Raw genomic sequence first — 42,686 nt, forward strand, 5'->3', positions numbered from 1 at the left:
GAATCGATCGGAGAAATTCTATTTGAGAGAATTTTCCTTTCTGCACATTAGTTTGGCTAATTCCTTTTGTAGTATATAGTACACTACCGGTCAGAATTAACCGAACTGCCAAATCCAACGTCAGACAAGAAATAGCTCCTGCCTCCACTTGTTATAAGGCGGTGATTGTAATTGTTTCCCGCATTTCGCGAGGACCCCTAAAAGACCACGATGCTATATATACCTTCCGACTGAATGGTCGAAAGACATGCCCGGACCTTTTTTGAAGTCTTTTTTTCCGCGTACAAATACGCGGAAACATATAAATGATGCAATTGTATATATAAGTTTCCATTACAGATAATAGAAAAATACTTGCACCCTGATCAAAGATCAATCGTTGAAATATTTAGTACTTCAACCATACATCTCTCCGAAATCATCTTCTGACGCACTCGTGCGCCATTTCCTGCAAAGAGAAGCAGCCCTAAAAGGATACTCTATTATATAAAGTTTTGTATGATTGGCCTATAACCCATATAAGCCATCAAAGTAAACCTTTAATTCATTAATAAATTTACCAGCGGTGATTTTTTATACAATCAATCTTAATCGTAACTGATCAATATGAATCCAACTGTCGAACTGAGGGATCGCTTTTTACAGCGATGAAACGCTAATAAACAAACGCAAGACTATTTTTGACACTACACTACGCGATGGTGAACAAACACCCGGCGTATCTCTTACGAACGAACAGAAACTCAAGATTGCCAGACAGCTGGATAAACTTGGCGTGGATGTTCTCGAAGCCGGATTCCCCATATCGTCCATGGGAGAAAGGCAGAATGTAAGAGCTATTGCCAGCGAAGGGCTCAGGCTTGATGTCTGTGGTCTTGCCCGCGTCCTCCCCAAAGATCTGGACGCCTGCATCGATTGTGGAGTAGATATGATACACACTTTTGTATCAACATCTGACATCCAGAGAATACACACCATCAAGAAGAGCAGAGAAGAAGTTGTTACAATGGCAGTAGACGCTGTCGAACGTATCAAGGAGCATGGAGTCAAATGCATGTTCTCTGCAATGGATGCGACAAGGACAGACCTTGATTACCTCCTGGAGATCTTCAAAGCTGTTGAAAACGCAGGTTGCGATATAATCAACGTACCTGATACCGTAGGAGTGATGTCACCCTCCGGGATGTATACACTGGTCAGGAACGTATACAATGGAGTGAACATCCCTATCGATGTACACTGTCACAATGATTTCGGGATTGCAGTGGCCAACAGCCTTATGGCCGTAGAGGCAGGTGCCAGCCAGGTACAGTGCACCATAAACGGAATCGGAGAACGTGCAGGCAACGCAAATCTCGCAGAAGTTGTCATGTCCCTCCATTCCATCTACGGTGCAAAGACCGACATAAATACAGAATATCTGCTTGAGACCTCAAAGATGGTTGAAAATTACACAGGTATACATATTCCACCCAATACCCCGATTGTGGGTGATAACGCATTTGCCCATGAATCAGGCATCCATACACACGGAGTCCTCGAGCAGTCAGATACGTTCGAACCTGGCATCATGACTCCCGAAATGGTGGGCCACAAACGCCGTATCGTCATTGGCAAACATGCAGGCAGGCATGCTGTCAAGAAGTCACTTGGAGACATGGATATCGAAACAACCGATGAACAACTCGACGAGATACTGTCCAGAGTTAAAGACATTGCGAACAAAGGCAAACGCATATGCGATGCGGATCTTCACGCTGTTGCATCGACAGTCCTTGGAAGGAACCTCGGCCAGGAAACCATCATACTCAAAGAGTTCTCCGTGATGACAGGCAACCTCACAACACCAACAGCCGTGGTCAGGGCAACGATCGGTAATGAAGAAGCAATTGCCTCGAACTTCGGAGTAGGACCAATAGATGCTGCCCTCAAAGCTGTGGAGCAGATGATCGGCGGATACACCAAAGTTAAAGTGCGTGACTTCAGCCTTGAAGCAATAACTGGTGGAAGTGATGCCCTTGCAGAGGTTACCATATCCGTAGAGGATGAGGATGGCCGCGTTGTCAGTGCACAGTCTGCAAGTGCGGATATTGCCACAGCATCGGTGGATGCGCTCATCACCGCCATCAATATACTCCTGGAAAAGAAAAAGCTCTGGAGCATGCAGTAAAAATTCAAGATCGCAAGGATCGTGATTTAACGGTTCTTGAATTCTTTTTGTACAGGACATACTTCGAAATCCTTTTCTCTTAATGATGAACAATAATGATTCATATCTTTAGAACAAGACCTTAATTGATCGCACATGAGATACGAAGTGATAGACTCCCATTGCCACCTGGACTTCCCCAAATTCAACAGGGACCGGGACAAGACCATCGAGAGAGCGAAAATCAACGGCGTGGTCGGGATGATAAACTCGGGCATAGATTATAGAACCAATGCAAATTCCCTTGATCTTGCCCGGAAATATGATTTCATCCACGCAACCCTGGGACTCAGCCCCCAGATGGTACCTGACGCAAACGACGGGAAGATAAAGCAGATACTCTCGCAAATGGAGCGCAATATCGGCAAAGCTGTGGGAATAGGGGAAGCAGGACTTGATTATTATTACTGCAGGACAGCTGCCGGTAGAAAGCGGCAGGAAGATGTGTTCAGCCAGGTCATCGAACTCGCAGACAGGTATAACAAGACCCTGGTCATACACGGCAGGGACGGCGAAGAGCTCGCACTTAAGATGAGCAGGGACCTGGACCGGGTGATCTTCCATTGTTATGGCGGCTCGCTCGAGACCATGCATAAAATAGTTGACGCAGGACACTACGTATCTGTGCCAACACTTGTATGTTTCTCAGAGAGCCACAAAGCAATAGCACAGAACCTGCCTCTTGAGAACATGCTCATAGAGACCGACAGCCCGTACCTGTCGCCAAGAAAAGGCCGGAACGAGCCGACATTCGTACGCGATTCCGTACCGGTGATAGCACAATTAAAAGAAGTCGATGAAACTGAAATAGCCATGGCGACAATACAAAATACCCGCAGGGCATTTGAGCTCTGAATCCATCTTTTCTACAAGGAGATTTAACATGCAGGTCAAACATTTTAACACCAGTCTCTACGATGCTAATTCATACCTTATCAACGGAAAGGTCCTCGTCGATACGGGAATGAATACCAGGGGACTGATCGCAGAGATAGGAAAGAGCATAGATATAAAGGACCTTGAACTGATCATACTTACTCACTGTCACTATGACCATACTGCATCAGCACAGGAGATAGCACGCCTGAGTGGTGCAGATATAGCGATCCACAAGGAGGATGCACTTCTCCTGAAAAACGACAATATAAGTGCTGCCGCATTGTTCGGACACAGGGCACCGTCCATCGAACCTGACATTCTGCTCAGCGAAGGAGACAGGATACCCATAGGCAATGATGAAGAGCTGGAAGTGATCCACACGTCCGGACACACTCCGGGAGGGATCTGCCTGTACGAGGAAAATTCAAAGAGCCTCTTTTCAGGGGACACAATATTTCCCAACGGAAGTATAGGACGCACTGATTTTGAAGGTGGGAACCGCTCGCAGCTCACTGATTCCATTGGCAAGCTTATAAAGCTTGATGTTAAGACACTTTATCCCGGACACGGTGAAGTGACCTCGAATGATGTTAATACACAGATCCAGTCATCCCTGCGCATGTCCAGAAGCATACTCTAAGGACGTATCATGAAACAGAGTAAAAGAAACAGAAATTCAGATTATTCGAAGTTCCTGCCTATGAGCCTTGAAGAAGCTAAGGACAAAGGCTGGGACGAACTTGACGTTATAATTATCACAGGGGATGCCCATGTTGACCACCCCGGTTTTGGAACAAGTATCATAGGCAGGGTGCTTGAGGATGCAGGATATCGGGTAGGGGTTATCGCACAGCCTAAATGGGATGATGCAGAGGATTTCAGGAAACTTGGCAAGCCACGTCTTTTCTTTGCCATCAGTGCAGGAAATACGGACTCCATGGTCAGCAACTACACCCCTTCAAAAAGATTGCGCCATGAGGACACATACTCCCCCGGAAACAAAGCCGGACTTCGGCCAAACAGGGCAACTATAGTCTATTCCAACCGCCTGAAGGAAGCGTTTCCGGAGGTTCCCCAGGTCATCGGCGGAATTGAAGCTTCCCTGCGTCGCTTTGCCCAGTATGATTACTGGTCTGATAAGGTTCGCCAGTCCATACTTGCAGACGCACCTGCGGATATTCTCGTGTATGGCATGGGAGAACTCCAGATACTGGAGATAGCAGACAGGCTCATGAAAGGAACTCATGTATCGGATATTACTGATATTGAGGGGACCGCCTGGAAGATGGAGATCAGGAAATGGAAAGATGATCGCGAGGAACTGCTCAGGGAACGCATGGAGATCCCGCCGTACACCGAGGTCTCAAAAGACAAGGAACTCTATGCAAAGGCTTTCAAAAAGGTTTACGAAGAACAGGACCATATACGCGGCCACGACATCATACAGGTCCATCCGAAGACCGTGATAGTCCAGAACAAGCCAATGCGCCCCCTGACAACCGAAGAACTGGACCATGTGTATGAGCTTCCTTTCACCCGTGAAACACATCCATCATATACAGAGCCGGTCCCTGCCGTTGACATGGTGAAATTCTCCATCAATACTCACAGAGGTTGCTTTGGAGCATGCTCGTTCTGCGCCATTGCCCTTCACCAGGGAAGGATGATACGCAGCCGCAGTATCGGGTCCATACTGAGAGAAGCGGAAGGGTTCAGGAACATCAGGAGTTTCAAAGGCACGATCAACGGACTTGGCGGCCCGTCTGCGAACATGTATGGTATGGACTGCAGGAACTGGGAAGAGAAGGGTGTCTGCAAGGACAGGATATGCATATACCCAAAAGCATGCCCTTCGCTTGAAACCAGCCACAAGAAACTCATAGAGCTTATGCGAAGGCTCAGGGAACTTCCCGGCATCTCAAAGGTCTTTGTTGGTTACGGAGTACGTTATGACCTCGCGCTGCTTGATGAGGAGTACATGGAGGAGCTATGTGCCCATCACGTCAGCGGGCAGCTAAAGGTTGCACCCGAGCATTACTGCGACAGCGTGACCGATGTAATGAAAAAGCCAGATAGAGGTCTGTTCGAGCGATTCGAGCAGAAATACAAAGAGATTAACAAAAAACTTGGCAAGGACCAGTACCTTGTAGCTTTTCTCATGTCAAGCCACCCGGGTTGCACCCTCGGGGATATGATCGAGACTGCAGAATACATAAGGGACACCGGCCGATATACCAAACAGGTCCAGGACTTCACACCTACCCCCATGACATCTGCAACATGTATGTTCCACACAGGATTGGACCCGTTCACCGGGAAGAAGATATACGTGGCAACTTCTCAGAAGGAGAAGAGCATCCAGAGAGCTATGCTGCATTATAGGGAACCTGCTAACTACAATCTGGTTTACGAAGGATTGAAGCGCGCCGAAAGACTTGACCTTGCAGGCAACACCTGGAACTGCCTCATCGGGCGTAAAAAGAGAGGAAAGAGTGGCTGGTAGATCTGTGAAGAATTATCCGGAAATTTGAATAATATTTTGAATAGAGCCCTGAAAAATAACTATCTGAACGGGATGAAAACGTTAACCTTTTAAATCCGTTCGACACAGTTATAGTGTACATTTATAATGTACAAGTGGGAGGTACACATATGATTGTAAAAGTGGGGTTACTTAGCTTGGTTTTTATCTTTTTCCACATTTGCACCGCAATGGGGAGTCCTGTGGCGAGTGTGGATGAGAGCATAGATGAAGATGATTTTTACTCGGTCTCATATACGAATCCTGATAGCCTGGAGGCACATGAAATGGCGACTTCCGGCGAAGACGGAAAACATTCACAGATACAGATCCATCACAAATTGACACCAAGGACAACTGTCAGCCCGGACAACAATTTTTCAGTATATATGAAAGCACTATCAACTGCTTCGGGGATGGGGATAGAGGAATACGTTATCAACAATAACCTGACAGGCAGGGAAATCAAAATAAAAGATGTAAGCACAATGGGTTATTATGCAGTCGCTTTTTCTCCTGATAGCAAAATGTATGCGGCACCAAAGGTTGTCTCCTGTGAAAATGGCAGGAACGGACAATATGTCATCGATATCTGCTCGGCGCAAACAAATGAACTGCTGCATAGGGAATTTACTCCTTTCTATAAAGAGAGCTCCAAGTACACTCCAATGGAATGGGACCGTTCGGCCATCTATGGCATCTACTGGTCAGAAGACGGATCATCCCTGGCCTACGAAGTCCTGGCGGCTGATGTAGACGGGGGAAACTATCCGACCACACTGGTCATCAACAGGCTCAATGTCAATTATACAGAGCTCAGGGAGATGAACGGATATGTTGAACCTGTGGCAGAGTTCTCTGAAACTACAAATGTGTCAGAGGAGCAGGCCATGAATTCCATGCCAGTTGAGCAGGAAGAAGAGAACCCTGCCACTGATGAAGCCGAGCCTGTAGCTGCACCCGGGTTCGGGATATTGATTGCTTTGAGCGCCCTGGCCATCCTGGCTATCGGAAGGAAATTAAACGGAGGTTCCCGCTGAGACGGACTGTATGTTCTGATTTTGACCGATTAATTAATAACAGGACAAACTTAAAGAACGTTAGCCGGCCGGACAAAACGGAAAAAAGATTTATCGCCGTACCAGACAGGCTGGCCATACTAGGCATGAAATGTATTTGTCCGATAAAATACAGATATAACCCGAGCTTGCTATCGGGCTATGGGAATAAAACTGATGAAAAAGCAGATTACTGAAGTACTACTTGCATCCGACAAAAGGAAAAACATACTTTTGCTATTGCAGGAAGGCCCCCTGAAAATGGAAACACTCTTTGAATCACTGGATACTACCAGGTCAGCGTTGCTTCCCCAGATAAAGATACTTAGAGAAAATCATCTTATATTTAAGTCCCAGGATACTTATGAATTAACAACGATCGGAAAGTTGATTGTCGAGGAAATGGTATCTTTTCTGTCCACTGCTGAGATGTTTGGAGGGAATTGTGAATATTTTGGGACCCATTTTATCGATTTCATTCCGCCATTGTTTTTAAAAAAATTATCCCAAATTGGGGTAGGCGAAGTAATGGAGGTCTCTGCAGAGGATTTCTATGACGTTGATAAGGAATTTCTTGGAAAGGCCCTGGAATCACACGAGTGGTTAGAGATCACATCAGCCCTGCATCCAACATTCCACGATTTCTATATGGAAATGATAGATCATGTTACGGAAGTATCAGTCATTATAACCCAAGAAGTTTATGAAAAGGCTAAACAGGAATATTATGACGACTTTAAAGAACTAATAGACCTGGACCTTATCTCTATTTACATGTATCCCGAAAGCCCTGGGTTCACTTCTTTTATTGTAGCGGGCCAATCCATTAAGTTCAGACTATTAACACTGAAAGGTGTGCATGATAACAAAAGTATATCTTTTTCAGGTCCGGGTGCTCTTGAGTGGGGCAGAGAGCTATTCGAATATTATAGGCGGCAATCTGTGCCTATTATTGAGGTTTAGCTCTATTGTTATCTTTCTGCCGGTCATGGGATTCTATCTCCCGCTCAGTGGTCGCAATTGAATACATTTCACCATCTTCGTTAACCAAAGAAGTTGCTATCACCCATACATCTAGGATGCGCCCATCTTTGGCGACCCTCTGTGTCTTGTATGGCTCAGGGATCTCGCCCTTACCAAGTTTCTTCATCGTGTCCAGGAATTCTTCTTTTTTATCCTCCGGAACCATTCTGCTGGCATTCATTTTTAACGCATCTGCTTCACTCCAGCCGTACATTTTCTCAGCCATAGGATTCCAGGCGAGGATATGCCCCTCCTTATCCAGTAATGTTACAGCATCAGTTGAATCACTTACCACCGCAGCCAGACGACGCAGGATCTCTGTCTGTTTCAGAAATGTGATAACTACGCCTTCAATGGTGTTTTTATTTGTTCTGTAAGGACGCATCTTTACAGTATACCATTCGCCACTGATTGTATGGACTTCTACCTCCTTAGGAGTCAGGCTATCAAGCACGGACTTTATGTCCGGTATCAGATTATCATAGTCTGTAAAATTAGAAACGGTATGCTCTATAGGCCTTCCCACATCTGAAGGGATCAGGTTCAGAACCTTTGTTACGGCAGGGGTAAAGCGCTGGATACGTAGCTGATTGTCTACAAAGACAATTCCCACACCCGTAGATGCCAGCAAGTTGTTCATATCTTCATTGGCCTCTGAAAGCTCTGCCACCTTGGCCTGAAGTTCATTATTGACAGTGGATAGTTCCTCGTTGACTGATTGTAATTCTTCCCTGGAGGTTTCAAGTTCTTCGTTCGTGGATTGCAGTTCCTCGTTCATTGACTGCATCTCTTCGTTGGAGGACCTCAGTTCTTCATTCGAAACTTCCAGTTCTTCATTAGAAGCCCTGAGATATTCTTCCATGGTTCTCAGTTCTTCTTTGAGAGCTGAAACGCTTTCATCCTCCTCCGAAATATTCTCAACAATGCTCTCTTCTGTCACCTGACCATGATTCTGCCCGGACTCTGGCGGTACATCAAAAGTGACCATGAACAATTTTTGATCAATGGATTCTCCCACAGGCCGAAGTGTCAGATTAACTGTTGTGAAGTTGCCGTTGGTCCTTACCCTGACTCCGGAACGTGTTACCTGTTCTTTACTGATCATTGCTTTGCTCAGGGCAGTGGTCAATGCCGGCCGCAGTCCCTCGCGGGCCATCTTCAGAATATTGTGAGCAGGCTCCCCGGGTGCCATTTCAAGATACAGGCCAGTACGTCCATGAAGATAGAGGATATCACCCCGTTCGTTGATCAGCGCACCTGCCGGAGCGTATTGTTGTAACAATTTCCTTTCAGCCAGTTCACGCATCTGGAGTCTTTTTCCACTAGTATGTTTATCAGAGACCCGAGGAGGGTTTTCAATTCCCACAGGAGAGGGGAAAAATTTACCCATCGAATGGCGATAGTCACCATTTACGTCCTTGCTTTGATATAATTTGGACTGTCGATCTAAGGTATCAAAAAGCATTGAGAATTCCCCAATGCTTTCGGAAGAACCAAGAAAAAGAAATCCGCCCGGATTCAGTGAATAATGGAACATAGGAATGAGCTTCTTCTGCATTTCTTTGTTCATATAGATCAACAGGTTGCGACAACTGATCAGGTCAAGTTTGGAGAACGGCGGATCCTTGATCACATCCTGTTCTGAAAAAATGATCATTTCACGGATATTATTCTGGATGGTGTAAGTATTGGCTTTGGGGTCATGAGTAAAAAAATGCTCCAGCCTTTCAGGCGAGATATCGGAAGAAATGCTGCCCGGATAGACACCTTTGCGGGCACGTTCGATGGTTCTGCTGTCAATATCAGTGGCGAATATCTGTACTTTGAAATTCTGCTTTGACTTTTCCATATGTTCATGGATCAGAATGCCGATGGAATACGCCTCTTCACCAGTGGAGCAACCTACAACCCAGATACGCACTTCCGTACCGGGAGATCTGTCTTCAAATAGTTTCGGAACCACTTTTTCCTGAAGTACCTCAAAGGCCCGGGGATTACGGAAGAAATTTGTGACATTGATCAGAATATCACGAAAAAGTGCCTGCACTTCCTCTGGTTTTTGCTGCAAGTAGTGTGCGTACCCCTCCATACGCTTGATGTTGTTGACGACCATGCGACGCCTTATGCGACGGTCCAATGTCTTCTGCTTATACTGTGAGAAGTCATGACCTGTCTTGACGAGCAGTTCATTGAAGATCATTTGCATCGCATCTTCAATTTTGTGAGTGGGACGTGGCTTTTCATCAGATTTTTGGGACACATACATCTGTGATATATAATCACGGAGTTGAGCTGGCATCTCTGCCGGCTCCAGTATATAGTCCACCAGGCCTGTGTCAATGACACTTAGAGGCATGCCATTGTAGTCGCTGGATTCCGGACTCTGTGCCATAATCATACCACCTTCAGCCTTGATAGTCCTCACCCCTGCAGTACCGTCACTGCCGGTACCTGAGAGTACTACACCAATGGCCCACCCATGCTTATCTGACGCCAGAGAATGGAAGAAAGAATCAATTGGCATACGATGTCCGCGCGCCTCAGCCGGCTCCGTCAAGTGCAATATGCCATCCATAATAATCATATCATGACTAGGAGGAATAATATATACGCAATCCGGTCTGACACCCATTCCATCCTTGACATCAAATATCTGCATCTTTGTAAAACGCCTGATAATTTCGGAAAGCATGCTTTTGTGGTCGGGTGACATGTGCTGCACTACGACAAAAGCAATCCCCATGCTGGTGTCCGCAGGTACTGCGGAAAAGAAATCCTCCAATGCAGCCAATCCGCCAGCCGACGCACCAATACCTACAACGGGAAATTCGTCGTGGCGGAAGGCATCTGAAGATGCATCTGCATAAGAAGAGATGTTCTTATCTTTTGAAGATAGTGTTTGTTCCTTGCCTCCACCATTCTCATTCATGACTATAATGCTCACCTTCGAACCTTCAATCACTGAAGTACTAACAAAATAAGATGTAAATTAGTAGCAATTCAGTATTCAATTGATTCCTTATATAGTATCTTGTTCTAATGCATTCAAAGATAAATATCCTGCTTTTTGTGATCACTTCATGATAATATCAATGTGCATCAAATAGCACCCGGAATGTCGATATAGAGTAAGAACAAAACACAGGAAATGAAGAAACTGTAGAAGGGTTCCTGCAGGCAGAAGCAACAGAAAAATGAAATAGCTATTGTTCCATAGCCATTTCCAGCAGGTCTATGATATCCAGCACTTCAACCTTCGGTTCACCGCGCTTGAGATTTGTCCTGCACAGCGGACATGCAGTTACAAGATAATCCACACCTTCGGGCATTTCCTCAAGCCTTCTCTTTGAGAGCTCCAGGGAGAGTTCGGGATAGCCTTTCAGGACACCGCCGCCTGCACCGCAGCACCTGGCTTTCTCGCGGCTGCTCCTCATTTCCTTCAGGTCGGACACTGTCCTGATAATCTCCCTCGGTGCATCGAAGACGCCGTTGCACCTTCCCAGATGGCAGGGGTCATGATAGGTAACTTTAAGGTCAAGTTTCTTCAGGTCCATCTCAGCCAGGCGGTCCGCCAGGAACTCGGTTACATGGATGACGTTCAGCCCTCCGGGGTAATCGTTCTTCAGTGCAGTATAACAACCTGCGCAGCCTGTGATCACAGTGTGCGCACCGGTCTTCTTTATCTGCTCAAGGTTCTTCGATGTAAGCTCCAGAGGGTCAGAACCTGTCCTCAGCAAAGGAGAACCACAGCATACCTCATCCTGCAATACGGTCACACCGAACTTCTTCAGTATGTCAAATGTCCTTTTTGTAAGCTCAGGATACCTGTATGAACCAAGACAGCCTGCAAAGAACACATAATCAGCCTTCTCTCTTACATCCTTCGCAGAATCACCAAGCCAGGACATCCTCTCCTTTTTTTCGCCGAGGGGATTCCCAAGTTCCTTTGCCCTGTCAGCCAGTTCCTTCTGGGAATCGGTCATCTTGCCATGCAGAACTAGCTGATGCCTTGTATCCTCGATAACTTTAGGAGGAGCTGCACCGGAAGGGCAGAGCTGCTCACAGAGCCCGCAGGTGGTACACATGTTCAGGCAGTCGAGCACATCCTTATCAGCCTCAAGCCCCATTGAAATGCCGTGTGCTACAAGCATGCGGCCCCGGGCGCTTGATGACTCCCAGCCCACCACATCAAATACGGGGCAGACCGAGCGGCATGTACCGCACCTGACACATTTCAGTATAGAGCGCATATCCGTACCATCCATGCTCATACCCCCATCTTGCCCGGATTCATTATACCCTTCGGATCAAGTGCGTTCTTTATTATGATCATTACATCAAGGGCCTTTCCAAGTTCCAGTTCAAGGTACTCCGCCCTTGCACCACCGATGCCATGCTCGGCAGTGACAGTACCGCCCATTGCGATGGCTGTGCGGTGTATCTTATCAGCCGCAAGGTTGAGTTTTTCCCAGTCCTTATCCTCCAGCATATCGATACACATGCCGGTGTGCAGATTCCCGTCACCTATATGCCCGTAAGTCATTATCGGCAGGCAGAATTCCTCCGATATCTCACGCACCTTATGCAGCATCCGGGGAATTTCCTTTATGGGCACACCTATGTCCTCACCAACATATACACGGGTACGCAGAGGATCCAGCCGGGAGACCGCTGCCCCCACGAGCCTTCTGGCAGCCCATATCTCTTCACGTTCTTCCTTATTTGCCGCAGTTCTGATGTCTATTGCCAGAGACCTGCAGGCATCTTCGATCATCCTGATACCTTCGTTCACAGAGTTCTCAGTGCCATCTACTTCGAACAGGAGGATAGCTCCCGCCTGAGGAAGACCTACACCCGGATCATAGGCGTTTATTGCCTGTATAATGTTGCTGTCAAGGATCTCGCAGGCAGAAGGGATTATTCCCGAGGAGAGGACTTTCACCACGGCCTTTCCGGCAAGTTCGGGATTCTCAAAAGAAGCAAGCATGACCGAACGCTCCCCGGGCAAAGCCCTTACTTTCAGTATGGCCTTGGTTATGATCCCAAGCGTTCCTTCGGAACCTACGAAAAGGTCCGTAAGAGAATAACCTGCCACTGATTTCATTGTTTTGGAACCGGTGTTTATCACGGTCCCGTCAGCCAGTACCACTTCAAGGGCAAGCACATAGTTACGGGTAGTGCCGTACTTCACAGATCGCATGCCGCTTCCGTTGTTAGCAATAAGTCCGCCCAGGGTGCACATTGCAGAACTTCCAGGATCCGGAGGAAAGAAGAAGCCATATGGTTCAAGTCGTGCATTAAGTTTTTCCTGGATCAGACCCGGCTCGACGACCACCTGAAGGTTATCAAGGTCAAGCTCAAGTATACGGTTCATGGACGACATATCCAGCACAATGCCACCCTCCACAGGCACTGCTCCTCCGGCAAGACCTGTGCCTGCACCCCTGGGAGTTACAGGAATATCATTCTCATAAGCAAGTTTAACTATCTTTGATACCTGCTCGGTGGTATCCGGCCGGATAACGATATCAGGCATTCCCCTTATCTGGGAAGCATCACATGAATAGCAATAAATATTTGCAGTTGAAGTGGAAACCCTTGTATTACCAGCGATCTCCTGCAGCTTTTCAAGTAGAACTGTATTTTGCATGGAATCAGTTTTTAACTAAAAGGGAAGGATTTATAGTTTTTGGTGAAGGCAAAACTTTACATCTACCTAGAACATTTAGCCAGCAATGACACGATACTTTGAGGTACTGCAACGGGATGGAGCAGCCCGGATCGGTAAGCTGCTTATTGGAGAGACCACGCAGACCCCCCATATAATAGACACCAGGACCTTGAATTCAAGAAACAGCCTTATAGTGGATGCCGGGTCCGTCTGGGAACTGGGGTCCTTCAGGGCAGCAGAAGAAGAATTTAACAGGATAAACGAGGAAAGAGGAGCTAACTCACTGATAATCCTGCCTCATCAGACATTCACCCCCGAAGTACCGGACAAGATAAGAGATACAGCGGCATGCAGACTTGAGACCGCTACTGAAGGTCCCAAAGGAATTGTGTACAGATCCGGCTGCAGATCAGATGGCAGGGATCTGTATGTCATGGAAGGTGCCGGTTGTTTTGAGAACAATGCAAGGCTCTTTTTAGACACCCTGCTTGACATGAAAAAGGATATAGCTCCGGATAGTGCGGTTTATGCACCTAATATCTGCCTTCCCGAGAACCTTGCCATGCTGGCCTATCTGGGAGTAGACATGGTCGACAATACGAAAGCCCTGATAGCAGCACATAATGACATTTACCTTACAACAGCAGGCAGGTTCTATCTTGACTCCCTTTCTGAACTTCCGTGCAGATGCGAAGCATGTACCGGCAAAACAGCCTCCAACCTCAGAAATACTGAAAAAAGAGAACGTGCAAAGGTCCTTGAAAGACATAACCTGAACGCTCTGGAATCAGAACTTTCTCTTGTAAGAGAGAAGATACGCGCAGGAATGTTGCGAGAGTACGTGGAAGGGCAGTGCCGTACAAGGCCATGGCTGACCGCACTTCTTAGGTTAGCTGACAATGAATACAATTACCTGGAAGAGAAGAGCCCGATCGCCAGGTCAAACCAGATGCTTGCGAACAGCAGTGAATCACTTACCAGGGTAGAGATAGTACGGTTTGCAGAAAGGGTTCTGGAACGCTATATTCCTCCTGAAGCAGACGTGCTGGTGCTGTTACCCTGTTCCGCAAAGAAACCGTATTCTATATCCAACTCCCACTGGAAATTCATCAACGCTATCGGAAGCAACCGCAGATATGTACATGAGATAATCATCACTTCACCGGTAGGCATCGTGCCAAGGGAACTGGAACTTACATACCCTGCAGCACATTATGACACTGCGGTCACAGGCCACTGGGATGCAGAAGAAAGGCAATGGGTTGCAGGTTGTCTGGAAAGATATCTGCAAAAGAATAATTACATGACCATCATTGCACACGTTGAGGGTGCTTACAGGCAGATATGTGAAACTGTTTCTGAAAGACTTGGAATCGAGATGATATTCACAAGTTCCGGCAGCGTTACATCCCCGGATTCACTGAAAACACTGAAAGAAGAAGTATCAAAGCATAGTGTTGGTAGAACACGCAACGTTGAAGAGCGGAAAAAAGACATGATGCGCTCTCTTGCTGACTATCAGTTCGGTAAAGGAGCCGGAGAGATCCTTGTACCTGAAAGTGCTACCATAAAAGGACCGTTTCCCAAGTATCAGATATTCCTTGGAAAAGAGCAGCTTGTTACCCTCATACCCCAGTATGGCACAATTGCTGTTACCATTGCAGGTGCTGAGCTCATGCTATCTTCCGGAAGATATGTAGTAAATATAGATGATTTCGTGCCCAGGGGTTCTTTACTTGCGCCCGGTGTCTTAAAAGCGGACCCTCTCATAAGACCTGGTGATGAAGTATTCGTGAGCGGGGAAAAAGCCATATGTGTCGGCAGGGCCGCTATGAGCGGTATCGAAATGCAGGAATCCGGCCGTGGAGTGGCAATAGACCTGCGTCATGTTAAAAAAGTAGTATGACAGAGTAATATAAGGTGATATTGAAGACATGATAGTCCGATACTTCGAGCCGCATGATTTTGAAGAGGTAATGCAGATCGAATCAGAGGCCTTTGAAGAACATAACCCCTTTATTTATATGAATTTTTATGAGATGAACAATGATTGTTTTCTTGTTGCCGACTATAATGGCAATATAACAGCATTTGTGGCCGGCTACCAGATGTCCGAGAATGAGGGGAGAATATTTTCGCTTGCTGTCAAAGAAGATTACAGGGGTATTGGTATCGGCACAAAACTTCTGGAAGCCATAACGGACATCTTTAAAAAGAAGGCACTTAGATATGCAAGCCTTGAAGTCAGACTCAGCAATAACAGAGCACAGGGATTGTACCGTAAGATGGATTTTATTCCCTGCTGGATCGAGCATGGATACTATTCAGACGGAGAGGATGGCATCATTATGAAGAAAATAATTTCCCCTTATACAAAAACAACAGTAGAGAAGGTCTTAAGCAAGCAATCCCGTCGGGTAAAGTGGCCTGCCCTGAAAGTGAACAGTATCTTTTAGCTGCTTTTTACAAGTCTCATACTGGCCCGGTGTGCAAGTTCCTGCATCCTTGAGGATGTGCCACCAATACCCGATAGGCTATCTTTTGAGAGAATCAGTGCCAGGTCGTTTCCCAGTACAAATATTGCATGTTTGTGCTCGGCCTTGCTTCTGTGAACATGTAAAGGACTTATAGCCAACGACTTATATTCACTGAACTCATCATCGATTCCCATATGCTCGAAATGCTTTTTTATCTGCGCCATCAGAGCATGCAATTGTATCAATTCATCTTTATGCATACCAACCAACCTATCTAACAATAAACCATTATAAACTTAAACTATCTCTTTTGAACACAGTCCCAATTTTGTGCCGGCTTCTACTTTATTATTTCGAAATAAAGGTATTTCCCCCGGAAGCATGGCCGGCTTTGTAGTAGATAAGCTTTTCGAAACATTTTCAATGATTAATCGTGTATAATGCGCAGTTGACACATCGACACTAGAAAAAATAACACTTTAATAAAATAAATTGTGTGGTGCTTGCGCACAAGCACCTCTAAGAAAAATCACAATGCATCGGCAGTAAACACTTTTACAGACGCAGGTCTTTTTGTAACACTTCCGACCTTTGCGCCTATAAGGTTCTCAATTCCTTTGTCTGCTGCGATATCAAGTATCCTCTGTGTGACGACACCGTCGAAAACAAGAGTCTTCACTTCACTGTCATAGTCCTTGAGAGTGCTTACGAGATCCCTTACAGCAGTCTCATTAACAACTTTATCCTTTGAGTCCAGGAAACGCGCACTGAAAGTACCCAGAAGATCACTTGCGTGAGACTTGAACTTGATGCTTGCAGGAGATGGTTTAGTCACCACCTCAGCTTCCTTTACAGGACTTTCTTGTCTTTGCGGCCTTTCCTGCTTTTGTTCCCGTTCCTTGGGGCTTACCCTGTCACGGGACGCTACTCTCTTAGACGTCTTTGCTCTCTCAACAACAGGCGGTATCTCTTTTACACCAGCCTTCTGGACCTTTGGCGGAGAGACCCTTTTGACCTCAGAGCTTCTTCGCTCTTTCCTTTTAGGAATACGTGTCACTCTTGGGGAGGGCTCTTCAGTTTCCTTGATGCCGTACTTATCAATCACCTGTTCCACAGGGACCTTCTGCCTCAAAGACCTGACAATCTCTTTTTGTACAAGATCCTCAACACTCTTCCCATCGGGAGCACGGGCAATGTAGTCCACATTGGCCACCTGGACAAGTTCCTTGACAATGAGTTCGCCTCCGCGGTCACCATCAGTAAACACAGTTACAGTGTCCTTCTTCTTGGTGAATTCTGCAACCTCAGGAGGAACATTGGTACCCCCGACACATATAGTGTTCTTGATTCCGTAACGAAGGAGATTAAGGACATCAGCCCGGCCTTCAACAACGATTATCGCATCTGAATCGAATATAGCAGGACCACACGGAATTTTGTTCTTACCAAAAAACTGCATTTCCTCAACCCTCACGGACTGACGTACCTGGTCTGCGATCTCCTGTGATTCAGGAAGGTTCTCGTCGAACATCCCGGTGAGGATGAACTTTGCCCTTTCTATGATCTGATGCCTCTTGGTTGCCCTGACATCTTCCATCTGGGTCACTTCGATCTTTGCACTGCATGGACCGACTCTGTCAATGGTTTCCAGGGAAGCCGCCAGAATTGAGGTTTCAACCCTGTCCAGACTCGAAGGAATAAGGATCGTACCTTTTGTCTTGCCGGCCTTTGCGCTCACAACAACTTCGATCCGTCCTATCCTGCCGGTCTTCTGAAGGTCACGCAAGTCAAGGTCTGACCCCAGCAGCCCTTCTGTCTGACCGAAAATAGCTCCCACGATATCGGGACGCTCAATTATCCCGTCAGCACTGATCTTAGAATGAATGATATATTTTGTAGTATCTGTATTTTGCATTTGGATTCTCCTTATGTTGATATTGAAGACTTCTCAGGTCTTCGCTCAAATGCAAAAATAGTAGAATCCTTTAACACTACATGTAGTGTACATGTGCAAGGAGCAGACAGTACGAAGAATATATTAATAATACCAGGAAAGGGACGTCTCGTCTTTTAAAATATAACTCATCGGTTATTAAATTAAAGTGTCAGACACCATTGCTAAATTCCATCTACTATGTGATACACCCTACACACCAGTAATTTAGCATCTGCTGTGGCCTTTAGGGCAACCACTCAAATATCCTATACAGATATACTTAGCAGTTTTCCAAATCCCTCATCAAATCCCGATAAATATAAATTTACTTTGCACTTTCTTGTTTTCCTGTTCTCCTTATCTATATGATATGCTTTTACATGTAATGAATAATGATTATGATTAAACTATATTTGCATTAGTTGAAATGTTCGTTGCATCAGAACATTTCTGTGATCTTGATATTGTATCAAGTGTTGAATGTAACCAGATAAATGAAGTTACATAAGATAATATAATGCAAAGTCTTATAAACTTATGGGTACGCACCAATTGAACATTTCAAACATAAAAGCGACCACCCATGACAGATCCGCATCTAAAATGCATCAATACTTTCAGAACAATCAATATAACTGAACTACCTTTATATATGGATCATATGAACATGTACGACACAGGAACGACAAACAGAAAGAAATTGATCATTGTAGGAGGAGGAGCTGTTGGCCTTGCGGTGGCAACCAGCGTAAAACGCCACGGGAACTACGAGATCACAGTATTCTCGTCCGATCCCCATGCAGCTTACAGCCAGTGTGGAATACCTTTTGTAATATCCGGTGAAATAGAGGGTTTTGACAAGCTGTTACTAAAGCAAAAAGATTTTTTTCCGGAAATGGGGATAGATCTGCGACTTGATACCACAGTAGAATCCCTTGACCTTAAAGATCGAACAGTGTTTGTAAAAGGTGAAAAACACCACTTTGACAAACTTGTTATCGCAACTGGCAGCAGACCGGCAGTATCCGACAACCTGAGACAGGGGGCAGAACTGGATAATGTATTCACATTAAGAAGCCTTGAGGACGGAAAGAGAATAGACCGGTCCTTAGAAAATGCAAAGAATGTTGTTATTATAGGAGGCGGGGGCATTGGAGTGGAAATTGCTGTGGCAGCTGCAAAAAGAGGACTCAGAACAATCCTTGTCAACCGCAGTATCTCGCTTCTCTCACATAATATAGACCAGGACATGGCGGATATAGTACAGGAGCACCTTGAATCCATAGGTGTGGATGTTCTGACAGGCCAGTCACCACATTCGATAAACGGGAAGGCCAGGGTCGAATCAGTCAGCATTGGCGGAGTGGATTTCCCTGCGGATGTTGTTATAATATCAGCAGGTGCCTTACCTGAGACAAAGCTTGCATCGGATGCAGGGATAGAGATCGGGACCACCGGCGGAATCATTGTCAATGAGCATTTGCAGGTTAGAACAAAGAGTGGTTACGACCCGGATGTGTACTGCGGAGGAGAATGCGCCCAGGTGCAGAATTTCATAACAGGCATGCCGATGCTCAGCCAGCTTGCAAGCACTGCAAGAAGAATGGCTGGAGTTATACGCAACAACCTCATATCCAGACCCACCTCTTTTGGTCCCATCGTGAATCCATGGGCAGGTGCTATCGGAGAACTGCAGGTCGGGACCGTTGGCATTACCACCCGAAAAGCAAAGCAACATAGAATCAAGACAGTTAGCGGAATTGCCATCGGCACTACCAGAGCAGGCTACTACCCGGGTTCAACCAGACTTTTCATTAAATTACTGTTCAGCAACAGGATACTTGTAGGTGCACAGGTGATCGGAGGAGAAGGTGTAAAGGAGAGGATCGACGGACTTTCTCTTGCCATAAGGAAAAGGACAACACTTGATGAACTGCTTAGTATGGAAACCTGTTACACTCCACCAATGTCGATGCTCATCGACCCCTTGACATTTGCAGCGCAGGGTGCTTTGAAAAAACTACCCGGGAGTAAAAAATGATTAAGATCGATGGGTCCTATGGAGAGGGCGGAGGCCAGATACTCAGGACTTCAGTATCCCTCTCTGCAGTAGCCGGAGAAGAGGTCACCATTAAGAACATACGTAAGAACCGCCCCCATCCGGGCCTCAAACCCCAGCATATGCGATCAATCGAGACCGCTGCCCTCATTTGTGAAGCGGAGGTAGAAGGGTTGTACCCGGGGTCCACGGAAATCCGTTTCTCTCCACTGGAAATAAGGGGGACAGACGCAACAATAGATATCGGTACCGCAGGGAGCATCCCACTCCTGATACAGTGTATCATGCCATTAGCATCTGTTTCCAGTGGCAGTATCAAACTTAGTATCATGGGAGGAACAGATGTTGCCTGGTCGCCATCTGTTGACTATCTGGAAAACGTAACTCTGGGTGCCTTATCACACATGGGATACCGGGCTAAGCTGGAGACAATCGCAAGAGGCTATTATCCAAAGGGCGGAGGAATCGTTGAACTGACAATAGAACCTGCCAGTCTCACAGGATATGATTTCCTTCGGAGAGATGAACACATATATGGCATATCCCATGCCTCGAACCTGCCTGAACATGTAGCCAAAAGACAGGCAGGGTCAGCAGAGGAGATCCTGAGGGAAAAAGGGTTTGACTGCAAGATCCTTGTGGATAGCAGTAAGTACCTTTCCACCGGGAGTGGGATCAACCTGTGGTCAGGCTTTATCGGCTCCGTAGCGCTTGGAGAAAGAGGATTGCCTGCAGAAAAGGTCGGAAGCAGGGCTGCAGAGGAGATCGCTGCCAGCCTCCTGTCAGGTGCAGCTGTCGATAGTCATCTTGCCGACCAGCTTATTCCCTTCATGGGAATTGCAGGTAGCGGCTCCTTCACAACCACAGAACTGACTGGTCACTTAAGGACGAATATATGGGTGACAGAGCAATTCCTGGATGTGAAATTCGATCTAAAAGAAGCAGACGGGCTGGCTAGTGTCTGCATCCGATGATCATTCCTCAGCTTCCTTGATACTGATATACTCCGCAGGTATGCTCTTCACCAGGACTATGTTATCATTTACAACAATAATATCAATGCCATCCTCCTGGGCTGATCCGGCATCTATTTCGAAGATCACCGGATTCTCAGTATGAATGGAAGCTGCCTGCATGGCTTTATCAAGTGATGTACTCAGATGAACGTAACATTGCCTCACAGCAGTTATACCGTCCTCAAGCAACATGTCAGCTTCTTCCTGACTTACGCCGTAATAAAGGTACGGAAGCTCATTTTCAGGATAATCGGGAACAAGGTCTATTTCAACGGAATGACCGTAACGCGCCCGAATGAAAGATCCGTCTATCTCATAGCGGCCTTTTCTATCTGATTCCACAAGAGAGATCAGGCGCTCGGTGGTGCCCCATTTGTAACGCTTCTTCATGATGTCACAAAGGAGATCCATATCAACCCAGCCCTGGGAATCCATTTCAAGGCCAACATCCTCTGGGAAGTGTCTCAGGGCGCCTGAAATGAATCTTCCAAGCCTTTCTTCCCGTTCATCATCCAGCACATAACGTCCTTCATCATCACATTCAGGGCACAGCTCACCCCTGAAGTACCCATGCTGTTTACATTTACGGATCATGATATCTTTCCAGATATATCTTATAATTAATATAAGTTGTTAAAAAGAAACAAACTGATAATAGAACTTAGATCACTTAGTACCTCTCCGCAAGAACAAAGGATTTAACATGGGTCGTACATCTAAGTCTTTCAGGTAGTAATATGGACGAAATCATCGAGATATACAATAAACTTGGCGGTATCATAAGCCAGGAGGACTTCCTGAAAAAGGTTGATGAAAAAGTAGACCAGATGAGTGGATTATGTGATATGAGAACCGCAGCAATGCTTGTGGCACATGACCTGGGCGTCAGTGAAACGGAAACCTCCACCCAGAAGATCGCGGACATTACCCCGGAGAGTGGGAATGTCAGGCTTATTGCAAAGGTCATATCAGTATTCCCTGCAAAGGAGTTCAACCGTAATGACGGGACCGTCGGAAGAGTTGCAAACCTCATCGTTGCAGACGAGACAGGGTCCGTACGCCTGACACTATGGGACGAGAAGGCGGACATTGTTAAGACCGGCGATATTGAGATCGGACAGAGTTTCCAGATAAGTGGTTATGTGAAGGAAGGGTATTCGGGAGTAGAGGTCAATATTGGCAATAATGGTGTCCTCTGTGAGAGCGATGAGGATGTAGAAGCTTCGGTTGCCTCCACGAATATAGAGGATGTAAAGAACGGCATGGGAGACCTGAACCTTAAAGGAAAGGTTCTGGACGTTTCCGATGTCAGGACTTTCAACCGCAAGGATGGTACCACCGGAAAGGTCTCAAATATTACCATAGGGGATGAAACCGGAAAGATAAGGGTCACACTCTGGGATGAGAAGACAGAACTTGCATCTGAATTGAACCAGGATGATTCTCTGGAGATAATCAATGCCTACGCAAGGGAGAATAATTTCAACCAGCAGGTGGAAGTCCAGGTAGGTAGCCGTACTCTTCTGAAGAAAATAGACGAGGATATCAGTTATTCCGAGAACTTTACCCCCATATCCGATATAATACCTGGTGAATCATACTCCATCAAGGGATCGGTTTCTGGCCTTGGGGACCTCCGGGAGTTCAGCCGGGATGACGGTACCGTCAACATGGTCTCCAATATATATGTCTCAGACGATACGGGCAGGATAAGAGTTGCACTCTGGGGAGATCATGCACTGCTTGTGGACGAGCTTGACATTGATACAAAGGTAGAGATCATGGATGCCTTCTCGAAATCAGGATTTAATGATGAAATAGAACTAAGTGCAGGGAACAGGACAAGAATCGTAGTTCTTTAAAACTGCAAAGTGTATTGGAGCATCTTTCGTGGAAAGATGTTCCAAAACATTGTTCCTTATACAATATTTCAGGATCATATTTTTTTAATTCATACAACCGTATACATTTAATTCATCTGCAAAAGACGGCAGATCAACTTTTTTTGTTTTCTGCTCAACCATTATGGAATCAAATCATGTACACAAACATCTATAAATACCATTAAGGCAACATTTTAATTGTGGACTATTAGTGACCTGCTCCTTACTTTGGACCTTAGAGGATGTGGATGGTCTTGAATGCTCAAAGGGATTTGGAAACCGACGTTTCGATAAGAGAGATACAAAACGGGATGGCGGTAAAAGAGGCAATGACAAAGGAGATCTTTGTTATGAACGCCGATGCAAGTGTTCTTGAGGTTGCCAGAGAGATGGCCGACAACAATGCTGACAATGTCATAGTTGTCGAGGATGGCGATAGTGTTGGAATTATCACTGAAAATGATATTGTCTCCAAGACAGTCGTCAGGAACATACTCCCGGCCGAGATACTTGCCAGAGACATAATGTCATCTCCGATCATATCCATAAAGCCCTCTACGGGTATCATAGAAGCAGCCGAACTTATGATCAAGTCCGATATTCGCAGGCTCGCCGTAATGGAAGGGAATCTGATATTGGGTATGATCACTGACAGGGATATACTATCAATATCCCCGGGATTGAACACTATTCTTGTGAATCTCATAGAGATGAATCGCGAGAGGGATTTCCTCCAGGAAACTGCTGTTGAACGTGGGATATGCCAGCGTTGCGGCGCTCTGGCCGACAACCTGACAGAAGTCAACGGAGTACCCATGTGTGAGGACTGCAGAGAGGAAGAAGGTTACTACGACTAGTCTTGCTGGTCGGTTGAAATTAAAGGACACATGGAAGCTGGTGAAATAGATGTCTGTCTCGATATATGATGAAAAGTACAGTGTATCGACATATAAACCAATCAAAACTATTTTTACAGGATCTACAAAAAAAGCGGTGTTTACAAAAAACACATGCATTAAAGGCAGACACTATCGTTTATCTGTGTGCTGAAAGTTTCATTTGCTACACATCTTCTCAGGGACTTTGGATAAATCCAGTTCCGGATTATCGAAGATATGTAGTAGGATACTTCCGGCAATTTACAGGTAAATGTTCAGATACCAAGGGAGTTGGTGGTTACTTGAAAATAAAGAAAAAAATAAATGTGCCTGATCAGGAACGGCTGCTGATCGGTCAGAAAATTAACAAATTAAAATGGAAATTAAACCGGAAGGATCCAAAGATGATGAGCATTGTAGCAACTATGGATTTTGGTCCGGTTGATTTCATGGCCCATATATCCAGGCATAATGACGACATTATGATAATGGCTACAGAAGAACCAATAACCCTGCCGCCTACGGCAACGATCATCAATGCAATAAGGACAATGAGCAATGCCGGGATCAGAAGGATACCTATTACCAATGCAGGAACAAATCGCCTGGAAGGGATGATTACAGCAACCGATATCATCGGTTTTCTTGGTGGCGGCAGTAAGAACCTGCTCATTAAGAAGCATTTCAAAGGTAACTTCCTTGCAGCGGTGAATGCAGATGTCCGTTCCATAATGCATGACGAAGTTATATACCTGGAAAAGCATGCAAGGATTGCAGATGCCATCAAGATTATGATAGAGAAAAAAATCGGAGGAATTCCAGTTGTAAACGAAAGAAAACATGTATGCGGAATCTGTACTGAGAAGGACTTCATGGGATTGGTTGCCGGGATCCCGGCAAACAGGTCCATAAATCAGTATATGAACAAAACACCAGAAAAAGCACAATCTTATTCAACTATCGAAAGTGCTGTCAGAATGATGTTAGAGAAAGGATCCCGGCAAATACCTGTTATGAAAGGCGAGAAATTCCTTGGGATAGTAACAGCGTCAGATATCCTTGACTATATAGCCACAGGCCATGCCTTTGAAAAGATTGTTACGGGCAATTTCCATGAAACCCTGGAAGGGCCCGTCGTTTCTCTGATAAAAAGAGGAACTACACCCGTTTCTGCGGATGTGGACCTTGGAAAGGCAGCACAGATCATGACCGACAACAGTGTTAGTTCACTTCCGGTCATGGAGAATGGTGTTTTTTACGGAATCGTCACCTCAGGGGATATCCTGCATGCGATATCCGAATGATTCGGGAAGATAAACTAATTTATAAATGGAGGAACAACATGAATGTTGGAGACATTATGAGTTCACCGGTCTATACAATAGAGCCGGAGGAAAACGTGGCACATGCAAGAAGACTAATGCTGAAACACAAGATAAGCACTCTTGTGGTCGTCAGTGATGAAAAGATGGTCGGTATTGTAACCAAGACAGACCTTAGCAGAAGACTTGCACAGGCCGAGCCCATGTGGCGCAGAAGACCAATTGATAAGATCCCGGTAAACATGGTGATGAACGATGCTCCGATATCGATCTATCCTGAAGCCTCAATAACACAGGCAAGCAACCTGATGCTGGAAAACAGGATTAACTCACTTGCAGTTGTCAAGGATAATGTTGTCGGGATCATCACAGGGACGGATATAATGAGATACATATCCCAACAGGACATCGGCACCAAAGTCTCAGAGGTGGTGGGCAATGATCTTGTGTTCGTGCACAGACATCACACCATAAACCATGTAGTGCAGGAAATGGAAAAGAACGAGGTGAACAGGGTGATAGTCACCGGCGATTCCGATGAGGCAGTGGGGATGATCACTACAAGTAATGTAGCACTCAACATCATGGTTGATAACGAAGGAAAAATGCCTTCCAAGAGCATTAAGATGGCACGCAGGTCAACTCCTGCCGGACAGAAGACCTACAGATATGTCAAGGAAGTACCACTTGTCGCTGAGGATATCATGTCGGAGCTGCCATCCAGCATCGATATTGATGAAACTGTAGTTCAGGCTGCAAAGGTCATGATAGAGGAGCATGTGATTGGCCTGCCAGTCATCCATGAAGATGAGATCGTGGGAATGGTCAGCAGGAGAGACGTCCTGAAAGCCACACAGTGAAAGACTAAGAAAGGACCGACTGAATTTGAGTTTGATAAAACACGGAGGGAAAACAATGGAAGTTAGAGATATTATGACAGAACCTATATGCATTGATAAGGCAGACACGCTTTCCCATGCACTTGATGTTATGGAAAAGAAGGGAACAAGAAGGCTTCTTGTCACTCATGACGATAAATTTCTGGGAATCCTTACAATGAGGAACATCACAAAAGAGCTTGGGACCCGCAAAAAGGGAAGCAAGCCGGCGTCTTCCCTTCATGTGGCAACAGCAGTATCTGATAATTACGTAAAGGTATTTCCCGATACCAAGCTTACCGATGCTGTCACCCTCATGGTGAAGAATGAAGGGGTGATAATAGTCTTTGAGAACGAACAGGTTCTTGGCTGGATCACCCCCACAGAACTTTTGGACCGGAATAATCTTGACGGTTATGTGGCAGAGGTCATGCAGAAAGATCCGATCGTTGTCAGCCCTGCAGAACGTGTGAGCCATGTAAGGCGCCTGATGCTTGACAACAATATCGGAAGAGTACCTGTTGTCGAAGGTGACAAACTGGTAGGCATGGTCACAGAAAAGGATATCGCAACAGCGATGCGTTCCTTCCGCGATATTGTTGAGGGCAGCAAGCAGGATTCACGTATAAAGAACCTCATTGTCGAGGACATCATGAAGATAGGGGTCAAAACGGTTTATACCAACACACCCACGAGTGATGTTGCCAGGCTGATGCTCCAGGAAAACATCGGTGGCGTTCCGGTTGTAAACCTGGAAGAACAGATGGTTGGATTTGTTACAAGAAGAAGCATCGTCAATGGCCTTGTCCAGTAAGAGCGCAACAAAAGAATGAATAATGAAGATGAAATAGATATCGAGAAGGCGGCAGAATTCCTCGGACTGCCGCCGTCCAGGCTTTCCGAGCTCCTCAAAAAAAGGACCATCGTACGGAACTGGGGCGAATATGAAGATATATTCAGGTTCGACAATCATATTTCAGGTATCGAGACCGGCAGCGTCTTTATTAAAAAGGGCAATGACTTTGAAATGATAAGAGGTTTCCCGAAAATAAAAAGGGCCATGACACTTTTTCCTGCCATAGAGAGGAATTTTCCTGATATCGGATCAGTTCTTGTTGAAGAGAAAATGAACGGTTATAATGTGCGTGTCACCGGACATAAGGGTGAGCTCATCACTCTGACACGTAGCGGTCACGTGTGCCCTTATTCAACAGAACGTGCACAGCACCTGCTCAACCACGATTTTTTCACAGAAAACCCCGATCTTGTGATCTACGGGGAAATGGTGGGTCCGGATAACCCTTACGTTCCAAAGGATATCTATGGAGTAAAATCCCTGGATCTCTTTGTTTTTGATATCAGGTCAAAATTTGACGGTGCACCTCTTCCCGTGATAGAAAGAAGGGAACTTGCAAGTGATTATGGTTTCAGCCAGGTGGAACTTTTCGGTGAATTCGGGATTGAAGAAGCACCTTCGAAAATAACCAGGATAATCAGAGAACTTGGAAAAAAGGAACATGAAGGCGTCATCATCAAGGATCCTGAGATGGTATTGCAACCAATCAAATACACATGTTCAGAAAGTAATTGTGCCGATCTTCGACATGCATTCCGATTTTATAACGATAGTGGCAGAGACTATATGTTTCCAAGGATAGTAAGAGAAGGCTTCCAGTCCGCCGAATGGAACGAAAACGAGGAGGAGCTCAGAAAGCGCTGCCTCCGGCTCGGGGAAAGTATACTCAGACCGATGATACGGTCTATCCGGGAAGTACAAAGGGATGAACGCATTTCTGATGATGTTCGTATAAGGGTCAGGAACAGAGATACTATAGACAGGTTCAGGGCATATCTTGAAAGACTTGGCGTTGATGTTATATTCGGTCCCCCTGAAAAAATAGGGGAAGATTACCTCGTCAGAATCAGCAAACTGAATAAAAGCACAACTGACAAAACCAAGAGTATAGTAGAAGGCCAGTTATGGTCGTGAAAAAGAGATATATCTAAAAACATTTATCTGTAAGACCATACTCAAGGATGCTCATATGACAAAAATAACCATAATCGGAAGTGAAAAAAGCGGAAAGACCACGCTTGCAGGAAAACTTGGGAAGAAAGGTAGTGTTGCGGATATTACCATGTACGATTTTGCCAAAAGCGAAAGAGTGCTCACAACAATCGATGCCACCGGATATCCCGCATCTACCAAAGCGCTTGTCACTGCCCTGAACCTCTCTGATATCGCACTTCTGTGCGTGCCTCCCGAAGGACTTGACACCATGGCTGCCGAGTGCATTATTGCCCTGGATCTCATAGGATACCGACATGGAATAGTCGTCCTGACAAAATCAGACCTTTCCTACCCTCTTGCCCTTGAAGAGCTCAAAGAGAAGCTCCAGAGGATAACTAAGGGAACTGCTCTTGAGAACTGGGATTACCACAATGTTTCTACAACCACCTTTGAAGGTATGGAAGAGTTAAAGGAGATTATATTCACCCTTGACGAAAAGGTAGAGGCAGAACAAAGGAAACAGGACGATCTGCCTCCCAGGGTGATCGTGGACCAGTCCTTCAACGTTACTGGCATAGGATGTGTTGTGCTTGGTGTCGTGTCCCAGGGGACTATCAATGCAAAGGATAAGATGGTTGCCTACCCTGTGAAAAAAGATCTGGAGATCCGTTCCATCCAGATGCATGACGTGGACGTTAAAAGTGCCCCTACAGGTGCAAGGGTGGGACTTGCCCTGAAGAGCATACAGTCCAAGGATATAGACAGAGGTTTTGTTATCTCTAATGAGGAAATAGTAGCAACTGATCTTGTCCTTGAATGCACCCTTTCGCAGTTAGCTAAAGAATTCGAAGTAGGAGACATGCTACATCTTTTCGCAGGCCTGCAGTCATCTCCGGTTAAAGTGATGAACATAATTCAGGATGGGGGAAACGCTGAAAAAGCAAAACCCGGTAAAAAATATCTTGTACAGCTCTCCGGTTCAAAGGAAATAGCTTACAGTAAGGATGACAGGTTCATACTTACAAACCTTGACGAAAAACAAAGATTTGTTGCCTTCGGATACAGCCAGTGAGTTATTTCTTTTTGGGAAGCAGGTGTTTGGAACCCTCCAGAACAGAGGGCATTTCAACTGCCTTCGTGAGCTGTACGCTGTCAGGAAGGTCTGTGAGAGTTGGCTGTTGTATTGCGGCAGAAGAGTTTTCAAGGGATGTCCTTTGGGAGGTAAAACCGGATTCGCTCTTTGAAAAGGACGCTGCCTGAACAGGGCGCTCCGTCGTAAAGCCTGAAGATTTATCCGATTCCGCTTTATTCTCTTTGCCCATTCCCTTGAACATACCTGATTTTGTATCCCTCTCCTTGGTTTTAGAACCTTCTTCCTTCCCGCGCATATAGTTCTCACGGGCAAAGTCTCTTAGTTCATATTCCTCGGCAAAGCCATAGAGTTTGTTAAGTTGTTCCTGGACCCAGCCTATTTCCGAATGCCTGTGGTAACCTACCTCAAACCCCAGTTTGTAGGAAACTTCTGCAAGATGAACCCTTTCTTTTTCAGAGATCTTCCTGCTTTCTTTCTCTCGCTTGAATAGTCCGACCATTGATAACTACCATTATTCCAGATATCCTTCGACCTTAAGTCCATTTTCCGAAAAGCTGACTGTACGCATATTACAGTCATGCCTTGTACCACGCATCTTGATCAGCTGGATGGCACGTGTCATGGTCTTGTCATACAGGAAGTTGTGCATGAAAATGACACCATGTGCAGCAAACTGCTCCGTGGAATATGCTGTGGGGTCTGTCATTTCAGACAGGAGCACAGTAGTGCAGCCGAGTTTCTTAAGGTTCCTGATGAACCTGCTCATTTCTTTCTCCTGCAGGGAGAAATCATTTGTAGTGAACCTTATAGCTGAGACAGAATCGATAACTAGACGTTTTACATCATACTCGGAAACGTATGCTGCAATCTCCTTAAAAACCATCGAAGGTGAAGGAGCCTCACTTTCAATAGATGTCCTGCCAACATTGTAATCCGGGGTAATGAACTCATTGAGCTCATCCATATATCCGTACTCCATCCTCGGACCAAGATCGGCAAAGAGAAGTTTCTGCCCGTTTATGTGGGCAGGTATGTTCAGTGAATAATTGGACATATCGTTGATGATGTTTTGAGGGCATTCAAGCAGCGTGGCATATAATCCCACCTCTCCCCTTACTGCCCCGCCTGCAAGAAACTGAACGCCAAATGTCGTTTTACCACTGCCGGGGGGACCGCTTAACACATATACCCTCTCTGACAGGAGACCTCCCTGTACCAGTTCATCAAATCCCTCTATTCCTGTAGGTATTCTCATTATACTGCCTCGATCAATAATTAGACTATTATAGATGTATGAGTATTATAATATTGCTATATATTTTAATGTATCGGACATGTTTTATAAAATGTATTCTAAATAATTATCTATAGAAATGCTCAAACCTGACCCCAAATTCCAGATTCACAGGAAAGATATTATCTGGTCCTTAAAGACCTTTACCACATCATTACTGATAGCGCTCATATTCAGTATGGCCCTGTATTCCTTCATGCTGGCAGTATCTGAACCTGCACCTGTAAGTGATGCCATCACGTCCACGGCTTCCGCTGCAACTGCCAAGGTAGTGATCACTGCTGAATATATCAGTCCTGTGTGGGCGATATTCATGTTCAACACCCTGGCAGTCTTCATTGCTTCGGTTGGCACAGGACTTTTCCTGCTGATCCATCCGTTGCTTGTGAGGGATATTGAATTGAGGACCACGAACCGGATATATTCTTACACCTCTATCGGCTTCGAAAAAATGTTGATGCCCCTGAACAGCTTTTTACAGAAAGTAGTATCCTCCCGGGATCAGGATTTCTCATCTATGGAAAGAACGGTGCATGAAAGAAGAGATACCATCTGGCAGTACTGCGGCTATGGAAAGGATGACTACCGTATGTTTGCCTACATGCTCCCGTACACGGTACCGATCATGATCCTGGCAGTGAATGGTCTTTTGATGGGGATACTATTGGCTTTTTTCATATTCAACGGAGCAATGACGGGCTTCCAGTTGTTCGGAGAGAAGGGAATCGCAGTTGGCTCGTTATATAATGTCATCTATTTCTTCATATCCATCGTACCACATGGCATTATAGAGATACCTGCCATCCTGATCGCTGCCTCAGCAGGCCGCAGATTCGCATGCATCAATTCCCATGAGATCATAGATCGAGAACTTTTTCTCGGAGACACCATTGAGAGCCTGAAAAGTGACGTGTCGACTGTGATGGCAAGCGTGAAAGAATACCTGAATTCCCGATATCTGTGGAAGACCTTTGCAGTAATGATGCTTATGCTGTTGGTTGCAGCGTATATCGAGACCTATGTTACACTGGAAATCGTAAACAGGGTAATGCACTTTATCGATGCCGGAATCAATGCATATTTCATATGAACCCGGTGACATGTTACGGCATTAAAGATCTTACTGCTCCTTCCTGAAATCACCCATTGCGGATGCAACATTTCTGAGTAGCTGTGCGGCCATATCCTGACCGGGCCATGAGCCCAGTCCGCAGTCCGGACCTGCGTATTTTATCCTCTCACCAAACATGGAGTACGCCTTCTCAAGCCTCTTTTTAATAAGTTCAGGAGTCTCCATCCGGGTAACGATCTCTTCCATGTGAGCCTGGTCCTTCCAGACATTGGTATCGTACTTCTCGTTTAGCACCGAGACAAGGTTGAATATATCAGTCCTTGCAATGCCCACCCGCAAGAAGGAATCACTTTTTTCGAGTTCCTCTACGTCTATCAGATCAAGATATGAGGGGGTCGCTGCGGACTCAACGCCTATTACACCAATATTGTCAGCCTGACATGCGAGTTTGTAATGCAGGGGTGAATGCAGATGCACTTCAACATCACAACCGGCCTTTTTTGCAGAACTGGATGCAGTGTCCATAGCCTTTATCAGATCATTATCTGAGAACATTACCTGGGGATTTATACCGATGCTTGGTTCGTCAATGGAAACTGTCCTTATGTTAAAGTCCCCGGCATTGGAAAGTGAGTTCTTCACAAAACGGTTAACACTTTCCGCAAGCACGTTCAGTATATCAACATACTCGGTTCCTCCGAAATCCTTGAGATAAAGTTCAAGAGGTCCGGTAACACAAACACGCACATTGAGTTTTTCACCTTTCTCTTCCCTGTAGGCCTTCGCAACAGGCCTGATGGCTTCAAGTTCTATGATGCGGGCATCGGCAATTCTTACTTTGAATGGCTCTTCGGTGCGCTCCGGGTCCCTGATAACCGACAGGAACTGCTCGTTCATGTCCTGGTACTGGGGATAGGTGGGCACCTCCACACCGGCTTCCACTTTTTTCATGAAGGCATCATTAACGATCCTGAAAAGGTCCTTATCGCTCTTCTTTTCAGCGAACTTCCCTGCCATCCATTCCCTGGAGGTTTCTGCGGGAAGAGGAAAACTGCCAATGTCATCAAAGATAATCTCTGCCATGCCAGCACTATTATCCTGTATTTCACTTATAAGTTTTGAGTGATGAAGGTCTCTTATCCCCCGGAAGGCATATATTACATATCACTTATACATATTAGTTTATCTGTAATAACCCATGCATGCTTCCCATTCTATCACAACGCTGTCAAAAAGATAATAATTAAAATAATACAATTGGCAGCAAGTACCGGTTTTACTTCTTCACAGCAGAAGCGATCTTCGAGATATAATAATTAATACAGTTCTGGGAATAATCCAGGGATCTCGGTGACATATGAGAGATGATCTCGCTAGCATCCCTTTCAGCTTTCTGCCTGCTTTCAGGTAGCCCATACATCTCACGGCGATTATGTATCTTTTGAAGCATTATGCTCTGAAGCTCCACAACATCGAATTTCTCTTCCGGATTCAGTTCTTCAAAGCCATCCTTCAAACATTGAAGTTCTTCTGTCTTACCCTTACTAATATCAATATTCAAAACAGGATTCTTTAAATCCATTTATACCACCGGATGTAACTATGTGGCTGACGTTTAAAATAATAATCCTTCTGAGATGATCTTCAGGGACTATGTGACTGATTAATATGAAGCAAAAAGGACACAGGATGCTGTAAAGGCTAACAAAAAGAAAAAAGATCGGGCAAGCGCCCGAAACAAGAAGCTTTTCATACTTCTTCAGTTGTTGGCAGGGTCAGGAGAATACCGATATTCTCCAGGGCCTGTGAAACCTGCTTAAAGGCACTGAAGAATTCCTTTACATGGGTTTCCACATCCTGTGCCATAGGCTCAGAAGCAAACCATATATCCTTTTCAGTGTTCCCGCGGGAGAGGGATACACAGGCAAGCATATCGCCCTTTGTCAATCTATAGACCGAATTGATACCGGTAGGTGTCACCCAGGAAGGATGAATGTTTTTGAGCTCATTCACGAACTTATCCCAGTTGACCGTTGCAGACGCCTCAAGATTCATCTTGAAGATAGCTCGGTCACCGATAACCTCTCTGTCAAGACTGCCTATCAGTTTTCTGTACTGCGGGTCAGATTCGTCGACGACGAATTCTTCCTTTGCAAGCTTTTCAGCCTCATCCGCAAAGAAGGGTGCCAGGTGAACTGTATCAGATGTCTGGGTCAATAGAGAAACTCCGAAGAAGGCAGTTCCGCTCAAAACCATTCCGATAATTACACCATGATTAGCAAGCAATGGGCTGATTGCAGAAAGAGAGCCGATAGCCAGTAAAGGAGTGCTGGAATAGTCTATCACGGTGAATGAGATCTGTGCTATTGCGCCGACGATAAGTCCTGCAAGGGCACCCTGCTTTGTTGCACGCTTCCAGTACAGGCCCCCCATCAACGGGAAGAAGTAGGATGCGCTGGCAATGAAGGTCGCGATGTGAATAGCCTCGATGATACCCTGTATATAGAAGGACAGGACCGTTGCCACCAGAATTATGATCAGCACGCTTATTCTGTTAACTACCATCATCTCCTTCATGGTTGCATCGGGCTTTATGAACCTCTGGTATATGTCACGGGAGAGACATGATCCGCCTGATGTTGCAAACGTGTCAGCAGAGGACATTGCAGCAGCAGCCAGTCCAACACCCGCCAGGCCGATACCAAGAGGTGTAAGGGCCTGTGCTATGAATACGAGCAATGCAGGTTCTGCCTGTGCCATAGCTCCCATACCGATGGTTTCCATGGAGGCAGATATCTCAGGGTACAGATGGTTCAGGCCGATGGCGATTACCGTACACACCACACCAAAGATAAGGAAGATGAAGAAAGAGCCGAGAATCATACCGGTCCTTGCGGACTTTCGATCCTTTGCAGCCCATATCCTCTGCCAGGGGTCCTGTTCCGTTATCCATCCGGGGATAATTGCAATGAGGAAGACTATCGCAGCAAATATTCCGAATATGGCAGGGTCACCAGCCGGAAGTCCGAAGTTGAAGATGTCCCACCAGTCGGATGAAACGCTACCGAATAGTTCGGATGTACTGATCGCAGGACTATCTGCTGTACCCGCTGTAGCTGCACTTACAACAAGAAGGGCAGTCACAATCGAGAAGGTGGCCAGTAGCAGGAACTGTACCATGTCGGTCCAGATAACTGCGGAAAATCCACCAAGGGTTACATATAACGAAATAGCAATAGCCACTATAGCAGCAGCGTAGATCGGTTCCAGACCGAAGAATATGCTAAGCACAAGTGAGAAGCCTATGATATCAGCTACTGCAAAGAGGATCATTACAATAGCAATGATAATTGCAACCGGTGCACGAATGGAGCTGCTGTACCGCTGCTCAAGCAATTCCGGCTGGGTAATTGCGGGCAGGTGTTTGATCTTACCCACAAGCAGGGCTATGATCAGGAGTGCCAGGATGTTAGGGGCAACGAACTCCCAGACAGAACCCATACCAAGCAACATGTACAGACCAATGACCGCAAGAATTCCTCCTGCTGTCATCCATGATGATGCCGCTGAAAAACCGATAGCTAATGGACCCACCTTGCGTCCGGCAAGCCAGAAGTCGGTCACAGACTTTTGTTTTTTTGAGAAATACAACCCAATGGATATCAGCCCAAGTAAATAGACTGCCATCAATATTATAAAGATCATATAATTTTCCATAACTACAACCTCTCTGTCAATATCAATCCATTTTTATAAGCGGACTGAAGCTTTGGATATAATTGATATATTCCTTATATAGAGTTCTATATAAGACTTTTCAAAAAATTAAGTTTACAGTTAGACAAGTGTATTTTATGTTGACATCAGAGAAAAATCCTATTCACTTGCACTAAATTTATTTCTGAAAGTACAATGACAGAATTAAATTTATCATGGATTTGTGAAAGTACATTTATATATAGATTGTCGAATATTATTGCTCATTAATCCTCAGAACAGTTTTGTCACCCGAATAAAAGATATATCCGGGCTCTGGAGCCAAAAAAATATTAGCATCAAGGAACTATCCTAGCCAATGACCCTTGAACCGGTTCACATAAAAGAGATACACGACCTTGTGTCGCGCATCGACTCATGTCTCAGTAAGGATGATCCTGAGAATGATGACACAGACAGTGTAAAAGATATCCTTAAACTTCTGAACGAACTCAGGTGTGAAGGGAAGACCGTCCTCAAGGCTATCGGAAAAGTGAAACGCGGCAGGGTGAGCATTGAAAAGATGCTTGGCTCAAGTGACCCTTTCAGTATCAGTTACGCCTGTGACAGCGGAAGTACGACAACAAGGACATTCGATAACGGACTATACGTGGATTTCTGTCACTGCGCCCTGGCATCCAGTCCTACTGACCTTGAGATCCATAATATGCGCACTATCGTAGCGGCTACCTATACCGCAAGCAAAAAAGTGACCATCGATACAAGTAACAGCTGGGAATCCTTTGATGGTGGTGCGGGGCGCAAAAAGATCATACGTATCCAGCCGGGCATCCTGAACAAAAAGACCAACGAAATGCTGCACGATATCGCACTGTACCTCTGCGAATCCGAGCACCTTTTGTGGATGCTGGATAAGATGCAAAGTGAGAGCTTCCTTATTATGGACGGCCCCATATATCCCAAGCGACTGATGTACTGGATGGTTGTGGCTTCCGATGAAATCAGGATACGTACTGATTCTCACAGTGAAAAGGTCCTCCAGAACTATATCGACATCATGGACCACCATATCAGCATGCAGAAGCCTCTGGTGGGTTTTGTGAAGAATCCCGAGGACATGCAGATAATGCAGACCCTGAAAAAACAGGAAAAGGAGCTTGACCTGCCCTGGATGCTGGATGCCCAGTTCTTCAAGAATGCCCTGTCTCCCGAGAAAGCAGGCATTAAAGGTAAGGATGCGAGAAAGTACATCACATATACCAACTGGTTCGTGCAGCCGAAACAGTTCTACGAGAAGATGATCAGCACAACCTCCCCCCTGGTAAGGGACAAGCTCAGCCACAGATTTCCGGCGGAGGACTATGCACTTGCATTCTTCATGGTGCTTGTGCCTTCCATGAATACGATATTTAAGATAGAATCACCTTACGGCCTTGTAAAACACGAGCAAATGCGAAACCTGATAACAAGAAAAATGCTTTATGACATAGCTCTTAACGGCATACCCAGGACCCTGTCAAAAGCTGATTCCGTGGCAAAGATACAGTTGTCAGAAAGGCGCCAGATAATTGATAAGTTCAGGAATTCAAGGATCGATATTAGTTATAACGATATCAGATGGGGCGAAATTGATGAGAGATGAGGACATACTTGCCTTTGTTGAAAGGAACGATGAACCGGGAACAGAAGGCAACAAAAATAAAAAAGAAGAACACGTTTTACTTAAGGAAGGATCTGAGGATCCGCATCGGGAAGAACAGGAAGATTTCGAGGATTACGAGCTAGATCGCGAAATAAATGTCCCCCCAATGAACAACGGAATGCAGAATGCCTTCGGCATCATTACAACAGGTATTGACCCTCTGGAGATCACTGAAGCCGGAGCAAGGATCACCGGATATATAACCACAACCAGGCGCAGGGACATTCGCCTGGGGACCTATGTAATAGTTCCCTACGGGGACGAGGATCTCTTCGCGAGGATATGGAAACTGCAATACCTGCAGGAATATGTTGTTGACGACGCAACAGAGATACATTCCCGCAGGATGCTACGGTTCAACCATACGGACGAAGTTGACTACAAGTTCCTGGCATATCTTGACCCCATCTGCATCCTCTACGAACAGAGTACATCAAAAGGTAGTATCCTTGCCAGGAGAATGGGAGACAGGATACCGCGTCCGAACACTCCCATAATGCCCGTTACGGAGAAGATGAAGATACAGACAGGTCTCAACATACCGGAAGAGGGCATTTTCCTGGGACACCTGAGTGTTGGCGGCGAGCTTGTAAAAACTCATGCCGTACCTCCCACTGTCCCGTATTACCTCAGGAATGACTATGCTATGGGCGACCCTCTGATATTCAGGCACATGCTGGTCTGCGGCAGTACGGGTACCGGTAAGACCTTCCTGACCAAGAACATCCTGCGCCAGTTCATGTGTGAAGATAACAGGTACAACCTGCGTGGTTCCCAGGAAAGGAAGAATCCCTGCCTTGTGGTAATGGACCCGCAGGATGAGTACTCCCAGCTGTTCGAGAACAATCCTGACCTGACATCTGATAATGATTTCACATTCAGGGCCGAGAAGGTTAATTTCGGAGCATGCAAGAACACAAGGACCTTTGTTGCAAAGATTGACGGGGAAGTGTATAAGGGAAGGTCAAGAGCAGAGCAGATAGAGTTCACCATACCTTTTGAAATGGTACGTAATAATTCCTGGCTCATAGCTCCTGTGGGCATGACCGAACTGCAATACGTAGGTGTCGATCTGCTTCTTGATGACTTTTTCAAGAGGAGCGGGCAGCATACATACAGCGGTTTCATGAACTTCATAGATGATGATGATGCAAGGGATCATTACGTAGAGAGCGGCAAGATACACGAATCATCTTATGACGGTATCGTACGCAGGGTAAAGAATCGTGCTCTTGCAAGGGTTTTTGACCAGCCCGCAAAGTCCATCACCGAGATCCTGGGCCAGATATTCAGATCCGGGCAGGTCAGTGTCTTCCCGACCGAGTACATCACAAGCTCCTGCATACGCGACCTGATAACACTCACTCTTATGAGCATGATAGTGGACAACAAACTCAGCACATCAGGAGAGGCTGCGGTCAAGGGAACACCCATTATCCTGGGACTCGACGAGGCTCACCGCTACCTTGCAAAGGCAGGTGGAGAGCACTCCAGGCGCCTCATATCCAAATTTGCAGATGCCGCCCGCCAGGGCAGGAAGGAAGGGCTGGGACTATTCCTGATAACCCAGGACCCGCAGGATATTGATGAGACAGTGTTCAAGCAGATCAACACACGCATTATTCTCAACCTGAGCAACGATGCGGCCATCAGCACAATGAAAGTGAAAAAGGAATTTGAGAAGCGCATCCCGTACCTGAAGAAGGGGCAGATGATAATCCAGAGCCCCGATAACAGTGACATGGTAGAGATAGTAGGCCTGTCAAAATGCGTGGTTAAGCATGTCTGAAAATCCGTTCAGACATCTTTTCACCGAAATGTATATATGAAGCAATTACGTATGGAAGTCTCGCTCAATTAATAATTCAGCGCGGGCCGGTAGCTTAGCCAGGCAGAGCGACGGACTCTTAATCCGTAGGCCAAGGGTTCAACTCCCTTCCGGCTCGCATTGATACTTATTTTATCAGTTCCGGTTTTGCTTGCTTTTCTGTGATTTTCTAAACCAGAAATTATATCTATATCTGTTGGTCTATCCACCTAAATCATTTATATCCTAAAAGGTGATACCATGCCAAAAGTGAGTGTTGACATCCCCCAGGAACTCCTTAATGATCTGAACGAGCATGTAGGAGACAATAAGAAATTCGTTACACAGGCCGATGCCATAAGAACAGCCATACGTAAACTACTGGACCAGATGGATAATATAGACCGCAGGCATGGCAGACTTGAAGAATAGGCCTTTACTTTTTTGTTATACCCTTATTTATGTATCAGAGACTCTTCAGATACTCGATACATTGCCTGCCTTCTTCAAGTCCGGCCATCTCAGTAACCATTAGCCCTTTGTAATCAGAAAGGTTTTCCATCAGTTTCTTCCAGTCGATATTACCCTGTCCCAGGGGAAGATGCTCATCGTGTTCACCGTGATTGTCGTGAATATGCATGTGCGAGAGTTTGCCTTTGCACTTCTCCACGAACTCGTCCAGAAACCCCATGGTGTTAGCATGTCCCACGTCAAGGGTCATACCTACATTTTCCCTGTCCACCTTCTCGAGCAGATCCAGCATTTCATCCGGGTATTGGCCGAATATCTTGGGAAAATTAGGCATGTTCTCCACTGCGATCGTAATCCCAATTTCTGCTGCAAAGTCGCAGAGCATTTGAACCGAGGTGATACTTGTCTGCCATGACCTCTCAGGCAGCTTTGCACCATATGGAGAAAGGTATCCGGGATGCAGTACCGCGACCTCAACAAGCCCTGAGGCCATCTGCAGATAATACTTCATCTGCCTCAGGACCTCGTTATGTATCCCTTCGTTGAGGCCGGCCAGGTTCATGTCCGAGAAGGGAAGGTGCATGCTCATTTGCAGGTTAGTGGTTTCCCTGATCTCCTTTACTTTTGCCAAATTAACCTCATTAAGGCAATGGGAACCTTCCTGTACGATCTCCCATCCGACGTATCCTAGGTCCTCAAGGTCGTAGACCCATTCAAAAGATTCCTCTACTACCTCACGTGACGAAAAACTCAGGTTCCTGATCCTCATTACTAAACATCCTTAAACGCTATCGATATTTATTTCAAAGTTTGGGATACCGTTTTCTGTCGGGGGGGTTAACCAGTCGAAGAATCTTTGCATCTCCGTGTCGGAATCGGCAAGAACCTCTATGTTTATTGAACCGAGAGATTCCTCCTTTGCAGGATAGTTCAGGCGGCCGACAGTGGCTACCTGCTTGCTGACAATAAATGAAGTGGATTTCCTGTCCTCTGACAGTCCGACATTCAGCCGGGTACGGGATGTATCGATTATCTCTTCTTCCCTGATAAGGTGATGCAGGTTCGTGAATGCAGATATGTCACCCTTTCCTGATAATCTTGAACTGTATTCAGACAGTTTCTCCTCCTTCAGCCCGATATCAGGGAAAATATTCCTGATGGCCTCACGGACCTTATCCCCGTCTTCCGTGGGGTTCACTTTCGCAGAGACTATAACCTTTATCATTGAATCTATTCCACAAGTTCTGTTATCTTCTTCCTGAACTCTTCAAGTGTCCCGTTATTGGTAATAACAATATCTGCCATCTTCATGGCTTCGCCCATGCCCCATCCAAGTTCCCGCTCGTCCCTGGCCTTAAGTGCGTTGATATCCTGCATGTCATCACTCCTGCCGCGGGCCTTCACCCGTGCAAAGCGAACCTCAAGGGGAGACTCAATGGACACAAGTGTAAAATCATCCCCAAATGCATTCTTGAAACATTCCACTTCCGGCACACTCCTGACACCATCTATACCAAGAAGGTCCGGATCTGCACCCCGTATCTTTGGAACGCAACGGCGCGCAACGGCATCCCTGCCTTCCTTTTCACGCAACTCTGTGCCGACGCCGCCGGTGTTGGTATCCGTGGGTTCCAGTCCCCTGCGGACAACTTCCTCCCTGATGACATCGCCCATGTTTATCACTGCAATCCCTTTGCGGCGCAGGACCGCAGAGGCCTCAGATTTGCCAGAGGCAGGCATACCTACAAAAGCTAATATCCTGGTCATTGATTAACCTGTCGTGATTTATGAAGAATGCTGTTACTATGGTCTTTTTCCACACATTCTACTTATATATTAGTATCCCCTTCGATACCCCACGTAAATGAAGATAGGTAAAGTAAAATTTCCGGGAAACATACTTCTGGCTCCGATGTCCAATGTCACCAACCTGCCATTCCGCTTCCTGTGCAGAGAATACGGAGCTTCAATGACATATTCCGAGATGATAAGCTCAGATGCTGTCATCTATGAAAATGTTAAGACCTTCAGACGTGGCAGAAGCTACGATAACGAAAAACCCTTCGGGATACAGATCTTCGGTAATTCCCCACGTGTCATATCCGAAGCAGCCCTGAAAATAGAGGGAACTTACCATCCGGACATAATAGACCTTAATTGCGGATGCCCGGCAAAACTGCTCACAAAAGACGGCTTCGGGGCAGCACTGCTCGAATCTCCCGAGCTCATACATTCGATAGTTGAGAAACTTTCTGAGACTGTTTCTATACCTGTTACTGCAAAGATACGTGTACTTGAAGATATGGAAAAGACTCTTAAGATTGCACAGCTGATAGAGAATGCAGGTGCATGTGCCCTGACTGTACATGGAAGAACAAGGCAACAGCAGTATTCCGGCAGGTCGGATATGGAATATGCAAAAAGAATAAAAGAAGAGATTTCCATACCTGTCATCGTGAACGGGGATATTGTTGATGAAGCATCGGCTGAGTATGCTCTGGAATACACCGGATGTGACGGAATAATGATAGGAAGAGCTGCAATGGGAAATCCGTTTCTTTTCAAAAGGATCTCTCACTACCTTCATACGGGGGGTATGCTGGAATATGACGAGTGCATGCAGAGAGTTATCGACATACGCAGATATTTTAGCCTTATGGAAGAACATGGGCTTATGCACACGATAAATATGAGAGCACATGCCCAATGGTTCACAAGAGGAATCCGCAATGGCAGACATATAAGAAACAATATTGCAGAAGCACAAAATACAGATGAGATAATCCTGCGTATAGAAGAGATGTGCGGGCATACGTCATGATAATGCCTTATATGGTTCCTTTAGAACAATTAAATAAATTTATTTTTAATTTAATTAACAGCGTAAATTACCGAAAGACTAAATAAGAATTAACCGATTCTACACAATTAAACATTGCATTTTACTGCAGATGACGGAAATTTCATGCGCATCTGGCAACATGGATTTGATTCGTTCGATTCTGCGGTATCCAAAATGCCGAAAACTTGTTTAAAATGCTTTGTTCAATTGATTTATTGTTTATTTCATACGTTTATGGAGAATTTTAGATGAAAGAAATAAGAATACACGGTCGTGGCGGTCAGGGTTCGGTCACTGCTGCCGAATTGCTGGCTGTTGCTGCTTTTGCAGACAACAAGTTCAGCCAGGCCTTCCCTGCTTTTGGAGTGGAAAGAAGGGGGGCGCCAGTCCAGGCTTTTACCAGAATAAGTGATGCTCCGATAAGACTTAGAAGCCAGGTCTACAAACCGGACTATGTGATCGTCCAGGACCCTACACTGCTTGAGGTAGTTGATGTTGCAAGTGGCCTCAAGGATGACGGGATACTAATTATAAACAGTGATTTCGATCCTGATACATTCAAAATCGATACAAAAGCCAGGGTCATGACGGTGAACGCCACCAAGATCGCACTCGATATTATCGGAAGGCCGATAGTCAATACGATACTGCTCGGTGCTTTCGCCGGCGCCACCGGTGACATCAGACCTGAGTCCATCATGGAAGCGGTCAGAGAAAGGTTCCCGGGCAAGGTCGGAGACAGGAACGCAGAAGCTATAATGGAAGCATATAAAATGATGAGGGGTCAGCAATGAAGATAGTTCCCGGAGCTGTTTGTGAGGCAGGTACCAGCCGTGTCAACAAGACCGGCGGATGGAGAACCTTCAA

37 protein-coding genes and 1 tRNA gene are annotated in these 42,686 nt (G+C 45.8%); 24 read left to right on the top strand and 14 right to left on the bottom strand.

Annotated elements, in window-relative coordinates:
* The first annotated feature begins 658 nt into the window (after nucleotides 1–658).
* The 6 genes from CUN85_RS11660 to CUN85_RS11685 all read left to right on the top strand — a co-directional run bounded on the left by CUN85_RS11660 (nucleotide 659) and on the right by CUN85_RS11685 (nucleotide 7,630).
* Nucleotides 659–2,170, top strand: coding sequence for a 2-isopropylmalate synthase (locus CUN85_RS11660; protein ID WP_135390494.1), 1,512 nt, complete (start codon nucleotides 659–661; stop codon nucleotides 2,168–2,170).
* A 135-nt stretch (nucleotides 2,171–2,305) separates the two neighbouring features.
* Nucleotides 2,306–3,064: a TatD family hydrolase gene (locus CUN85_RS11665; protein WP_135390495.1), complete on the top strand. Its 759-nt coding sequence runs from the start codon at nucleotides 2,306–2,308 to the stop codon at nucleotides 3,062–3,064.
* A gap of 28 nt (nucleotides 3,065–3,092) precedes the next feature.
* Entirely contained in the window at nucleotides 3,093–3,728 is a 636-nt protein-coding gene (locus CUN85_RS11670) for an MBL fold metallo-hydrolase (protein WP_135390496.1), read from the top strand.
* Nucleotides 3,729–3,737: 9 nt separating this feature from the next.
* Nucleotides 3,738–5,591, top strand: coding sequence for a YgiQ family radical SAM protein (locus tag CUN85_RS11675; RefSeq protein ID WP_135390497.1), 1,854 nt, complete (start codon nucleotides 3,738–3,740; stop codon nucleotides 5,589–5,591).
* Between the two features lie 149 nt (nucleotides 5,592–5,740).
* Entirely contained in the window at nucleotides 5,741–6,649 is a 909-nt protein-coding gene (locus tag CUN85_RS11680; protein ID WP_167848873.1) for a hypothetical protein, read from the top strand.
* A 180-nt stretch (nucleotides 6,650–6,829) separates the two neighbouring features.
* Nucleotides 6,830–7,630 (top strand): helix-turn-helix transcriptional regulator, encoded by an 801-nt coding sequence (locus CUN85_RS11685; protein WP_135390499.1) that lies wholly within the window; start codon nucleotides 6,830–6,832, stop codon nucleotides 7,628–7,630.
* On the opposite strand, the gene CUN85_RS11690 is transcribed toward CUN85_RS11685, so the two are convergent.
* From CUN85_RS11690 to CUN85_RS11700, 3 genes are all read right to left on the bottom strand, one after another.
* Nucleotides 7,617–10,634, bottom strand: coding sequence for a CheR family methyltransferase (locus CUN85_RS11690; RefSeq protein ID WP_235856322.1), 3,018 nt, complete (start codon nucleotides 10,632–10,634; stop codon nucleotides 7,617–7,619). The genes CUN85_RS11685 and CUN85_RS11690 overlap by 14 nt on opposite strands.
* Before the next feature lie 259 nt (nucleotides 10,635–10,893).
* A complete protein-coding gene (locus CUN85_RS11695) occupies nucleotides 10,894–11,955 on the bottom strand; it encodes a (Fe-S)-binding protein (protein ID WP_135390501.1) in 1,062 nt (353 codons plus the stop codon).
* A gap of 2 nt (nucleotides 11,956–11,957) precedes the next feature.
* The gene (locus tag CUN85_RS11700; protein WP_135390502.1) at nucleotides 11,958–13,340 is read right to left on the bottom strand and encodes an FAD-binding oxidoreductase; all 1,383 of its coding nucleotides are present in this window, start codon (nucleotides 13,338–13,340) and stop codon (nucleotides 11,958–11,960) included.
* 85 nt (nucleotides 13,341–13,425) lie between these two features.
* On the opposite strand from CUN85_RS11700, the gene arcS reads away from it, so the two are divergent.
* Both arcS and rimI read left to right on the top strand, forming a co-directional pair.
* Entirely contained in the window at nucleotides 13,426–15,267 is a 1,842-nt protein-coding gene (gene arcS / locus CUN85_RS11705; protein WP_135390503.1) for an archaeosine synthase subunit alpha, read from the top strand.
* Between the two features lie 28 nt (nucleotides 15,268–15,295).
* Entirely contained in the window at nucleotides 15,296–15,817 is a 522-nt protein-coding gene (gene rimI, locus CUN85_RS11710) for a ribosomal protein S18-alanine N-acetyltransferase (RefSeq protein WP_135390504.1), read from the top strand.
* Here rimI and CUN85_RS11715 read toward each other — a convergent pair.
* Together CUN85_RS11715 and dnaG are read right to left on the bottom strand one after the other, a co-directional pair.
* On the bottom strand, nucleotides 15,814–16,098 hold the full coding sequence (locus tag CUN85_RS11715) for a UPF0058 family protein (protein ID WP_135390505.1): 285 nt from the start codon (nucleotides 16,096–16,098) through the stop codon (nucleotides 15,814–15,816). The two genes, rimI and CUN85_RS11715, sit on opposite strands and share 4 nt — an antisense overlap.
* Nucleotides 16,099–16,367: 269 nt before the next feature.
* Nucleotides 16,368–17,753 carry a DNA primase DnaG gene (gene dnaG, locus CUN85_RS11720; protein WP_135390506.1) on the bottom strand — a complete coding sequence of 462 codons (1,386 nt, stop codon included), beginning with the start codon at nucleotides 17,751–17,753 and terminating at the stop codon, nucleotides 16,368–16,370.
* 688 nt (nucleotides 17,754–18,441) lie between these two features.
* Here dnaG and CUN85_RS11725 point away from each other — a divergent pair.
* A complete protein-coding gene (locus CUN85_RS11725; protein WP_135390529.1) occupies nucleotides 18,442–19,815 on the top strand; it encodes an NAD(P)/FAD-dependent oxidoreductase in 1,374 nt (457 codons plus the stop codon).
* Nucleotides 19,812–20,807 carry an RNA 3'-terminal phosphate cyclase gene (gene rtcA, locus CUN85_RS11730; protein WP_135390507.1) on the top strand — a complete coding sequence of 332 codons (996 nt, stop codon included), beginning with the start codon at nucleotides 19,812–19,814 and terminating at the stop codon, nucleotides 20,805–20,807. Before CUN85_RS11725 ends, rtcA begins: the two co-directional genes overlap by 4 nt.
* On the opposite strand, the gene CUN85_RS11735 is transcribed toward rtcA, so the two are convergent.
* A complete protein-coding gene (locus CUN85_RS11735) occupies nucleotides 20,808–21,443 on the bottom strand; it encodes an RNA 2'-phosphotransferase (RefSeq protein ID WP_135390508.1) in 636 nt (211 codons plus the stop codon). It lies immediately after the preceding gene.
* Nucleotides 21,444–21,586: 143 nt separating this feature from the next.
* Between CUN85_RS11735 and CUN85_RS11740 the strand changes: the two genes are divergently transcribed.
* From CUN85_RS11740 to CUN85_RS11770, 7 genes are all read left to right on the top strand, one after another.
* Nucleotides 21,587–22,711 carry an OB-fold nucleic acid binding domain-containing protein gene (locus CUN85_RS11740; protein WP_135390509.1) on the top strand — a complete coding sequence of 375 codons (1,125 nt, stop codon included), beginning with the start codon at nucleotides 21,587–21,589 and terminating at the stop codon, nucleotides 22,709–22,711.
* 269 nt (nucleotides 22,712–22,980) lie between these two features.
* Nucleotides 22,981–23,589, top strand: coding sequence for a CBS domain-containing protein (locus CUN85_RS11745; protein ID WP_235856323.1), 609 nt, complete (start codon nucleotides 22,981–22,983; stop codon nucleotides 23,587–23,589).
* A 323-nt stretch (nucleotides 23,590–23,912) separates the two neighbouring features.
* Nucleotides 23,913–24,914: a CBS domain-containing protein gene (locus CUN85_RS11750; protein WP_167848874.1), complete on the top strand. Its 1,002-nt coding sequence runs from the start codon at nucleotides 23,913–23,915 to the stop codon at nucleotides 24,912–24,914.
* 38 nt (nucleotides 24,915–24,952) lie between these two features.
* Nucleotides 24,953–25,792: a CBS domain-containing protein gene (locus CUN85_RS11755; protein ID WP_135390511.1), complete on the top strand. Its 840-nt coding sequence runs from the start codon at nucleotides 24,953–24,955 to the stop codon at nucleotides 25,790–25,792.
* Nucleotides 25,793–25,847: 55 nt separating this feature from the next.
* Complete coding sequence (locus tag CUN85_RS11760; protein ID WP_135390512.1) at nucleotides 25,848–26,624, top strand: CBS domain-containing protein; 777 nt, start codon at nucleotides 25,848–25,850, stop codon at nucleotides 26,622–26,624.
* A gap of 15 nt (nucleotides 26,625–26,639) precedes the next feature.
* Nucleotides 26,640–27,800 (top strand): RNA ligase, encoded by a 1,161-nt coding sequence (locus CUN85_RS11765; RefSeq protein ID WP_135390513.1) that lies wholly within the window; start codon nucleotides 26,640–26,642, stop codon nucleotides 27,798–27,800.
* A gap of 55 nt (nucleotides 27,801–27,855) precedes the next feature.
* The gene (locus CUN85_RS11770; protein ID WP_135390514.1) at nucleotides 27,856–28,893 is read left to right on the top strand and encodes an EF-Tu/IF-2/RF-3 family GTPase; all 1,038 of its coding nucleotides are present in this window, start codon (nucleotides 27,856–27,858) and stop codon (nucleotides 28,891–28,893) included.
* A 1-nt stretch (nucleotide 28,894) separates the two neighbouring features.
* On the opposite strand, the gene CUN85_RS11775 is transcribed toward CUN85_RS11770, so the two are convergent.
* Complete coding sequence (locus CUN85_RS11775; RefSeq protein ID WP_135390515.1) at nucleotides 28,895–29,413, bottom strand: hypothetical protein; 519 nt, start codon at nucleotides 29,411–29,413, stop codon at nucleotides 28,895–28,897.
* 12 nt (nucleotides 29,414–29,425) lie between these two features.
* Nucleotides 29,426–30,169 (bottom strand): RAD55 family ATPase, encoded by a 744-nt coding sequence (locus tag CUN85_RS11780; RefSeq protein ID WP_135390516.1) that lies wholly within the window; start codon nucleotides 30,167–30,169, stop codon nucleotides 29,426–29,428.
* Between the two features lie 118 nt (nucleotides 30,170–30,287).
* Here CUN85_RS11780 and CUN85_RS11785 point away from each other — a divergent pair, with 118 nt between their 5' ends.
* Entirely contained in the window at nucleotides 30,288–31,298 is a 1,011-nt protein-coding gene (locus CUN85_RS11785) for a stage II sporulation protein M (RefSeq protein WP_135390517.1), read from the top strand.
* 30 nt (nucleotides 31,299–31,328) lie between these two features.
* Here CUN85_RS11785 and CUN85_RS11790 read toward each other — a convergent pair whose 3' ends face one another.
* The 3 genes from CUN85_RS11790 to CUN85_RS11800 all read right to left on the bottom strand — a co-directional run bounded on the left by CUN85_RS11790 (nucleotide 31,329) and on the right by CUN85_RS11800 (nucleotide 34,997).
* On the bottom strand, nucleotides 31,329–32,363 hold the full coding sequence (locus CUN85_RS11790; RefSeq protein ID WP_135390518.1) for a methionine synthase: 1,035 nt from the start codon (nucleotides 32,361–32,363) through the stop codon (nucleotides 31,329–31,331).
* A gap of 193 nt (nucleotides 32,364–32,556) precedes the next feature.
* A complete protein-coding gene (locus CUN85_RS11795) occupies nucleotides 32,557–32,862 on the bottom strand; it encodes a hypothetical protein (protein ID WP_135390519.1) in 306 nt (101 codons plus the stop codon).
* Between the two features lie 167 nt (nucleotides 32,863–33,029).
* Complete coding sequence (locus CUN85_RS11800) at nucleotides 33,030–34,997, bottom strand: sodium:solute symporter family protein (RefSeq protein WP_135390520.1); 1,968 nt, start codon at nucleotides 34,995–34,997, stop codon at nucleotides 33,030–33,032.
* A 358-nt stretch (nucleotides 34,998–35,355) separates the two neighbouring features.
* On the opposite strand from CUN85_RS11800, the gene CUN85_RS11805 reads away from it, so the two are divergent.
* The 4 genes from CUN85_RS11805 to CUN85_RS11820 all read left to right on the top strand — a co-directional run bounded on the left by CUN85_RS11805 (nucleotide 35,356) and on the right by CUN85_RS11820 (nucleotide 38,938).
* Nucleotides 35,356–36,639, top strand: coding sequence for a DNA double-strand break repair nuclease NurA (locus CUN85_RS11805; RefSeq protein WP_135390521.1), 1,284 nt, complete (start codon nucleotides 35,356–35,358; stop codon nucleotides 36,637–36,639).
* On the top strand, nucleotides 36,629–38,488 hold the full coding sequence (locus CUN85_RS11810; RefSeq protein WP_135390522.1) for an ATP-binding protein: 1,860 nt from the start codon (nucleotides 36,629–36,631) through the stop codon (nucleotides 38,486–38,488). Before CUN85_RS11805 ends, CUN85_RS11810 begins: the two co-directional genes overlap by 11 nt.
* Nucleotides 38,489–38,571: 83 nt before the next feature.
* Nucleotides 38,572–38,645: transfer RNA gene (locus CUN85_RS11815), tRNA-Lys, on the top strand.
* Nucleotides 38,646–38,767: 122 nt separating this feature from the next.
* Nucleotides 38,768–38,938, top strand: a complete 171-nt coding sequence (locus tag CUN85_RS11820) for a ribbon-helix-helix domain-containing protein (RefSeq protein ID WP_135390523.1) — start codon at nucleotides 38,768–38,770, stop codon at nucleotides 38,936–38,938.
* A gap of 34 nt (nucleotides 38,939–38,972) precedes the next feature.
* Here the strand turns inward: CUN85_RS11820 and CUN85_RS11825 are convergent, their stop codons facing one another.
* The 3 genes from CUN85_RS11825 to CUN85_RS11835 are packed head-to-tail and all read right to left on the bottom strand — an operon-like array spanning nucleotide 38,973 to nucleotide 40,744.
* On the bottom strand, nucleotides 38,973–39,746 hold the full coding sequence (locus CUN85_RS11825) for a sugar phosphate isomerase/epimerase family protein (RefSeq protein ID WP_135390524.1): 774 nt from the start codon (nucleotides 39,744–39,746) through the stop codon (nucleotides 38,973–38,975).
* Nucleotides 39,747–39,758: 12 nt separating this feature from the next.
* Complete coding sequence (locus tag CUN85_RS11830; RefSeq protein ID WP_135390525.1) at nucleotides 39,759–40,202, bottom strand: RNA-binding domain-containing protein; 444 nt, start codon at nucleotides 40,200–40,202, stop codon at nucleotides 39,759–39,761.
* A 5-nt stretch (nucleotides 40,203–40,207) separates the two neighbouring features.
* Nucleotides 40,208–40,744 carry a dephospho-CoA kinase gene (locus CUN85_RS11835; protein WP_135390526.1) on the bottom strand — a complete coding sequence of 179 codons (537 nt, stop codon included), beginning with the start codon at nucleotides 40,742–40,744 and terminating at the stop codon, nucleotides 40,208–40,210.
* A 97-nt stretch (nucleotides 40,745–40,841) separates the two neighbouring features.
* Between CUN85_RS11835 and dusB the strand changes: the two genes are divergently transcribed.
* Together dusB and CUN85_RS11845 are read left to right on the top strand one after the other, a co-directional pair.
* Nucleotides 40,842–41,798, top strand: coding sequence for a tRNA dihydrouridine synthase DusB (gene dusB, locus CUN85_RS11840; RefSeq protein ID WP_135390527.1), 957 nt, complete (start codon nucleotides 40,842–40,844; stop codon nucleotides 41,796–41,798).
* Between the two features lie 269 nt (nucleotides 41,799–42,067).
* Nucleotides 42,068–42,613 (top strand): pyruvate ferredoxin oxidoreductase subunit gamma, encoded by a 546-nt coding sequence (locus tag CUN85_RS11845; RefSeq protein ID WP_135390528.1) that lies wholly within the window; start codon nucleotides 42,068–42,070, stop codon nucleotides 42,611–42,613.
* Nucleotides 42,614–42,686 lie beyond the last annotated feature (73 nt).

Origin of the sequence: Methanolobus halotolerans (assembly GCF_004745425.1) — an archaeon.
In the GTDB taxonomy this organism is placed as follows: Archaea; Halobacteriota; Methanosarcinia; order Methanosarcinales; family Methanosarcinaceae; genus Methanolobus; species Methanolobus halotolerans.

What these genes read in the sequence shown, in the direction of transcription:
- CUN85_RS11665 (WP_135390495.1), top strand. Translation starts at nt 2,306, where the DNA reads ATGAGATACGAAGTGATAGACTCCCATTGCCACCTGGACTTCCCCAAA.
- CUN85_RS11695 (WP_135390501.1), bottom strand. Translation starts at nt 11,955, where the DNA reads ATGGATGGTACGGATATGCGCTCTATACTGAAATGTGTCAGGTGCGGT.
- CUN85_RS11835 (WP_135390526.1), bottom strand. Translation starts at nt 40,744, where the DNA reads ATGACCAGGATATTAGCTTTTGTAGGTATGCCTGCCTCTGGCAAATCT.
- CUN85_RS11680 (WP_167848873.1), top strand. Translation starts at nt 5,741, where the DNA reads ATGATTGTAAAAGTGGGGTTACTTAGCTTGGTTTTTATCTTTTTCCAC.
- rimI (WP_135390504.1), top strand. Translation starts at nt 15,296, where the DNA reads ATGATAGTCCGATACTTCGAGCCGCATGATTTTGAAGAGGTAATGCAG.
- CUN85_RS11825 (WP_135390524.1), bottom strand. Translation starts at nt 39,746, where the DNA reads ATGAGGATCAGGAACCTGAGTTTTTCGTCACGTGAGGTAGTAGAGGAA.
- CUN85_RS11715 (WP_135390505.1), bottom strand. Translation starts at nt 16,098, where the DNA reads ATGCATAAAGATGAATTGATACAATTGCATGCTCTGATGGCGCAGATA.
- CUN85_RS11785 (WP_135390517.1), top strand. Translation starts at nt 30,288, where the DNA reads ATGCTCAAACCTGACCCCAAATTCCAGATTCACAGGAAAGATATTATC.
- CUN85_RS11795 (WP_135390519.1), bottom strand. Translation starts at nt 32,862, where the DNA reads ATGGATTTAAAGAATCCTGTTTTGAATATTGATATTAGTAAGGGTAAG.
- CUN85_RS11760 (WP_135390512.1), top strand. Translation starts at nt 25,848, where the DNA reads ATGGAAGTTAGAGATATTATGACAGAACCTATATGCATTGATAAGGCA.
- arcS (WP_135390503.1), top strand. Translation starts at nt 13,426, where the DNA reads ATGACACGATACTTTGAGGTACTGCAACGGGATGGAGCAGCCCGGATC.
- CUN85_RS11670 (WP_135390496.1), top strand. Translation starts at nt 3,093, where the DNA reads ATGCAGGTCAAACATTTTAACACCAGTCTCTACGATGCTAATTCATAC.
- CUN85_RS11675 (WP_135390497.1), top strand. Translation starts at nt 3,738, where the DNA reads ATGAAACAGAGTAAAAGAAACAGAAATTCAGATTATTCGAAGTTCCTG.
- CUN85_RS11755 (WP_135390511.1), top strand. Translation starts at nt 24,953, where the DNA reads ATGAATGTTGGAGACATTATGAGTTCACCGGTCTATACAATAGAGCCG.
- CUN85_RS11700 (WP_135390502.1), bottom strand. Translation starts at nt 13,340, where the DNA reads ATGCAAAATACAGTTCTACTTGAAAAGCTGCAGGAGATCGCTGGTAAT.
- CUN85_RS11830 (WP_135390525.1), bottom strand. Translation starts at nt 40,202, where the DNA reads ATGATAAAGGTTATAGTCTCTGCGAAAGTGAACCCCACGGAAGACGGG.
- CUN85_RS11740 (WP_135390509.1), top strand. Translation starts at nt 21,587, where the DNA reads ATGGACGAAATCATCGAGATATACAATAAACTTGGCGGTATCATAAGC.
- dusB (WP_135390527.1), top strand. Translation starts at nt 40,842, where the DNA reads ATGAAGATAGGTAAAGTAAAATTTCCGGGAAACATACTTCTGGCTCCG.
- CUN85_RS11845 (WP_135390528.1), top strand. Translation starts at nt 42,068, where the DNA reads ATGAAAGAAATAAGAATACACGGTCGTGGCGGTCAGGGTTCGGTCACT.
- CUN85_RS11805 (WP_135390521.1), top strand. Translation starts at nt 35,356, where the DNA reads ATGACCCTTGAACCGGTTCACATAAAAGAGATACACGACCTTGTGTCG.
- CUN85_RS11810 (WP_135390522.1), top strand. Translation starts at nt 36,629, where the DNA reads ATGAGAGATGAGGACATACTTGCCTTTGTTGAAAGGAACGATGAACCG.
- CUN85_RS11800 (WP_135390520.1), bottom strand. Translation starts at nt 34,997, where the DNA reads ATGGAAAATTATATGATCTTTATAATATTGATGGCAGTCTATTTACTT.
- CUN85_RS11725 (WP_135390529.1), top strand. Translation starts at nt 18,442, where the DNA reads ATGTACGACACAGGAACGACAAACAGAAAGAAATTGATCATTGTAGGA.
- CUN85_RS11685 (WP_135390499.1), top strand. Translation starts at nt 6,830, where the DNA reads ATGGGAATAAAACTGATGAAAAAGCAGATTACTGAAGTACTACTTGCA.
- dnaG (WP_135390506.1), bottom strand. Translation starts at nt 17,753, where the DNA reads ATGCAAAATACAGATACTACAAAATATATCATTCATTCTAAGATCAGT.
- rtcA (WP_135390507.1), top strand. Translation starts at nt 19,812, where the DNA reads ATGATTAAGATCGATGGGTCCTATGGAGAGGGCGGAGGCCAGATACTC.
- CUN85_RS11735 (WP_135390508.1), bottom strand. Translation starts at nt 21,443, where the DNA reads ATGATCCGTAAATGTAAACAGCATGGGTACTTCAGGGGTGAGCTGTGC.
- CUN85_RS11775 (WP_135390515.1), bottom strand. Translation starts at nt 29,413, where the DNA reads ATGGTCGGACTATTCAAGCGAGAGAAAGAAAGCAGGAAGATCTCTGAA.
- CUN85_RS11770 (WP_135390514.1), top strand. Translation starts at nt 27,856, where the DNA reads ATGACAAAAATAACCATAATCGGAAGTGAAAAAAGCGGAAAGACCACG.
- CUN85_RS11765 (WP_135390513.1), top strand. Translation starts at nt 26,640, where the DNA reads ATGAATAATGAAGATGAAATAGATATCGAGAAGGCGGCAGAATTCCTC.
- CUN85_RS11790 (WP_135390518.1), bottom strand. Translation starts at nt 32,363, where the DNA reads ATGGCAGAGATTATCTTTGATGACATTGGCAGTTTTCCTCTTCCCGCA.
- CUN85_RS11820 (WP_135390523.1), top strand. Translation starts at nt 38,768, where the DNA reads ATGCCAAAAGTGAGTGTTGACATCCCCCAGGAACTCCTTAATGATCTG.
- CUN85_RS11745 (WP_235856323.1), top strand. Translation starts at nt 22,981, where the DNA reads ATGGTCTTGAATGCTCAAAGGGATTTGGAAACCGACGTTTCGATAAGA.
- CUN85_RS11780 (WP_135390516.1), bottom strand. Translation starts at nt 30,169, where the DNA reads ATGAGAATACCTACAGGAATAGAGGGATTTGATGAACTGGTACAGGGA.